This window comes from Brucella lupini (assembly GCF_002252535.1).
GTDB lineage: Bacteria > Pseudomonadota > Alphaproteobacteria > Rhizobiales > Rhizobiaceae > Brucella > Brucella anthropi.
This window is the reverse complement of sequence record NZ_NNRN01000056.1, coordinates 115,344-171,620: the sequence shown is the minus strand read 5'-3', so window position 1 is coordinate 171,620 and position 56,277 is coordinate 115,344. Positions and strand designations below refer to the sequence as shown.

The window sequence follows — 56,277 nt, the reverse complement described above, 5'->3', positions numbered from 1 at the left end:
CAGTCTAATCTATATTGACTATCTCAATTTCTTTCGTTTGGATAATGACTTTGTCCTCACAGGCGGTAACGGTGGGAACGGTGGGAACACATTCATCACAACAGTTGATGCCAATGGCGGCGGTGGCGGTGGCGGTGGAACTGCGCTGATTTTCGATATTGCAAACAAAGCGACCGCGTCGACCATATTTAATTCGGGCACAGTAACGGGTGGCAACGGGGGAATGGGCGGCTATGGTTCTATAGGCGGCAGTGGTGGCTCGGGTGGCGATGGAATAGACATTACTGGTGAATTATTAAACATCACAAACACGGGACAGATTTCCGGAGGTCAGGGAGGACAACCTGGATTTGGACAATTCACGCCCGATCAGGTCGTCGGCAATGGCGGTGTTGGCCTTAGAATTAACGGTAACGACAACTACGTTACGAATTCCGGCACTATTTCGGGTGGCGCGACCGCTCAGGGATATTTGTTCGGCCCCATAGCAACTGGTGGATCAGGCGTACTCGTAACCGGAAATCGGAATGTCATCAGCAATTATGGTGCCATTCTTACGGGGCTGGACTCAATCGGTCTTCTATCGGCCCCAGCTTTAAAATTCTCTGGCAACGACAACCGACTTATTATTGGAAACGGTTATTCATTCAATAGTTCCGTTATATCAGCTGGCGACCGTAATGTTCTGGATCTCGGTGGATCCACAAATTCTTATCTGAATATCGGGCTATATTCAGGGTTCTCTGCCGTCGAAAAAACCACTAATGCCACGTGGACTGTTGTCGGAACAACTGGCGATTCAATGCCGTGGAATATCCAGGCCGGAACGTTACAGGTCGGTGACGGAGCCACGCTTGGCCATATCGGCAATGGCAATGTCAATTTACTGAACGGCGGCACGACCATTGCTTTCAACAATTATTATAATGCCACTGCGAGCAACCAGATTTCCGGCTTCGGCGGCCTTACAAAACTTGGCACGGGCACACTCACCCTTACGGGAATGAATAGTTATTCAGGTGTAACGGATATTGAGTCCGGAACTTTGGCTTTGTCTGGACAGGGACGGATCAATTCGTCGAATGATGTCATCGTAAATGGAACGCTAGACATTTCCAACGTTTCAGGTGCTCAGGTTAGGAACCTGACAGGTAACGGAACTATAAACCTCGGTGCCAGTTCGCTATCCATCGACAACACGATTGGGACCACATTTGGTGGCCAGATTGGCGGAACTGGTGGTATTTCTCTTAGTAGCGGGGCATTACTTTTAACGGGGGAGAATACATTTACAGGGAGCATTGGCTTATCGAACGGCACTCTGCTGCAGATGGGCGATGGCGGAACAACTGGTTCCATCGTTGGGAATATCCTTAACAATGGCACTGTCACCTTCAATCGTTCCGATGATGTCGTTTATGGCGGCGAAATCACTGGAACAGGTCACTTCGTGCAAGTCGGCAGCGGAAAGCTCACTCTTACTGCCACCAGTAGTTCAAGAGGAGATGTTCTGATTGGCCCCAACAGCACACTTCAGCTGGGCAATGGCGGTACAACGGGACTTATCGGTGGCACCAATTTCACTGGTACGATTACCAACCTTGGCACCTTAATCTATGATCGTTCAAATGCCTTTTCCTGGAAGGGTATCTATGCTGGCAATGGCGATATAATCAAAGAAGGTACCAATACCCTTACTTTGACAGGTGACAGTTCTGGATATGCAGGCTCAACCACGGTTAAGAGCGGCAAGTTGATCGTTGGGAACAATCTGGGGAACGGCAAGCTTGGCGGCAATGTGACTGTTTTCGACGGAGCAACACTCGGCGGATACGGCACGCTGGGTTCAGGCAAAGGTTCACTCATAAGCATTCAATCCGGTGGTATTCTGTCGCCAGGCAATTCGATTGGAACGTTGACGATCAATGGTGACCTAACCCTGCAGGCTGGCTCCTACCTTATGGCTGAGCTGGCTGGCGACGGCACTGCCGATCTCGTCAATGTAACAGGTCGGGCAAACATCAGCGGTTCGCATCTCGTTATCACGGCACTTGATCCCGAAATCAGCTACCAAGCAGGCCAGAATTACAACATTCTGTCTGCAGCTAATCTGGTTAACGGACAATTTGCGGATGTGACATCGAACTCAGCGTTCCTAACCTTCACACTCGATCCAGATCAGAGTTCAAATGCCTTCAACGTCGCGCTGAAGCCTATTGCAACCGAACCCGAACCGAACAATCCAGATCCAGGTGGCAACCCCGGGCAAGGAGAAAATCCGAAACCAACGCCTTTGTTCACGACTGTCACAGAAACGAGAAATGAGTTCGCAACGGCTCAGGCTCTGGATTCCCTCCCTCAGACCGGAAGTTCACTGGCACTTTACAACACGCTCTTGATGCAGTCGGCTGAAGAAGCCCGGTCGGCCTTTAATGATCTGTCAGGTGAAGCTTACGCATCCGCGAAAGGTGCACTGATCAATCAGTCGCAGTTCATCAACAGCGCAATCACCAATCGGCTGCAACAAGCCAACGGCTCGACACCTACAGCGCCAGTGGCCACGATGAACTATGCTTCTGAACCCAATAAGACTGAAGCCTTCGAGACTGTGACGCCAAAAGCGAGTTCTGAAAATCTTTATACGGGATGGGGATACGCTTACGGAGCCTGGAGTGAACAGGATCCGAATGGCAACACGGGTCGGCTGAAATCTTCAGTTGGCGGGTTCGTCACCGGTATCGACAGGCTTGTATACGAAAACTGGCGACTCGGCCTCCTGGCTGGCTATAGTCATACCTCCTTCGAAGTCGATAGCAGAGCATCATCCGGCAGCAGCGATAACTACACCATTGGTGCTTACACGGGTACTGAATGGCAGATGCCAAACGGCAACGCATTGGCCTTCAACTCAGGCGTTGCCTACACCTGGCATCAGTTGGACATGAACAGATATGTCGCGTTCCCCACTTTCGGTGATAGCTTGAGTGCCGATTACGACGCAGGAACGTTCCAGATATTTGGTGAACTCGGATACAAGATCCAACTCCCGAAGGCTGTGCTCGAGCCGTATGCCAATTTGTCTTATGTCCGTTTGAAAACTGATGGTTTCGATGAGGACGGCCAAACCGCAGCGGCGTTATCCACGGAATCCGATACCACAAGCACAACGTTCAGCACGCTTGGCTTTCGAGCATCGACTGGCTTCGATCTTGGAAGCATCCAAACAACCGCCCGCGCCGATATTGGCTGGAGACATGCTGCAGGAAACGTGAACCCCGTTTCAACGGCCAGCTTTGTTGGCTCGAACGCTTTCACCGTTACAGGCGCCCCGATAGCAAAGGATACCGCTATCATCGAAGCCGGGTTGGGTTTCGAACTTTCGAAAGATGCCACGCTTGGCGTGTCCTATAGCGGCCAGTTTGGTTCCGGAGCACAACGAAATGGCTTCAATGCCTCTTTGAAGGTTAGCTTCTGATCTTTTCTATTTATACTGACTGAAAGAGGGCTACGGCCCTCTTTTTGCGTTTGTAAAGGGAAAACCCCGAAGCTATGAATACCGGTGGTAAACGGTATGCGCCGTCTACGCCCCATTGATTTTACAATTTCGGCTACGGTGCAAAGCTACCAGCGTGCCGGATGTGAGCTCACCGGATAGTATCTGACGAGCTCATTGTGAGGCTTTGATGCGGGCGGCGTATGCCCATGGCATCAGGGCATCGATGTCTTTGGCGAGGTGGCCGTTTGCGAGACGGGTGAAGAGGTTGCACAGGTAGGCATAGGGCTCGACGCCGTTCATTTTACAAGTGCCGATCAGGCTGGCAAACCGGGCCCAATTACGGCCCCCTTCGTCCGAAGGGGCTGCATAATACAATAATTTTGGGCAACGAAGTTAGAGTACAATATCCATTCCATCCCGACGTTGGACGCGAGCTGGTGGTGCTCGCCGACCAAATTCACGATGGGCGTCGGCACTTTAGGTTCGGCGCGAGTGCGGGCGCTCCCAACTTCTGCCAGCCTGGATGACGGAGCGTGAAGCAGCATCGATAAAAATCGTGACTGATCCGCTTCTGCCCATAGCCAGACTTCTCGAGCTTCGTGTGTTCCTTGATGTCCTTGTATCCTTGTCTCCTCGGGGGGAGTCGCCTCCCGCAGAAGGAGGTCCTCATGTCCAGAACGATGATGAAAAGGCAGCAGCCGGATCTGTTCACAACAACGCAAGCGGATCGTCTGCCTCAAGCGATACAAGCCGAAGCCGCGAAATTGCTATTGGTCCTGCTAAAGGAAGCCGTCGCAAAACCCTACTTACTGTCAGCCCAATCAGGTCAGGAGGTGCGTCATGACGAAGATCACCGCTGATCATTTGACGCACAGCGCTGTAGTTTACGTCCGACAGTCATCGAGCGACCAGGTTGCGCACAATCTGGAGAGCCAGCGCAGACAATACGGCCTTGAGGCTCGCGCGCGTGAACTTGGCTGGAACGACGTGGAGATTATTGATGATGACCTCGGTAAGTCTGGGGCGGCGTTGCACGACGTGGATTTGAGCGGCTGTTAGCGTTAATCTGCGAGGCGCGCGTCGGCGCCGTGTTCTCGATCGAGGCCTCCCGGCTCGCGCGAAACGGTCGAGACTAGCATACACTACTGGAATTTTGCGGTTTAGTCGGCACACTCATTGTCGATGAGGAAGGTGTCTACGATTCGCGGTCGATCAACGACAGCTTGCTCTTGGGAATGAAGAGAACAATGAGCGAGATGGAGCTCAGCGTCATTCGACAGCGATCCGTTGAAGCCGTAAAGCAAAAGGCTCGACGTGGCGAGCATTTTACGACAGTTGCAGTCGGTTACGTAAAGACTAATGACGACCGGATCGAGAAGAACCCGGACGTTCGTGTTCGCGAGGCGCTTGATTTCGTCTTCAGGAAATTCGTGGAACTGCAATCGATCCGGCAGGTTTTGCTCTGATTGATCCAGGAGAAGATCTTGCTTTCGGGTCGTCGTTGGAGGATCGAACAATGCAAAAATCGGATGGCGTACACCAAGTTATACGACGTTGAACCATATGCTCACCAACCCGGTTTATGCTGGCGCATATGCATTCGGCCGACGAGGTGTCCGAACGACAATCGAAAACGGCCGGAAAAAGGTAAAACGAAATCCCCAGCGAGATTGGAAAGCTTGGGAAGTGCTGCTTCATGACCGTCACGAGGGTTATATCTCCTGGGACGATTTTGTACGGAATCAGCGCATCATCGCTGACAATGTCAGCGGCAAAAGCTTTCTGAGCCGGGGAGCCATTCGTCGCGGGGAAGCGCTTTTGCCGGGGCTGCTGCGATGTGGTCGATGTGGTCGGCGGCTTTACGTTCAATACACCGGAAGGGGTGGTGATACGCAGAAATATGTCTGTCGCGGAGAATTCAACAAAGCAGCTGTAGCAATCTGTCTTGGCTTCGGAGGAATGCGCCTCTATCGAAGGGTGGCACAAGAAGTTCTGGAGCGGCTTCAGCCCCTGGGCGTTGAGGCTGCGCTAAATGCGATGAAAGCTCAGGGAGCCGAGCAGTCTGAAAATTACGCCAACTCCAAAGATCCCTCGAACAGGCACAGTACGAAGCAAACCGAGCCTATCGTCAATACGACGCTGTGGATCCCGACAATCGCCACGTCGCGGGCGAGCTTGAACGCCGTTGGAACGAGCGCATCGACGCCATGCGTGCAATCGAACGAGAAATCGAAGGTTTAACCAATTCACCTTCTCCAGGTCTCAGCATCGGCGATCGTGAAACGCTGCTCAAGCTGGGAGACGATCTGGCCCGCGCCTGGCAGCGTCCGGGCGTTACTTCGGAGACCAAGAAGAAGATCCTGCGCACGGTGCTATCGGAGATCATCGTCGATGTTGACCAGGACAACGAGCATCTTGATCTCATCATTCATTGGCAGGGCGGAGACCACACGCGCTTGAAGGTTAAGAAGAACCGTGTTGGTGTGACGCGCTGGACGACGGATGCCGAGGTCGTGGATCTTGTACGTGTTCTCGCACGTCATATGCCCGACTATGCGATTGCCGCCGTGCTTAATCGCTCCTGAAAAAAGACTGCCCACGGGGCTTCCTGGACAAGAGCTGGCGTATGTTCGTTACGCAACGTTCGCGAGATTAAACCCTATCGCCAAGGAGAGCGAAAGGATCGTGGTGAACTGTCGTTAGAAGAAACTGCCGATATGCTGGATGTCAGTCCCTCGACGATCCGTCGTATGATCATCGAAGGGCGGCTGCCTGCCGAACATTTATGTAAAGGCTCGCCCTGGATCATTAAGCAATCCGATCTTCAACGTCTGGCCGTTACCCAGGAAGCCTGTCGTCGGAGATCACACCTGCGTCCGCCACCTACTGAATCCAACCAGAAATGCCTTGAATTTTAAGGAGATCGACAGATGAGCAGTATGAAGCGCCATCGTCGTGCCCGGCAAAGAGCGCATTGCGGCCCGTCCTGCCGCGTCAGCATATAGACCCCTTTGTCCACGAGCGCCAGCTGTTTGGTCCCAGCATGTGATCGAGCTTTTTCTAGATAACTCTGATAACATCCTGGATTCTTCAATTATCATTATAGATAGAATATTTATAATTACGCGTCGCTAAGCAATATCGGAACAATTGCGGCGTTCTCCGAGTTTGTCTCACGCAGCAAAATCTATGTCTTCAACGAAACATAGGGGAGAGTGAGATGGGTGAGTTGTTGTTTTGGATTGTTCTGGTGGGACTGCCAGTGCTTCTCGTAAGCGGCTTCGCATATGCACACTATCTGAAGCGTACTGGTGGTACCAGGCCAGGCGAAGATGGCGCTTAGCGGAAGAAGGGCTAAATCGATGGCACGCCGTGCAAACTGGAAAGGCCAGCTGAAAATTGGTCAGGTTTTGTGTCCTGTCGCGCTGTTCACGGCGGCATCGACTTCCGAACGTGTTTCATTCCATCTGATTAATCGTAAGACGGGAAATCGCCTCAACCGCGAGTTCGTAGACAGCGATACCGGCAAACCGGTGCCGCGCGAGAACCAGGTCAAGGGCTATGAAGTGTCGTCGGGCACCTATTTGAGTTTCGACGAAGCGGAAATCGCCGCGGCCATTCCCGAAAGTGACAAGACGCTGAATGTCACCCGATTTGTCAAATGCGACGAGATAGACGATGTCTATCTCGACCGGCCATATTATCTTGCCCCGGCTGGAGACAGCGATAGTTTCGTACTCGTTCGCGAGGGCATGAAATCTGAAAAGGTAGCCGCAATTGCCGAGACTGTCCTTTTCCGCCGCGCGCGACAAGTTCTGATCCGTGCCGACGATGATGGTCTGATAGCCGCGACGCTCAATTTCGAATATGAGGTACGAGCGGCAGCGGAGGCATTTGCCGACTTGGGCACTTTCAAGTTCGATCAAGAAATGCTCGACCTGGCGCAGCATATTATCGACACCAAGATGGGCAGTTTCGACCCCGTAGGCTTCGATGACCGTTACGATGCAGCACTGGCAGATTTGATAAAGGCCAAGATTGACGGGAGACCGCTCAAGAAGCCGGTTGCGCCGAAGACTGCCGAGGTTATCGATCTCAAGGAGGCTCTTCGCAAGAGTGCAAACCTGGGTCGGGCCGGGCAGGCGCCGACCAAAGCAACAAAAGGCAAAGCCAAGTCCGGGGCAACATCTAGAACAAAGTCTAGAAAAAAGGCTGGCTGATCATGGGACAGCCACTCGAAACCTATCGCAGGAAGCGCGATTTTACCCTGACTAACGAGCCGCGCGGTAAGTCTTCACGCACAAAAGGCGAGCTCTTTGTCGTGCAAAAACATGATGCTCGCAGACTGCATTATGATTTTCGCCTTGAGATGGATGGCGTGCTGAAAAGTTGGGCGGTGACGCGAGGTCCAAGCCTTGTTCCTGGCGAAAAGCGACTGGCCGTGCATGTGGAGGACCATCCGCTTGAATATGCGGAGTTCGAAGGCACGATCCCTAAAGGCGAGTACGGTGGTGGTACAGTTATCGTCTGGGATAAAGGGCGTTGGAAATCCACTGGTGATGCACATAAGCAATACAAGAAAGGGCATCTCGAGTTCGAGCTCACAGGGAGAAAACTCAAAGGTCGCTGGCATTTGGTCCGGATGCACGGAAAGCCAGACGAGAAGCGAGAGAATTGGCTCCTCATCAAGGGTGAGGACGAATTCGCCAGAAATCCAGATGAACCTGACATTCTCGAAGAGATGCCGAAATCAGTAAAAACCGGTCGCGCCATCGCCGATGTCGAACACGAAGCGCCAGGCTGGTCGTCGAAAACTGGTCCGATCAACAAGAATTCGACCGCTCAAGAGGAGGGTGGGGGCGCACATATCAAAAATGCGAAGAAGCGACCGATGCCGGATTTCGTCAAACCTGAGCTCGCTGCGCTCGTATCAGCTGCTCCAGATGGAAACCGCTGGCTTCACGAGATCAAGTTCGACGGTTATCGCATTCAGGCTCATATTGCAGGGGGAAAGGTCATCCTGTATTCGCGGGGGGGACTGGATTGGACCGGAAAATTTGGCCAGCAGATTGTTGACGATCTTATTGGTGCAGGCGTAGACAAAGCCATTTTTGACGGGGAGATCGTTGTCGAAAACCAGTCGGGACTGTCCGACTTTTCAGCTTTGCAAGAGGATTTAAGCGAGGGGCGTTCGGATCGGTTTGTCTATTATCTCTTCGATCTTCTGCATGTTGATGGCGAAGATCTCCGCCAGACTCCTCTGGTTGAGCGCAAAACGTTGCTTGAAAAATTAATTTCCGGATCATCGTCAACGCTTCGCTTCAGCGAGGCCTTTGATGCCGATGGGGCTGCGGTACTGAAGAAAGCTTGCGGACTAGGCCTTGAGGGCATTGTGTCGAAGCTCAGGGAGGCATCTTATAAAAGCGGTCGCAGCAACGATTGGCGTAAGTCGAAATGCATTGGACGACGGGAATTCGTTATTGCAGGCTATGTTCCCTCGACGGCAACGCGAGCGGCAATCGGTTCGCTCCTTTTGGGTGTACAGGATAAAAAGGGGCTGGTTCCCGTGGGCCGGGTGGGAACGGGCTTTTCGGTCAGGATTGCAAAAGAACTTTACAAACGGCTGCAAGCCATGCGGCTGGAAGAGAGTCCATTCGCCGTACCACTGACCGCAGATGAAAAACGCGGCGTCAGGTTCGTCACGCCGCAACTGGTAGCAGAAATCGAATTTGGCGCCTGGACGGCTGACAAACGTTTGCGTCACGCTTCTTTCAGAGGATTGCGCGACGATAAAGCTGCCAAGGACATCATATGGGAGAAGCAAACCATGTCAGCTCGTGTTTCCGGCAGAGCTCCAGATCAAATCGACGTGAAGCTCACACATCCCGACCGGATTTACTGGCCGGGTGAGGGTGTCACAAAACAGGGGCTTGCCGATTATTACGCCGATGTCTGGCCTCGCATCGAACCTTTTATCGTCAACCGCCCCCTGGCATTGGTGCGCTGCCCGACTGGCATCGACGGAGAACACTTTTTCCAAAAACATGCATGGAAAGGGCTGAATAAGCATATTGTCGAGGTTGAGGACCCAAAGAACAAGGAAGAAGAACCTTACATCAGTATTCGGGAGTTTGACGGACTGATCGGTCTGGTGCAAGCTGCGACGCTGGAAATTCACCCCTGGGGTTCTACGCTTAAAAACTGGGAACTGCCGGACATGTTGACCATGGACCTCGATCCGGGTGAGGGGGTTCCCTGGCCACGCGTGATCGAAGCTGCGACCGAGACTAAGGAACGTCTGGAAAAACTCGGATTGACGACGTTTGTTAAAACGTCCGGCGGCAAGGGCCTGCATGTGGTCGCGCCATTGAAACCGAAGGCCGACTGGGACGCCCTCAAGAGTTTTACCAAGGTTATTGCCGATCAGATGGCTGCGGACAGCCCTGATCGCTATGTCTCGACTATTTCCAAGGCCAAGCGCAAAGGTAAAATTCTTATCGATTATCTACGCAACCAGCGCGGCATGACTGCTGTAGCACCCTATTCGCCGCGAGCACGTCCTGGCGCTGCAGTTTCCATGCCGCTTGGGTGGGAAGAAGTGACGCCAGCAATAGGCCCCACCCATTTTACTATTCTCAACACGCCGACCCGGCTGGCTGCGTTGAATAATGATCCTTGGAAGGATTTTAGCAGCGCGGAAACACCGCTGCCCAAGCTGAAGAAATAAGCAGCGCTCTTCACATCATTTTTTTTTGTTTTCACCGGCGAGGCTTTTTCGTAGGGCATCCATGATGTTGATCACATTGCCTTCGGTTTCTGGTGCCGTCTTGCGCGGCTTCGACTCTGTTGCCGGTTTCTTTTTCTTCTTTGCAGCGATCATCGACTGAAGGTTCTTCCGCATTGGGTCCTGAAGAAAATCGGAGTTCCAATCTTCTGTCTTGCCCTTGATGAGTCTGCGGACCATGGAAAGAAGCTTCGTGTCCGGTTTGCCTTCCTCAATATCTGAAAAATAGTCGGTCGCTTTCCGAACCTCATCGCCGAAGCGCAGCGTCCACAGGACAATCCCGCGCCCGCTTGGCTCAAGAAGCACTGTTCTTTCGCGCCGGTACATGACGAGGCGGGCCAGACCGAAGACTGCGCTTTTATACATTGCCTCCCGAATGACGGAGAAGGCTTCCTGACCTACCTTGTCGGAAGGCGCGAGATAATGCGGTTTATCGTACCAGATCCAGCCAATGCTGTCGCGTGGTACAAACTTGTCGATGTCTATAATTCTGGTGCTCTCGAGTGCCACAGCTTCCAGCTCATCCTCTTCAAGTATGATATAGCTGCCGTCGTCTTTCTCGAACCCTTTGACCTCATCGTCATCTCGTACAGGTTTGTGCGTAACGGAATCCACATATCGGCTGATCACCCGGTTGCCGGTCTCGGCATTCAGGGTGTGGAAGCGCACCTTCTCGTTTTCGCGGGTCGCAGGTGTCAGCTCCACTGCACAGGTGACGAGCGAGAGTTTGAGATAGCCTTTCCAGAAACTGTGGGGCACGAGCTGATCCTCCGGAAAGAACAGGATAACCTGTTTGAAGCCCGATAGTTCCCGATCAGATTTGTTCAGCTTGGGAACTTGTCGCGGTTTGTAGTGGTTATTCGGCAAGGAAAGTACAACTGGAGTTGCCAATTGCTTAAAAAGTCTTCCGCCGTACCGTCGCTTGAAAACGAAGCTGCTCAGGACAAGCTGCTCCATGTCAGCGATACCGCGCCGGGAATTAGACGCCTGCGTTGTGGAGCCGGTTTCCGTTATGTCCAGTTTGACAAAAAGGCGATTTCCGTCGCAGATCGAAACAGGATTGCTAAGCTTGCCATTCCGCCTGCTTGGAGCGATGTCTGGATATGTTGCGATCAGCGCGGACATATACAGGCAACCGGGCGTGATACGCGCGGAAGGAAGCAATATCGTTATCACCCCGCGTGGATGGCGATGCAGGAGGAAACCAAATTCTCAAATCTACCAGACTTCGCCCGTGCACTTAGCCGACTGCGTAAAGCACTTGATGCTGATATGCAGCGACGCTCGCTCTGTCGTAAAAAGGTCGTTGCAACCGTCATCTGGCTGATGGATCGGCTATTGCTGCGGGTCGGAAATCCAGATTATGCACGCGAGAACAAAAGCTTTGGGGTCACTACGCTTCGCAATCGGCATTTGCGGGATGATGGTAGCGGATTGCGGCTCGTCTTTACTGGAAAATCGGGCAAACTGTGGAGTCTCAAGCTTTCCGATAAACGAATTGCCCGTATCGTACGCTCCATACAGGACTTGCCTGGGCAACAGTTGTTTCAATATATTGACGAGGAGGGTGACCGTTGTCCCGTTTCCTCACAGGATATAAATGACTATCTGCGAATGGCCATGCGGTCCGATTTCACGTCGAAGCATTTCCGGACATGGGCTGCAACGGCAACTGCCCTTGAGTTACTACGCTGCCTCGATTTGCCTGAGAGTGACAGGGCGCAAAAGCAGAGGCTTAATAGCGAAATCGATAAGGTTGCGCACCTGCTCGGCAATACCAGAGCGATATGTCGGAAGTCTTATATACATCCTGCCATCCCCGAATACTGGCTGGCCGGAAAACTTGGCTCGCAGATCGATGCCGCTGGAGCTATCCGGCTAGTTGCGCCTGAGCTTAGCGATGCCGAGCGTCGCACTTTGAAATGGCTGCTTTTCATCGAGGCGGAAAAGAGCTGACCAACGGATGACGATGGCTGTTGACGGTTCACGATCTCGCGGCACGATGCGGTTATTGATTGGCAGGCGCAGAACGCCATTGGTCATCATGATGGATCGATCAGTATGTTTTAGGTTAGTGGAAAGACTTAATTAACCGCTTTTAGCAGCAGGTGGCGAAATGTCGGCTCTCGATCTGGTTGTGACATTAATACTACAGACATATTTCATTCATGAGTTATCCTTTAAATAACGAAATAACCTTAGGCTATTAGATCACGGAGAAATGCCATGAAAATTAAGTCTCTTCTTTTGGCGTCAACTGTTGCTCTTATTGCTACAACCGGTACGAAAGCTGCTGACGCTATCGTTGAGGAGCCTGCGCCAGTAATCGTTGCTGAACCTGTTTTTAGCTGGACTGGCGCTTATATTGGTGGGCAGATTGGCTACGGGTGGGGAAAATCGGAATTCGAAGATGCTTTCCGTGTGAAACCGGACGGTTTTCTCGGTGGTCTTTATGCCGGTTATAACTTTGATGTCGGCAATAACTTCATTCTCGGTATCGACGGCGATATCACCTATAATAATCTAAAGGACAACTACAGCGCTACTGACGGAGATATTGCTGGTGACCTTGAGAGCAAGTTGCGGTGGTCGGGTGCTGTTCGCGCACGGGCTGGTGTCGCATTTGATCGCTTCATGCCCTATATCGCGGGCGGTGTTGCCTTCGGTAGCGTGAAAAATACGCTTTCAGCAACGGACGGTGTGGATGAAATCAGCGTATCGCAAAGCAAAACCTATACTGGCTGGACGGCTGGTGCGGGTGTTGACTACGCTGCTACTGACAACCTCATTCTGCGCCTTGAATATCGCTACACTGATTACGGTAAGAAGGACTTTGATTTTGGCACGGATGTAAGTGTCGAAGACAAGTTCAAAACACATGACGTTCGTTTGGGCGTAGCTTACAAGTTTTGACAAGCGTTATCTCGGAAATATAGAAAGGCGGCCCGTGGGGCCGCCTTTTTGTTGCAGTGGCTCTTACGAATGATATTCGCCTGGCATTTACGGCTTGAACTCAATATGTTTTTCCTTGGTCGCCTTTGAATCTTCCGCATACCGGTATGGAAAAATTTATGGATAGTGCAGTGCTTTTCTTGCATGCGCGTGGACAGTCGGCCGATGAAATCCGGATGTTGGATTGGAACAGCAATCCAATCGGAAAGCCGGAAAAGTGGCCCACTTCTCTGATAACTGCGGTTCAGATGATGCTGGCTTCGCATTTCCCAAAGGCTATTATCTGGGGACCGGAATTCACCACGATTTATAACGACGCCTTCCGACAGATTCTCGGTGAGAAAGAGAACTGCATGGGAGCATCATTCCGCGATATTTGGGCCGAAGCGTGGGATGAAATTCAACCGATGGTCCAGAAGGCCTATGCGGGTGAGGCCATTTTTGTAGAAGACTTTCCCTTGGTGATTGATCGGCACGGATATCCTGAGCAATGTTATTTTACTTTCTGCTACAGCCCGATTTACGATGAAAGAGGGCGAGTGGCTGGCATGATGGATACCGTCATCGAGACCACGACAAAGGTTGAGGCGGAAAAGCATGCTCGCATACTGAATGCCGAACTCGCTCATCGGATCAAGAATACCTTTAGCGTCGTAGCAGCGATTGCTGGCCAGACCTTCAATAACAATGCTGATGAAGAGGTGATCAACACCTTTACCAGGCGCCTGTTTGCACTCGGAAATGCACACGATGTGCTGCGATTGGGCAAAAGTTCTGAAGGTTCCCTTCGTCAGATTGTGAGCGGAATAACAAACGCGCTGGCGGTGGCGGATCGCGTGCAGATAAGCGGACCGGACGTTCTGATCGGCCCTAAAGGAGCTTCAACGCTTTCGCTTCTAATCCACGAACTGACCACCAATGCGATCAAATATGGCGCTCTTTCAAACAGTGAGGGGCGTGTGCTGTTGGAAGTGGCTGTCTCAAAAAGGCAAGACGATGCGGTCTTCTCGTTGCATTGGGCTGAGTTTGGCGGGCCGCCTGTTATCGCGCCAACTAAGACCGGATTTGGCTCCAAGCTGATAAGAATGGGGTTGTTGGGCGCCGGCGAGGTTGACGCTGACTACCGAACAGAAGGGTTTGCTGTGAAATTCTCTGCCCCTCTTCGCCAATTGCAGGGTGAGGGTCGTCTTTTTGACTCTACTTAGTTGGATCAGGAATGCTTCATTCCAGTCCCTTTTCGTCATGATCTCCCTTATGAGCAGCAGACAGATGGGTATTTGACGTGTTTGGGCCGCCTTGAGATCGGTTCTGAAAGGTCATGCTCGGCCAAAGAGTTACGCCAGGATTCCTGACATCGAAGCGGCCTGTTCGAAAGCAAGTCTAGCGTCTTCGGTACTTCCAATGTCGTGCGTGCATAAAAGGCAAGCCTTGATAGCGACGCCGAGACTACCTAATTCGAACCTATTCCATTGAGACAGTAGTATATTCTCGGCATCTGCTACGGTTCTCACCGTCTGCGTAATGCCGTCCGCAATTTCAATGACGACAGCGTCATCCCAGTGCACCTGTTCCATGCCGAAATCCTTTATACAGTGAACCCTTCACCAATTCGAAAGTTCCGTGGTTCAACAAGTTTGTCGCCAGGAGTCGATCAGCTCACCCGTGCTGACGAGTTCCAATTGCTCACTAAATCGTTGGTGACAAAGAGAGATAATTGCATCGTGGGTTTGATTGGAAACGCTGCATACTGCATCGTGGACAATGATCACCCGATATCCGCGATCTACCGCGCCCAATAGCGTTGCGAGAACACAAAGATCGGTCTCCGCTCCGCTGACGATCACAGTATCAACGCGCCGTTTGCGCAGATATCGCTGGAGGAAGCCTTCGGTCCAGGGGGAGTAAACAGTCTTATCAAGTACAACCGCAGGTGGCGAAAAATCTCCTAACGGGTCGACGAGGTCGATGAATGACGGATCAATACGATTGAGAGTAAGGGTTTCCCACTTGCGGTAGTAACCTCTCCATGCTCCTAGGGCAGCGTCGGGTGACCTTGGAGGTATAAAGCGGGTAAAGATCGTTTCTTCACTGCGCTGGGAGCAGATATCCACGATATTGGGCAAGATCGCGTCAATCCATGGCACGTGCCAAGGCGAAGCAGGTCCGAAAAGATTCTGCATGTCTATGCATAGATGCATGCAGCCGTCTCGCAAATCTCCGTGTAGAAGCCCGGTTTCCAGAGGCATGTTATCCTTCAAGTCTTTCTACGATGTTTTGCCCACAGGCTCCCTTAAGCAGACGCAACATCCGCGCCGTTGCTTCGTTCACCGCGTCGGCTGTTGACAAGTGAACATGCTGCGGGTTCTGGAAGTAGACAGAAACGGCAGTTCCTGCATCGTCAAAAAACTGAACCGAATAGGCTTCATTGTCTTCCATCGAAACGACTTGGGTTTCCATAGTCATTTGCCAAACTCCTGTTAAATATGCCGAACCAGCCAGCACCGTTTTCGTTCCAAATTGAAATTCCCGGGGTTTGAGCGACGAGGCGAAGCTGATTACGGCTGGTTCCAACGCTCACCACGCTCCGCTCCAAAAAAACCGTACGCTATCGTACAGACAGTCCTTGCGGAGGAACTAACGGGCTCGCTGAGCCTTACCTTACCGGGGGGAAGGAGGAGAGACATGCCCTCGATATCCGAGTTCGAAGAAGAGTTATTGGCGCTTGGGCCTGCGCTTCATCAATTTGCCAGAACGATGTGCCATCAGCGTTCCGACGTGGAGGATCTTGTTCAGGAAACGCTATTAAAAGCTCTGCGCAATCGCGATAAGTTCGTCCCCTATGGATCGCTCAAATCCTGGCTTTTCACCATTATGAAGAACACCTTCTGCACCAGGATCAAGAGATCCCGCCGCGAAGATGCAATTGAGGATTGGGAGGGGCCAACAATCAACCCATCGCAGGATTGGGCTATGGAATTGCAGGATGTCGGGCAGGCTTTCACTAAACTGTCGCCGGCACATAAGAGCGTTCTTGATCTGGTGATATTTAACGGGCTGAGTTACGAAAAGGCAGCGATGGCGTCAGGCTGTACGGTCGGAACGATCAAGAGCAGGCTTAATAGAGCCAGAGCGCAACTCGAGAGTAGCTTGTATACGGCTGAAAAGAGTCTTCGGAAACGATAACTTAAACGAATTTCTGCAAGTGATTAGAGTTGGCCGCGAAATCCTGATGTCGGGGGGCAAATCGTGGGGGAGTAAGTCTTGCTGCCAGCTCTGAAATGTAATCAAGGTCGCGCAAGCCGCTTTCATATAGTCGTATGATGCATCCTGCAAGCTCAGAGGCTGAATAAGGACGGTCGCTTTCTTCGAGAATTATCGCAGACCGAGAAAAGCAACTACGCATGAAATTAACTTCATCTGAGGAGTAAATCCTGCTGGCTTCATTAAATAACGGCATAACAGTCTCCATCAAGAAACGAAGCTTCAACGATACGCCGTTTACTGCACATAGATAGTCTTAAAACTTCTTATTTCGCTTTGGTACGATAGCGTACGGAATGGAGACGGTAACCGGTGGGTTTTGGGAACCAACCTTTGTTCCGCGTGTTCCTCTTCATGATGATGGAATGAGGTTCACCATATGCCGTTTCCGCCACAAAATACCATGGCCAACAAACTTTTGGCTTTGCTTCCGTCGTCGGATTATGAGGCCATCATCCGCGACACGATCTATGTGGAACTTCCGCGTGGGACGATACTTGCAGAAACGGGAAAACCGATCGCGAAGGTTTATTTTCTCACGACAGGTATCGGTTCGGTTATTGTGACGACCGCCGAAGGAAAACGTGCAGAAGCGGGAATTTTCGGCTTCGATGGTTATATTCCAACCTCTGCAATCGCTGGCGTCGAAAACAGTTCTTATGATGTCCTGGTTCAGGTTGCTGCGCAAGGTTATGAAATGCCTTATAAGAAGTTTCGGTGGTGGATGGACGAAAACCGCAGTTTTTCCAGGATCATGATCCGCTCCATCGAAGCGTTTTCCGTTCAGCTTGCCTATACCGCCGTCTCGAATGCCATTCATGAAGTCACGCAACGATTGGCCCGATGGCTCCTGATGTGTGATGATCGAATATTAGGCAATGAAATAGCAATCACTCACGAGTTTCTGTCGATAATGCTTGCCATTCGTCGTCCAAGTGTCACGACTTCTCTTCATGTTCTTGAAGGATTGGGCTTGATCAAGTCCAAACGAGGAGTTGTCTTTATTCGGAATCGTCACGGGCTGGAAAGCTATGCTCGAGACGCCTATGGCTGGCCGGAAAAGGAATACTTGCGGCTGATGCAGGGATTTCGACCTGTCGGTGACGCCTAGTTTTGAGGGCCGAAAAGCTGGCTATATTCTTCTTCGGGTTTTCCATAGGCTTCGCCGGCGAAATCTTCGAGCCCTCTCCGGTCACGTATTGTGATGCGGCCTCGCTCTGATCGCACCAGTTTTTTGCCTTCCAGTAGGTGAAGTCCTGTCGTAATGCTGGGGCGTCTTACACCGAGCATGAGAGCTATGAAGTCGTGGGTCAGGATAATTTCATCCCCGTCAACACGATCGTGCGACATCAAGAGCCAGCGCGCCAGCCGTTCGTGAATATGCAAGTTTACGTTCGCCCAGACAGTATAAGAAACCTGTGAGGCGAACGTCTGAATGTAGCGAGCCAATAAACTGGCAAACACGCTGTTGCGATTGATTTCCGCTTGTGCAGCACTGACGGCTATCCGATAACCATATCCGCTGACTTGCATGATCACTTCATGAATGCTGGTTGTAGCCCCAACCGCTCCTGAGGTTGGTGAAAACCCTTCGCGTCCGACCATGCCCAGCCTCTGCCAGCTGACCTCTGGTCGTTACGGCGATGACCGAACTGATCCCGCCGCAAAGAAAGTAGAGATAGTCGATCGGTTGATTGGCCCTGACAATAACCTGACCGCGCTCAAGCGTGAAAGGTTCCAGGGACGAATAAATACTATTGAGAATATCTGGAGGCAGACTCTTCAACAGGCGGTTGTTGTGCAGTTTAGATTCGTCGTACATCTGTGCTACTTCGGGCAAAGTACCAGCTATTCGCCGTCGTGCCCCTCAACTTTCTTTGACGGTTGGGATTCTATAACACTCTGATCCGGCAAATGATTTTTGGTACGGTAGCAGACAAATCTGGAAATGCGTTGCGAGCGAATTTTCCTTTGACCGCAAGCTGAAACTTTTTGGCCTGCTGTTGGTTGCATCTTCACAACCCGAAAACAGGAGGCCCAGATAATGCAATTCAAACTGCTGGGAGAGGGAGCGGGGCAGCGGATCTTCGTCGTCATTCTCGTTCCGGAAGAAGCGGTGGTCGCGACACTTACCCGGTTTGTCCGGGAACAGGATCTAACGGCAGCCTCGGTGACCGCGATTGGAGCTTTCCGACGCGCTACGCTTGGATTTTTCGACCTTGAGCAACAAGACTATCACCGGATCGAACTTGACGAGCAATGCGAGGTACTCAGCTTGCTGGGTGATTGCGCTCTGGACGAAGAGGCCAGTCCAAACCTTCATTTGCATGTGGTTTTGGGAATGCGCAATGGTGAGGCGAAAGGCGGGCACCTGATTGAAGCCTTGGTGCGACCGACGCTCGAAGTAATTATCAAGGAAAATACCAGCACTATGGTGAGGACCTATCGACCGGAATTCGGCATAGCGCTGATTGATCCACGAAAATAACAATGCAGGGGAGCGATGGCCGCAAAGCGAACGAGTACGCATCACAAAATTGGCTTGCCACCCGTGACTGCTATGGTGGCACCGGATGTGAAACTCGATAGAGGGTCCGCCAGCATGACATAAGCCGAAGCGAGTTCCGCCGGTTGAGCAGGTCTTTTCATCGGTGTCTGTTTGCCAAAATTCCGCACCGCATCCTCTGGAAGAGTTGACGGTATGAGCGGGGTCCAAACCGGACCGGGCGCGACCGCATTGGCACGGATTCCCTTTTCTGCAAGAAGCTGGGCCAACCCAGCGGTAAAATTCTGGATCGCACCCTTTGTCGTCGCATAGGCTATAAGGGTTGGATTCGGCATATCTGAATTGATGGAAGCCGTATTGATGATCGCAGCGCCGGGTCTCATATGAGAAAGGGCGGCTTTTGTTAGATAAAACATCGCATGAATATTGACGCGAAATGTCAGCTCCCATTCTTCGTCGCTGATATCATCGAGTTGGGAGAAACTTGCCTGATGAGCCGCGTTGTTCACCAGAATATCGATTCCGCCTAGTTCGCCTACCGCACAATCAATCAACTCGCGACAGGTTTGGGCATGCTGGATATCGCATTTCATCAAGACGGCTTTTCGACCCTCTTTCTCGATAAGTCCTTTGGTCTCAAGCGCGTCTTCATCTTCTTCCAGATAGGCGATCAAGACATCCGCACCTTCCCGCGCAAATGCAATTGCAACAGCGCGACCAATGCCGCTGTCTCCTCCGGTGATGATTGCTCGCAGCCCCTTCAGTTTTCCTGAACCCTTATAGGTGGCTTCTCCGTGATCCGGCTTTGGGTTCATCTTATCGGTAATGCCCGGCATCGGCTGGTGCTGGGTTGCGAACGGCGGTTTGGGATATCGGCTTTCCATCTTGGCTTGTCCTTCATTGGCGCCCCGCAGCTCTAACAGCGAAGTTGGCCCCATGTTCCCGGCGTTCTGTCTGGAGAAGAAGCCAAGGTCAGTCGATGCGATGAGGGTGACTATTGTTCCAGGTTGCGTCGCAGAAACAGTGCTTCCGCTATCGTGGAGAGGTCATTGTTGCGAGCGCTCAATATAAAGCCAGCGAAGCGCTGGCCATCCAGCCTGGGATTATCCGGCAGGGCGAATATAAAGGGTACGGCGCCTCGCTCCAGTTCGGAGATGAGTGAAAGTACCGCTTCCGGCTCCAGAGCGACATCCATAACGACGGCGTCAATGGCTTCACATTCCAGATAGTCCAACGCCTGGCTGGCCGTTGTGACGGGGCCGAGTATTACGGCGCCAGCATTCGTCAATCTGGATTCCGCTTCTTCCGAAAGCAGAAATCCATCTTCGAAAACCAAAATGCGCTTTCCTGCGAAAAGACGCATAGCATCATCATTAGGACTAAACATTACAAGCAGTTGGCCATGTCTATTACCGAATAACAAGATGTCTCGTGCAGAATTTACATTCCGAGCGATGACACGATTTCGGGAGTGCCGATGCCTGGATAACACCATCTAAGCTCCATCCACGATATCGTGAAGTTTATGACGGGCGCGGTGCAGACGGCTTTTGACCGTTCCGATCGAGCAATCGCAAAGCTGGGCCGTTCGTTCATAGCTTTTGCCCTCCAACACTACCAATGCCAACCCGTGCCGGTCACGATATGATAATCGGCCCACGGATCCGTTCAGGAACTTTTGCAAATTTGAATAGTTATTATGCTGCTCCTGAGAGCGCGCGAAGCAAGAACATGGGCTTGCCGAGCGGAGAACCCCGGTAGCCCGTAACAGCGCCGGGGCTCTTTTAACGTGCCATATCCGCTGTTAAGAACGTTTGATGAACGCTACTTTTATGACGGTCACCCTTCATCCTTACCTTTTGAAGGTTAGCGGTTGCCTTCTCATCTATAATTTTCCAGTACTCGAATGCACGGTTCAGAACCGGTTCTTTTACCCCGCCAAGCAAGCTTCCCGCAACCTGATCAACGTGTGGCTGAAGACCTCGCGTACCAGAATTCGCGGTTGTCTGAAGTCATCTTCGCTTCCAAAAGTCTAAGCGAATTATATCCTCGGCTCGCCCTGCTAAAGTGTGGCCGGTGGCGGCAGAGCAACCCTTGGTGCTAAAGTCTATTCGATTAAAAGAATCATCTGGTTGGGCCATAATAACGGCTCAAACATGATATCGGGTCAGCCGATGCCGGAATGGACGTCGTCGTGACGGAGACGGGGTCGCTAGCAGGGAACGTATCTCCTATCTAATACCTCGGTCTCTTCATCATCGCGGTTTATATGTTCGACCGCTTCACCGAGTACCACTTCCCCGCTGTGAATAGCGTGAAGCATGTATCCCTTGGCCCTCTCAAGTAGGGCGTTGCGTATCTCCTCCGTATCGCCCGCAAGGCTGATTAACAGACGTTCCGGACGTCATTTATGGTCAGAATATCCATTTGTTCCTCTTTCGGACGGTTCATCCTCTGGTTCAGCCCAATGCTGTTTCGAGCTGAGTTCGTGCGCGGGACAGACGACTTTTAACTGTTCCCACGGTGCAGTTCATGGCAGTGGCGGCTTCCTGATAGGATAAGCCTTCCAGTACGACGTGCCTCAATGCTTTCTGGTAAATCTCGGGAATATTTTGATATGCTTTGCCTACATCCTGCAGCTCCATCGCCTTATCTTGCGATGCAGGCAGCGCAAGTCCGGACCAGTCATTAAGAGCTGTCTCGCGCCGTGTCTTTTGCAAACGCTGCAAAAGGTATTCTTCATAATGGTGAAAAGCCATGACTTAAGTGTGCCATAAGGCAAATATTGATGCTCGCTTTTCAAAGCTTTGGCGATTGTCTCCTGGATCAGGTCATCAGCGTCGCACGGTTGAGAGCAAAGGGTTCTCGAAAAACGTCTCAGCGCTGGCAACAATTCGATCAACTGCTCATCGAAGGTCGAAGTCCTTGGCATGTTGCTGTCCTCCATGCCCCCTCTTTCTAATGCACGATGACGCCGATGGTTGCCTGTTTTTATTGGAATGAAAACAGATTTCACAAGTTTCGTGCAGCGGTCCGGCGGTAAAGGTCAGATTCGCCTGGCTAGAATCCGCTTAGACAAACTGAGCGGATTCGTAGGCGGTGGGGCTTAATTCCGGCCTGTGCCTCGACCCGCGCGGGCTCTCCGAAGCTTCTCTCGTATCTTTGAACGCCTTCCAAACGCGACAAAAGTTCCGAGAACAGGTCGCTATTTTCGTCGTGAACGTTTTGTATTTAGGCGCTTTCTCAATGCATCAGACGGTCCATGCTTACGCGCATCCAAGCTACGCGACGACCCAGTTGTAAAGGTTTATTTGTCCGGGCAGCGCTTGGCAAATGCGGTACAAGTCCTTGCTTCGCGCTATCGTTCAGCGGCGTCTCAGTTGCAGTCTGAACGATACACTGCCACCGGTGAGGACGGTTTGCCATTTCTGCGGCCCTTCCGGCTTTCCCAAATGATTTGCGGGCGGTGTGGAGGTCTTCAGCGCGTAAATCGCGTATTTTATTTCAGGTTATGCAAGCGGATCGTATTCAACGGGTTTATTGGGGACCGTCCGAGATCGGTCGTTGATATTAGCCGTTGAGAGCTGGCCGATAGCATGGCGTCTCACAAATCGTTGATGGGCCAGACGAGCGGATAGTTCGCAGAGGTAACCGTGATCTCTCAGTCCGCTCTGGTAAAGTATGACAATGCAGGATGCCAGATCGGCAGCGGAATAATCCTGATCGCTTTCTTCAAGCATAATGGCTGCGGTGCTGAAGCAGCTACGCATGAAGTTGACTTCCAGTGAATTGTAAATGCGGCTCGCTTCGTTGAAAAGCGGCATATCGACCTCCCTTTAGCTTGCGCTAATAGAAGCCCCCAACAACCGAATTACAATGGTCGCAACAGGCCGTTAATGCAAATCACAAAGTGCCGGCCAAATCAACGACCGCCGGGGTTGACGCCTGCCGAAGCGAGACATGCCGCTACAGGCGCCGCTCACCATACCGAGACCGAGATGGTTGTTCCGTTTGAAAATTTCCAGAAGCCGACCGCGACCAAATTCGCTAATGGTGTAGCATTTCGGATCGCTCGATTGTTGCGCGAGTTTGCGTCTGACCGGAATATTGGCGATTTCAGCTATCTCTCCAAACCATCGTTGAGGAACAGGTTCAAGATAAAGCGCTTTTAATACGAGGAGCTGGTCTGGACTAAGCGGCATGTATGGCGTGACGCGATTCCAAATAAATGGCAATCCCGAATAGCTTGCGTTAAAAACTTAAGTTCCATCAAGGGAGGGGAAAAAAATGGCCATCAGTAGTCTTGAGAAAGAAATCGATGTAATTCTAGGCAAGATACGCGATTCAAATCTGCGACTTGCCACCGGCAGGCTCCTAGTCCAATTTGTCGGTGAGATCAAAAGCCTTCAGACTTCGATTGAGGAATTGAGAACCGAGCTTCGTCAATTTAAAGAACAGGAATAACGTTAGCCCCGACATTGTTTCCAACGTCGAGGCTTACACACCGTTCCTGATTGTTGTTATCGAAGCTCGGTGCTGCTACAAACATAGAACACGGAACGTTCACGACAAGGTTCCAATAAAGAAGCGTTATCGATTGCAGAACAGTTATTTATGTCCCGGTCTCTCGACCTGTCGGGCCGAGCTTGGGGTGAATTGCTGTACCGGAAGATTTGTTACCAATGCCGAACCACCATCAATGTTTGTGAAATAAACCCAGTAAGACTTAGTCCAATCGATTAGCACAAATTTTCCCTGATTGATCCCTCTACCGGCTCGAACGAACCCGATTTAGCGCCGCGAACGAGCAAGCGACCTTCTGCCACACCGAAGAACGCGCCATGCAATTCCAGTTTTCCCTCGTCGACCCGGCTTTTCACCCATGGGAATGTCATCAGGGCTATTGAGCTTAGTTCGACAGAGGCGAATTTATGCTTTCGAAGATACTTATTGTGATGCAGTTCGTGCTGACGCAATCTGTGACATCCATCGTCCAATAAAATCGCCGAGAAATAGCGGTGCAAGTTTGTCGGCGAAGGCGCGAATACCTCCACAGTACGCGTGACCGAGCACGGCAATGTGTTGTATATGCAAGGTTTGCACGCCGAACTTAAGTGCGGCATAGGTGCCCTGCTGTGTCCGACGCTAGGCTTCAAAGGCGGGAATAATGTTGGCGACTTTTCGCGCCACCAGTAACTCCTGCGCCATATTTTTGAAATCTACTGGTTAGTCAGACGTAGTTCGTCTTTCATCCTCATTTTCAGCGAGAGATGCGGCTCCATTTTTGCCGGTCGACGCCCGATTCTAACAGGCAATCTGAGAGCAAGCCGATAGCTCGTTAGTCTACTTGTTTTGGTAGATTGATACTCTGCTAAATTCACCGAAGGTCAAACTTTGTTAGTCGGTCGGAAGAGATCGTAGACGGCTCCGCATTATGGAGGCCATTCATCGTATAGCGAGCAGCCATGGAAACGCCGGCCAAGCTTCCCATAGCCTTATTGATTAATGTATAAGCCCGACACGCTCTTCCCGGAGTCGTGGGGCCGCGCTCGACAAATAACGTGCATGTCCTTGCGGTGCGCTTTCTGGCGCTTGGCGGCTGTCATCGCGCCATGGAAACTGCCCGCGTGAGATTTTGTTTCATGTCATGCGAACGGATCATATTCAGCAGGAGGAGGGTCGTGTGCTCCAATCCGCTTGTGTTTGCTGCTGAAGTGTCTCGGATTTCGTGGCGTCGCTGAAATCTCTGAAGTGCCAGACGAGCGGATAGTTCGCAGAAATAAGCGTGGTCTCTTATTCCGCTATGGTAAAGCATGATAATGCAGGAAGCCAAATCAGACGCAGAATAATCATGGTCGCGTTCTTCCAGAATTAGCTGCATTACTAAAGCAGCTCCGCATGAAATTCACTTCTATGGGATTATATATTCGGCTCGCTTCGTTGAATAACGGCATGTCAGCCTCCTTCTTATATAGAGGTCAACAATACGTGGTTTGTAATTATTAAATACTTTTGAATTATCACTAATTATTAATATTCAAACTGCGAAGAATTATCGAACCCCTCCAACTCGTTGGTGCTGGCCGAAAAGCGTCTGCCGAAACGAGCCGCGCCGTTACAGACGCCTAACCCTACACATATCGCCCAGGTTTCAAAAAAGACCCCTCCTTGAACTTCATGGCAGGCTGCATCAGCTCCGTCGAGCAAACAATTGCTGACTCGAATTTGTTCCGGAAGATTGGTCCAACCAGCCTAGGCCCACGTTGTTCCAGTTTATTTATTTCGATCCAAACCTCAGCACAACAGGACTATCTATCGGCGCAATCTTCTGGTTGGCCAGCGCGAGCAAGTGGATGTCCAAGAGAGATGTTCCCAGGTGGAGGTCAGTTAACGCACATGCACATTTGTCATCGCTCTTCCTGTGATAGAACCGACGTAGCGCGACATCGCCCGCTTGCGCGCTTCGCCGAACCGGGCACGGGGCGCCTGACTTCAGGCTACGGCTAAATTGGCCGCGCCGAACGGTTTTCTGTCCTTTTCGCGAGCGCAAAGTATCCGCGACTGTCGAAATATCTTTCTCAACAAACAATAGAATTCGAATTGAGAAGTTTCATGTCGAGTCCCGCAGCAACAACCGCCACATCACCTTCAGCACCCGACCAAAAGCCGCCTTCACCGCGCATGAAACATCTCATATTGGCCCCATGGCTGGCGTGCGCCGTCGTGATAGGCGCGGTCATTTACACTGTTTCGAGTTGGGATGCATGGACAAGCAATCGACCGACGCAATCGACCCAGAATGCCTTTGTCAAATCCGGGCCTGCGATATTGAGCGCACGCGTCGGCGGTTATGTCAGGGGTCTTCCGGTCGCGGATTACCAGACGGTCAAAGCCGGAGATATCATCGCCGAAATCGAGAGCGATGACTATGCCGTGCGCGTTCGGGCGGCGGAAGCATCGCTTGCAAAAGCGCAAGCCGTGCTCGACAATCTCGCCAATGAGGAAGCCCAACAACGCGCCGCGATTGAGCAGGCTGTGGCGTCGCTTCATGCTTCGGAGGCGCGCCTTATACAATCCCAGCAGGATTTCGACCGTAAAAGCCGGCTTGTGACCAATGGCACTGTCTCGGGAAAGTCCTTCGATGATGCAAAGGCGGAACTGGCCTCGACAAAAGCCTCCCGCGAGGCGACGGTGGCAGCTCTGACTTTCTCGCGAAGACAATTGGATACGCTGGCAGGGCAACGCGCTGAGCTCATGGCGGATCTCGATGCTGCCGCGGCTTCCCTTGCCTCTGCAAAGCTCGAATTGGGTTACACCCAGATCATCGCCCCTTTTGACGGTACGCTTGGCCGGCGCAGCGTTCAAATTGGCAACCTTGTGGCGTCAGGAACGCAGATCGTCACGATTGTGCCTCTCACCCGGCCCTATGTGATTGCAAACTACAAGGAGACGCAGCTCCGGAATGTCCGGGCAGGACAACCGGTGGAAGTCGCAGTCGATGCCCTTCCCGGACATCGCTTTCAAGGGCGCGTCGAGCAGATTGCGCCAATGAGCGGCAACGAGTCGTCACTTGTCCCGACAGACAACGCAACGGGCAACTTCACCAAGGTCGTTCAACGTATCCCGGTGCGCATTGAGCTCCAGCCGGGGCAAGCAGACCTCGATCTCCTGAGGCCTGGCATGTCCGCTGAAGCGCGGATCGATACGCTCGGGGCGAAAATTGCCGCTTACAGCCGTGAAGACCTTGCTGTGACCAAAGAGACCTATGCCGATGCGGCTCGATAAGGTCCCTTCAATCTCGCATCTCTGGCGGGGTGCCCGAACACCAAATCCTGCCCTGACAGTGGCGGTCGTTTTCATGGGCGCGTTTCTCACCACATTGCAAGGCCGGCTTTTTTCCATGTCTCTGGCAGACCTGAGGGGAGGGTTCGGTCTCGACGTCATTGAAGGGGCGTGGCTGAGCACGGCGATGAACGCGGCGCAATTTTTGACCATGCCTGTCACCGTCTGGCTAATGCTGATTTTCGGGCCGGCGCGCGTCATCATCGTATCCAGCGTGACAATTGCACTGGCAACCCTGATAATACCCTTCGCGCGCAGCTACGATTTGCTCGTTTTCCTGCATGTCATCATGGGGCTTTGCCTGGGAACCTATCTCCCGCTGACGATCTCGCTGGCGCTGCGTAGCCTGAAACCTCAGTTCTGGCTGTTGGCGATGGCGGTCTACAGCCTGCGGGCTTCGTTCGGAACCGACGCCGGTGTTGGACTTTCCGGAATCTATGTCGATGTGATCGACTGGCGGTGGGTATATTGGACTGCCTCACTCGTCGGGCCTCTCATCGCATTTACGGCCTGGAAAGCGCTTCCCCTGACGCCGATTGATCACGACAGGCTGCGGAACAGCGACTGGGGCGGCATGGCGATGTTTTCCTTAAGCCTAGCCATGTTATTTGCAGGATGCTCTCTCGGCGAAACCCTGGGATGGTTCGATTCCGGCGTGGTGACGGCTGGCCTGGCAGGTGGCGCGATTCTGCTGGTGATGTCCATTGTGAATATCGCTATGAACAAGGACGCGTTCGTCGATTTCAGCGCGCTTGGAAACCACAACGTCCGCACCGCGCTCCTGATTGCCTGTCTTTATGGGGTATTGATGGCGCCGACGTCGGTTCTGATCCCGAATTTCCTTGCCGCGATCGGCAAGCTGAAGCCGCTCCAGACCGGATCGGCCGCTATCATCGTCTTCGGCACCTACCTGACGATGACGCCAATCGCCGTGTGGTTTGCACGGCGTGTAGACGCACGACTGCTGCTGATCGCAGGCTTGAGTATCATTGTCTTCACTTCAGCTTGGTGCGGCTCCAGCATCAGCAACGAATGGGGGACCGACCAATATATTCCAGCCCTCATCCTCTTCGCCATTGGGGAGTGCCTGACGCTTATGGGCATTATCCCGATCATCGTCGTCAACATGAACCCGGCGCACGCGGCGGCTATCGGGGTCTTTGCTCCTCTCGCGCGCATTTTCGCACCGGGCGTAGCAATTGGCATCATATCACTCGTGTTGCGGCTTTCGTTGGATACCCACAGCGTTATGCTGAAGGCGGGGATCGAGGCCGGACAGCCTGCTGTTGTCCAGCGCGCCGCCAGCGGCGTGTCAGGCGTCGCTTCCGTCGTTGCGCGCGAGGCGGCTGTGCTATCCTATGCAGATGGGTTCTATCTCGTCTTCTGGGTGGGGATCGTCGCTTTGCTCCTCGCCGCCACCCTGCAACGGGCGCCAGTAAACTCCTTGGTACCACCGAGATCCGCCTGATGAGTGGCCGTTTCTCTGCAAACCATGGCCGGTTCGCAGCAGCCAAACTGCGTGGAGCGTGATATGTTAAGAAACTTGGGAATGGAGAGAAAAGCGGCGTTCAGGCGAAAGCGTTGAGGTATCATCGATGAGCATTCCGGTTCTTCCCCCTCATGACTATCCCGACACTATCGCGCGCCCCGTCGTCGGTCTGAAGGTCGAACTCGCTTTTGCCGGCGAGACGGATCCGCACAAGCACCGCAAGGACCAGCTGCTTTATGTCATCGAGGGTCTCATCACGGTCGAGGCGGAGAAAGGTGTCTGGACGGTCCCGCCGCAATGCGCCATCTGGATTCCGGGCGGGGTCACGCATTTTGCCAGGGCGACCGTCCAGGTGTTGATCGGCAACCTGTATGTCGAGCCTGACGAGAACCGCAGCCAGCGGGCAGATTGCGGCATTCTCTTTGTCCAGCCTCTCCTGCGGGAATTGATCCTGCGTTTCGTCAACGAGCCGCACAGCTATCCGGAGGGAGATATCCGCGAGACGCGGCTGGCGTCGGTCTTGATAGATGAGCTTGAGAGAGCGCCGGCGGAGCCGTTGCGTCTTCCTATGCCCTCGGATCGAAGATTGAAGCGGCTGGTCGATACGCTGATCGACGATCCTTCACTTAAACTGAACCTGGAAGAGTGGGGCGCCCGTGTAGGTGCGAGCAATCGCACCCTGACGAGGCTGTTCCAGCGTGAGACTGGCATGTCATTCGGACGCTGGCGGCAGCAGCTGCATGTTGGTCTTGCGCTTCAAAGGCTGGCGGACGGCGAATCCGTAACGAACATCGCAATCGACTTGGGATATGAGAGCCCGAGCGCATTTATCGCCATGTTCCGGCGGATGCTCGGTAAGACTCCGGCCCGCTATCTCACCGAGACGACGACCGAGATGAGCGGCGGTAAAGAGGATATCGTCCATATCTGCGGTGACCGATGCCCTCACAACAAGGTGCCGCCAGCAGGTAATGTGGTGCCGCTCTCTCGCAAACGCAGCCCCATTTAACGCTGCAATCAGGCAGCAGGCGGATTTGCATGGGGGATCAAAGTTCTGGCTTTTGACGCAAGAGGTGCAGGGGTCGGGAACTGCCGACAGACTGCTTAGCCAGATTCCCGCTTCAACCTCCCTGCATCGATGGCTCCCAATTCCAGTAAGTGCCGGCGACGCGGTCTCTTTGATTCCGATTGTGAGTAACGAAGAACAACCCATTGAAGGGCTCGGTACTAAGCTGGAAAGGGTACTGGTGTCGGCCTTGAACGCAGATCTTTATCGATTGTCGCTGGAGAATACCCTCAAAATTTCAGTTTCACTTCCAAAAGCACTTCCCGAATAGGGTGCGATTCCGTGGCCATCCTTGGCGGACAATCAATGTAAATCAACGCGTAAGGTGCATCCGGCTTCAATTTCCATCGATCCAGATGTGAATGGCTCGTAGTCTGTATCATCGCTTGATTTATGGTTCAGCGATATCGGAAAAGCTCTGTATCAGGAACTGGCTCGCCTATTATAGCGGCTGCGATATTTTGGGCTGCAATCATTGCGAAGGTAATTCCGTTGCCGCCGAAGCCCAAAGCGGTAAAAATGCGCTCGTACCCAGGAACACGGTCGATGATCGGCAGGCCGTCCTTGGTGACACCGAATGGAGCTGACCAGACATAGTCGGGCTTATCAATCGTCACTCCGATGAGGTCTTCCAGCTTACGAATGATGATTGCCGCTTTTTCTGCGAGTTTCGTCGAATCCTCATTGCTATTTTGTGCCTGTTCGTCCTCGCCACCTGCGATAATACGTCCAAACTCATCGGTTCTGAGATAAAGATAGGGATCTGCAGCTTCCCAGACGAGCATATCTCGTAACCAAGATGGCGCGTTTCGCAAAGGCTTTGAAGCCAACGCCCAGGTCGATGTGATACTGTGTGATTTCGCCTCCATTTGAGGCAGATATTCGTAGCCGGTGCAAAATACTGCATGTTCAGCAACCAGAACTTCGCCTCGACGAGTTGCCAACGCTACGCCAGAAGGCAACTCTGCCATATCCGTAATCTCGACGGGCGAAACGATCTGGGCATTGCGGGTTAGTACCGTGTGCAACAACCCTGCGGTAAGTTGCGCGGGATTAGCCGATGCAGAAATGTTCGACAAAATTGCTGCGGGGCGGTTCAATCCAAACCGCTCTAAGAGGACTTTGTGACTGAGATAACTGGCCCTTATGCCAATTTTGTTGCGCGCAGCGGCCTCGTTGGCAAGCGCTTTCTCTCCCATCTCATCGCCAGCAAGGTAAAGCGCTGACTTTGCACGCATTTGGCAATTGAGCTCGAGCACGCCCGACAAATCAATCAGGTCACGAACGGCCTGCGCTGACCTTAGCCATGCAGCATTAGCTTCGCTCTCATCAATTTTCCGGCTTAGTCGGCTCAGGGGGACGTCGATCTCATGTTGGATCATTGCTGTCGATGCTGATGTCGAGCCGCGTGCCGGAGGGCGCCGATCAACGATCAACAAGCTTTTTCCCCTGCGCGTCAACGCTTCTGCCGTCAGTGCTCCGGAGATACCTGCTCCGACGACTATTACGTCAAAGGCCCTCCGAGGAAGATGGGTTCCTGCTTGAACGGTGGAATTGGGTGTTTTTATCCAAAAGGGAATGCCTGTTCGAAGGTCGTCTTTTCGAGTTGCGGCATCACGATCGGGCATGAACGATCTCCAGCGAAGATAGGTTATAAATATTGAAGATTATCCATATATCGCATGATATCCATGTCCTTCCCACCCTAGGTGAAAGTTCACCATAATCTCACCACAGAGGAACACGGATCTGTCGCGAATTTTTCAGATCTTCCGCGCTATGCACCTTTGCTTTGTGTGGTCAAGGAGGCGTGAAGCGGATGGCAGTCGAATTCAAGGGCGTTCATCTTCCCAAAAGTGTCCTCCTGTATGCGGTCTTCTTCTACGTCCGTTATCCGGTCTCCTATCGTGAGCTTCAGGGCTTCCCATGAGTGTCAAGTCGCAAGACGGGCAAGGACCATCCTGCATTCAGAACTCGCAAAAACGCGTTTCCTTTGGTCTGCAAGCTAAGCTCGACGCACTTTCGCATGCGTTGAAGAATGCCCGCGAGGGCGTAGTTGCTATAGAGCATTTGCCATTGAAGGAGCTGGAAAGGCTCCGCGACGAGATTGAAAAAAACATGCAGGGAAATCAACAAGAGTTTGCGGTAATCTTCCGCACTCGTGTGATGTCCAACTGAGAAATTCGATCCGGGCATCAATCCAGAATCTGGCGAGAATCCTAAACCGGGCGAGACACCCTGCGGAGCGCCTCCTCGTTGTTTGTCGCTGCTCTACAGATATGGGTGGACACTCTCCAAACGATCGCCAACCCGCTGCCCAACCGTTTCTGAGTCATCAATCTGACCGACGGTACTTTGTGACTTGCTTTCACGAACTAGTAAGCACATTGTTAATCGGTTGTCGGGGCCTCTACTAGCGCGAGCTAAAGGGAGGCTGACATGCCGCTTTTCAACGAAGCGAGCCGCATTTACAATCCGCTGGAAGTTAACTTCATGTGTAGCTGCTTCAGCAATGCAGCAATCATGCTCGAGAGAGCGACCGCAGCTATTCTCCGTCAGAATTGGCATCCAGCATCCATCATGTTGTATGAGAGCGGGTTAAGAGACCAATCGTACATCAGCGAACTGGCTGCTCGTCTTGCTCATCAGAGATATCAGACGCGACATGACATTCAAACGATCCCAGCGGCGAAGACCAATAGCTCGGCTCAGGCAATGTCTACCGTTCCCGCAGAATACGATCCGTTTGCTTGACGCGGAACAAAATCTTCCTGACGCAGTTCTAACTTGGCAATGACACCGCTAGAGCCCGTCCACTTTACTCGGGGTCATATCCGCAGGATTTGAAGTAGTTGGCGCATTCTTGTGGTTCGAACAGCGTGACGATCTGGCCGACGGTATTCCATAAGCCCTCGACGGTCCGCTCGGCTTTGGCGCGCAAGACGGCCTTGAGCTTGGCGAAGGCCTTCTCGATGGGGTTGAAGTCTGGACTGTATGGAGGAAGGTAGAGCAAGCGGCACCCCGCACCTTCGATTGCGAGACGCACGCCCTGCGCCTTATGTGACGGCAGGTTGTCCATGATGACGATGTCGCCGGTCACCAAGGTTGGAATGAGAACCTGTTCGACATAGGCCTGGAATGCGACGCCGTTCATCGCACCGTCGAGGACCATGGGCGCGGTCATGCCGGATAGTCTGAGTGCACCGGTAAATGTCGTTGTCTTCCAATGGCCGTGTGGGACCGGTGAACGGCATCGATCTCCGCAAGGGGCTCGCCCGCGAAGCCGAGACATCTTCGTGCTCAGGCCGGTTTCATCAATGAAGACGAGGCGCGCTGGATCGAGATCGAGCTGGTCGTCGAACCAGTTCTGGCGACGCTTCAGCAAGTCAGGACGGTCCTGCTCCAGTGCATGTGCGGTCTTTTTTTGAAAGTCCAGCCGCGCTTTCGCAGCCAGACGTCAAGCGCACTGCGGCCGATCGATACGGCTCTCTCCTCATGCAATCGCCGGACCATCTCGTTGAGCGTGATGTCCTTCGCCTCTTCGATCATGCCGAAGATGAAGTCCTCGTGAGGATCCAGGCGTGAGCCACCGCGTCGGCCCTGCTTCGCCGGGGTCAACAGACCTGCCCGCGCACTCGCAATCCAGGCGATGGCTGTTGAAATCCCAATCCCAAATCGGGCTGCCGCTGAACGCGCCGACATGCCATCCCGTGACGCAGCCAGAACGCGGCTACGCAGATCATCACTGAAAGCCCGGGTCATATTGCCTCCAACCAAATCACCAGTCGGAGCGATGGAATCAGAATTCGGCGACCAAGGGAATCCTCAACGCGATTCCGCGTTCAATGGACGCGCTCTAGCGCCAGCACAGCTCGCCCAGCACCAGAACCGTCGCTGACGCTGCCCTTTTTTATGTCCCCTTTGGCAGGGCGTTTTCTTTGGGAGGGAAATATGGCTTGGGGAAAACCGGTTGATATTGAACTGCACGGAACCGGGCGATATCGGGTCGTGACCAACACATCTATGGCTGCTGATTGCCTAATCGAGAGCTGGCCGCACAAAGGTCGCCGCGAAAAGTACTGGAAAGCGGTCGAATCCTGTCTCGCTGACCTTGATGGTAAACCTAGCCACCCTCGCACCGCGTTTCTCGCAGCGGCAAAGGAATCGGGTCTCTCAATCCGGTCCGCTCGTCGGCAATCAATTCGCTCAGGAATTAGGACACTCGAGTGATAGCGCGAAGCAAGGACTTGCTACCTCATTTGCCGAGCGCGGCTCGACAGGTTGGGAGACCTGTCGGGCGCTTTATCAAATTACTCTACCGGTATCGAGTCCCGAAACAAATTCAGTTGCAATTGGTGTGTGCACAAACAAATCTGACAGGCTTGGACCATGCCCGAACGAATAGACCTGAAAATTCCCGTTCGGCGAATTGCGTCGAGGTTTCACGCAAGACGCATGGAACCATCTAATGCATTTGCAGACGGGCTGAGAAAGCAACTGAACACAACGTTCACCAAAGAAAACGCCGAGCTGTTTTCTGATCTTCTTGCGCGATTGGAGTTTGGCGAGAAAGACAAATAGAAAGCCTCCTATGCTCCTTTGGAAATGTCCAGTCTTTCAAAATATTTCTGTTGCCCGCAAGCTAAAGGTCCCTAATATTTGTGTTACACCAAACATCGATAACAACAACGATGGACGGGTGTAAGAGCCTCGGTGTTCGGATTAAGGAAGAGCGCTGAGGCTCCCCTTACTCCGGAACAACTCCGTGTACTGAACGCATTCTATCTCGCGTCTGTTCCTCAACATTGGTAGGGAGGGATGGCGGAAGTTGCGAATATCATGGTGAGACGCATGTTCGCGATAAAATCCGGTAAGCCGAATGGCTACACCATTAGTGAGTTTGGAGGCGCCCGGCTTCTAAAATTTCCAAAAGAAAAAAGCTCGGCAGCTCGTTAACTGGAATTGATTTCGCCCAGAAGACAGCGTCAGTATCAGGTCGCTCGGCCTCAAGTATATGAAAGTGGCTTTTCGCAACGGTGAAGTGTGCCTCGGTAGCGAAGGACGGTTGATCAGCTCAAAAGTCGTATTAAGCGAGGAGCGCGCCCGACGTGCCCAAAATTGGTGATTGAACGGCCCGGCTCCGTCCGGACCGCCTTGTAGTTGCTTTCGAAACATCTTTCCACACCGGTGGCGCGCCTGAAAATCAAAGCTTGACCGCATCTTCCCTTGTCCATAGCCGGAGCTTGCGGCAAGATGTAACAAATTCCGTGGCTCTTTTTGCATTGTCGAGCGGAATGAGCCCTTCGTCCATCTCGGGTTCGATACCGGCCTTGGCAAGCAGCGGCATTGCGCCTGCGGTAAAGCCAATGTACTTGCAGTGTGCGAACGCATCGGCAACAAAGTCCCGCGCCGTGCACTCACCGAGAAGCCGGTTGGCCGCTTCTTCAGACAACACAAGGGCTACAGCATCGAACAATACGGATGGACCGCCGTCAATCATATGGTCGGCCTGCATCCATTCGCCGCTGGAAGCTTCGAAACCTCCAACTGTCGGCGCAACCAGTTCTACCATTGCACCTTCCTTCTCTGCGGCGTGCCGAATACCCTTGAGCACCTGCGCATCCGTGCCATTGGCAACAAGCACTCCAATTTTTCTGCCCTTGAAGCTACTGGGCCCGTTCTCAATAATGCTGAGTGCTGGAGATGGAGCAAGATCGTCACGCACGGGCACCATCGCGTCCGCAGCCTTCGGCATCTTGCGGATGCCGAGCTTACCGGCGACCGTTTCCGCGAGGTTGGCATCGATGTTCAGCAAATGTGACACAATACGCTCGCGGATCACAGGTGTTTCCACTTTCGACAGTTCGAAAGTCAGCGCCATCGCAATATGCTTCTGTTCCGTCGCGGTCTGGCTCGAATAAAACTGCCGCGCCTGGCTGTAATGGTCGGCGAAACTCTCCGGTCGGAGGCGAACTTTCTGTCCGTCTTCCTGGGCTGCAAATGACCGGAACCCGCGCGTGGGATTAGGCCTTGGTCCTTGTCCCCAGGAATTAGGTTGGTAGTTTGCGCGTCCAGCAGGGTTACGCATCGCCATATGTCCATCCTGCTGGAAATGGTGTAACGGGCATTTGGGCGCGTTGATAGGAATATGGGTAAAGTTGGGACTGCCCAGTCTCTTCAACTGCGTGTCGAGGTAGGAAAAATTGCGTCCCTGTAGCAAGGGGTCGTTGGAGAAATCGATCCCAGGGGGAACGTTCTGCGTCATGAACGCAACCTGTTCGGTTTCGGCAAAAAAGTTGTCTGGCATACGATCAAGCACCAGCCGCCCGACTGGGACAGGCTTAATAACTTCTTCCGGGATCAGCTTTGTCGGATCGAGCACATCGAAATCGAAGCTGTCGGCGAAGTCCTGATCGAAGAGCTGCACGCACAGCTCCCATTCAGGGAAGTCGCCAGCTTGTATCGCGGTCCACAGATCGCGCCGATGAAAGTCCGGATCCGCACCGTTGATTTTCACGGCCTCGTTCCAGGCGACTGATTGGAGACCAAGCTTCGGCTTCCAGATAAACTTCACGAAGGTCGATTCATCTTCATCATTCAAGAACCTGAAAGTGTGAACGCCGAAACCTTCCATGAAGCGGAAGGATCGCGGGATCGCGCGGTCAGACATGATCCACATGATCATGTGCATGGATTCCGGCGTCAGACCGATGAAGTCCCAGAAATTATCGTGTGCAGATTGCGCCTGAGGAAAAGCCCGGTCCGGCTCCTCCTTGACGGCATGAACCATATCGGGAAATCGAATGGCATCCTGGATGAAGAAGACAGGAATATTATTGCCAACGAGATCCCAGTTGCCTTCCTTGGTGTAAATCTTGACGGCGAAGCCGCGCACATCGCGAGCAAGATCGAACGACCCTTTCGATCCCGCCACGGTGGAAAACCGGACAAAAACTGGCGTTTTTTCGCCGACCCGCTGAAAAATATCGGCCCGTGTATATTCCGCAAGCGATTTCGTCGTCTCGAAATAGCCATGCGCACCATAGCCTCGGGCATGGACAACGCGTTCAGGTATCCGTTCATGGTCGAAGTGAAAGATCTTTTCCCGAAAATGGAAATCCTCAATCAGCGTAGGACCTCGATCGCCGACCTTGAGCGTATTGAGATCATCCGATACCGGCCCCCCTTGGGCGGTCGTCATGATTTGCGTCTTCTCGTCGGCGAGTTGATGAAGGTCTCCGCCTCGGCCTGCGTCGAGCTTCTGATCATGAAGCGTGAGCGACTTCCGTCCATTTGTGGCCTTGTTGTTGGCTGACATGGCTGGCTCCGATTCTTTCGCGATTTATGTTCAAATGAAAAGGGGTGCCGAGTGGCACCCTTAGCTCATGATCACGCTGCTTTGGCGCGTTGGTTAGCTGACGCATCCGCAAGTTTCGTCAGATCACTGTCCGTCTTGGATTCTTCCTGCAGCGTCTGGTCGAGTAGTTTTGCAGCATCGGTCATGCCAAGCTCCGTCGCCCACCGCTTCAATGTCCCATAACGGGTGATTTCGTAATGTTCGACCGCCTGTGCAGACGAGATCAGGCCGGCGTCTAACGCCGCGGTATCCTTGAATTCCTCCATGATCTCCTCGGCTTCGGCGATAATTCCCTCGATCGCATCGCAAGTCTTGCCTCTTGCTGTCTTGCCCATGATTTCGAACACTTGGACTAGTCGCTCGACGTGGCCTTCAGTCTGTTCACGGTGCTTTTCGAAAGCCGTTTTCAAATCTTCAGAGTGCGCTGCACGCTTCATTTTTGGCAGGGCCTTGAGAATTTTACGTTCAGCGTAATAGATGTCCTTGAGAGTATCGTGGAATAAGTCTTCGAGATTTTTTTCCTTGGCCATAATTCATCTCCTCTTATGAATTGGTTACCACAAATCGCCGGTAAAGTTCCGGCAGTAAGTGATCAATGGCTGATGAGACAGGCAGGAAACTGCGTCTCTGCCTCCTCGTTTAACGCCGTGTCGAAATTTAAGTTCCCGGCCGGACGGCCACAGTTTCTATTCCGACAGAAGCGTTCGACGAGATATCTGCGACTGATTTGTGGGAACTCCTACCTTGCGCAGGCGCCAGCCCCTTCCCATCTGACGGAATGTCAACTGTTTTCAAAAAATCCGATCCGCATCATGCGGAACAAAATCTCGCAGACGCAGTTTCCCACGTGGCGATAACACCCGCCAAGCGCCAGAAACTCATTTAACACCGGGACATGGCGCAGCCCTGCCTAGCTCGTCCCTCGGCAGGGCAATTTATTCATTATCCGCGGGGTCGTACGAAGCTCTGCGGATAAAGCGCGCGGCAAGGACATGCACCTCATTTGTCGAGCGCGGCCCCGACGACTCCGGGAAGGGCGTCGGGGCTTTTTCTTTCCCAACCAAAACGAGGTTCGAATGATTCGCTCATAAGCCGGAACCAATCGGACGGTGATTCGTTCGGACTCAATTGCAAGTTATTCGTATGAATCGCTGTGGTTGTGTTGGGAGTATGCGAAATGGTTGCGCCAAGGGCGAATTGGAAGGGTTTTATCAAGTTCGGAGAGGTGTCCTGCCCTGTGGCACTCTATACCGCCGCCTCAACATCCGAACGAATCTCATTTCATACCATCAATCGAAAGACCGGAAACCGCGTGAGACGCGAGTTCGTTGATATCGAAACCGGCAATCCAGTCGATAGAGACGATCAGGTCAAGGGATATGAGGTAGATGACCATCGCTATGTGGTTCTCGAACCGGATGAAGTTGCAGCTGCCGTTCCTGATAGCGACAAAACCCTCCGCATTGAAGCATTCATTCCCTGCGATCAGGTAGACACGGCATATTTCGACAAACCTTACTATCTTGCTCCAGACAAAATGGGGACGGAGGCATTCGTGCTTTTGCGCGACGGCATGAAAAAGGCCAAGGTTGCCGCTATAGCTCGCACCGTCCTGTTCCGCCGCATGCGGACCGTACTCATTCGAGCACACGGGAAAGGGCTGACAGCATCCACCCTGAATTTCGATTACGAAGTCCGCTCCGCCCAGAAAGCATTTGACGATGTTCCAGACATCAAGATCGAAGGCGAAATGCTGGAACTAGCAGAACACATCATCAACACCAAGGCGGGCGAGTTCGATGAGCGCAATTCCGATGATCGATACGAGGATGCAGTTGCTGAACTGGTGAAAGCGAAGATCGAAGGACGAAGCCTGCCTAAGAAGAAGGTTCCCGTTGCGTCCAAGCCGAGCGAACTCCTTCAGGCTTTTCGGGAAAGTGCCGGAGTTGGAGCCAAGAAAACGAAGCGTGCCGCCGCAAATGCAGATCGTTCGCCCGCTCGCAGGAAAACGGCTAAAGCCGCATCGAAGTCCCGCCAATCTGCAACGCCCGCGCGCCGCGCAAGTTAAGGGAGACGTGAAATGGCTGTTCGTCCGTATTGGAAGGGATACTTGAAGCTCTCGCTTGTTACCTGCCCTGTCGAAATGATGCCGGCTACTTCTGACAGCGAAAAGGTGCGCTTTCACACGCTGAACCGACAAACCCAAAACCGTGTCGTCAGTCGTTATGTCGATGCCATAACTGGTAAGGAAGTCAAGGAAGGCGACGAGGCGAAGGGTTATGAGCGCGGAGAAGGCGAATACATACTTCTCGATGACGATGAACTTGAAAACGTTGCTCTCGACAGCACCAAGACCATCGATATTGAAATGTTCTCGCCCCGTGAGAGCATCGGCTGGATATGGCTGGACACTCCATATTATCTGACCCCGAGTGATCCGGTGGGGGAGGAAGCCTTCGCGGTAATCCGTGAGGCGATGAAAGCTGAGAACAAGGTGGGAATATCGCGACTGGTTCTATCCCGCCGCGAACGAGCCGTCATGCTGGAACCGCGAGGCAAGGGTATCGTTCTCTGGACGCTGCGTTATGGCGATGAAGTGCGCGATGAGGATTTGTATTATGAGAAAATCGGCGACGAGAAAGCGGACTCCGATGCGATGCCGTTAATCGAGAAACTAATCAAAAAACAAACGCGAGACTGGAAGCCGGATTTGGTTACGGACCCGGTTCAGGAACGGCTGCTCGACATAATCGCAGACAAAAAGAAGTCCTTGAAGAACGCGCCTAAGAGCAAGCCGAAAGCCAAGGAGGGACCATCCGGCGGGAATGTCGTCAACATTATGGATGCGCTACGGAATTCGTTGAAAAAAGAAAGCAGTAAGACGAAATAACGGGGAGGAGGATATATGATGGTACAAAAGAAAAATCCATGGTCCGATCCTGACTTGGTCAGAGAGAAAGAAGCGACCGATCCGTCCCAAGTGGAGCCGAGCGATCATCAGGAGAAGCCTACGCACGAACAATCGAACGTTCCTGGCAATCCTAACGTTAAGGTTCCGAAAGAGCCATATCCCGACCGTTCTAAGTATTAATAAAACAAATAAACCTCATATTCGATGAAACTTTTTCATAGCTGACGTGTTTTCTCAACGGGAGTGTAAAGCCCGAAACAAGTTCTATCCGCTTGTGGGAGTTTTTATCTATCTGAAGGAGATAACCAACATGAACTCTATCATCTATTTAGTAGGACTAGTTGTTATCGTGTTGTTCATCCTCTCTTTTCTGGGATTACGTTGATGGTAGATCCAACTGTCGTAGAAAACACGTCTGATCGCAGTTACGTAGATTGGGCGGCTATCTTTGCTGGCGCTACAGTGGCATCGGGCGTGATGGCGGTCCTGACAACATTCGCCGGTGGTCTTGGCCTAAGTTCATTCTCCGTCGATGACGGAGGAGACATAAGCACCGTATGGCTTGTCATAACTGCTCTCTTCATCGTCATATCGACGGTCGCCTCCTATATGCTTGGGGGGTACATCACCGGAAGAATGCGCCGACCCGCTGGGACCGCAACCCGTGATGAATTGACCGTTCGCGATGGCCTGAATGGTCTGGTAGTGTGGGGTCTTGGTACAATTGTTTCGACCTTACTACTCGTCAGCGCTATTTCGGGCGGCGCGAAAGCGGTTGGAAGTGCTGCTGAAACAGCGGTTCAAACCGCCGGTACGGTCGTTGGCAGCACCGCGCAGGGGGCCGGTCAGTTGGCTGGCGGGATCGTTTCAGGTGCCGGACAAGCCATCTCAGGTCTTGCGCAAGGCGCAGGACAAGCCGCCGCTCCATCTGTTGAGCAGATGTTGCCACAAGGATTGAAAACCAACCCATTAGACTACCTTACTGATAGTCTGCTGCGCACAGAGGCTCAGGGCAACTCTGTTGCCGGGCAGGAAGCACAGAATTTGGCAGATTTTCAACGTCAGATAACTGGCATCCTTGGAAACCTGCTCAATACTGGTGAAATCTCCGACGCAGATCGGGCTTGGCTCACCAATCAGGTAGCTGCTCGGACTGGTCTAAGCCAGAATGACGCCCAAACACGTGTAAACCAAACAGTCGAACGCGTTCAGGCTCTTCACACTGAAGCACAGACAAAAGTTGAAGAAGCAAAGAAAGCTCTTGCCGATGTAAAGGCGCAAGCTGAAAAAACTGCAGCAGATGTAAAAGCAAAAGCAGCCGATGCAGCTGAAAAAGCGAGAATAACCGGCATTCTAACTGCGTTCCTGCTCGCTGCATCCGCTCTTGTGGCCGCAGCTGCTGCGTACATCGGCGCCGTCCATGGCGGTCGACATCGCGACGAAGGACGAATTTGGGGTGGCCTATCTTACCGTAGATAACCAACCCGCTTACACAACAGAGGCTCTGGAGCAATCTGGAGCCTCTTAATCGTTGTAGTCGCTTGTTAAGCGGGCACGCGGCTTTGACGGGACCGTGCAGGGGCGTTCTCAAGTCCAGGATAGGATTGAAATGAATTGCCGGCATAACAGCTGCAGTCGGAGAGACGGCAAACCGTATAAAATTGTAAGACCATTATTCTCCGACTGACGCTGCATTGGGGCACGAACTGATCCTCCGGGAAGAACAGGATAACCTGTTGGAAGCCCGATAGTTCCCGATCAGATTTGTTCAGTCTGGGAACCTGTCGCGGTTTGTAGTGGTTATTCGGCAAGGAAAGTACAACTGGGGTTGCCAATTGCTTAAAAAGTCTTCCGCCGTCCCGCTGCTACAAAACGATACTGCTCATGGGTTGCTTCATGTCAACGACACCGCGCCGGGAATTAGACGTCTGCGGTGTGGGAATGGTTTTCGTTATGTCCGTTTTGATAAAAAGGCGATTTCCGCCGCTGATCAAAACAGGATCGCTAAGCTTGCCATTCCACCTGCTTGGAGCGATGTCTGGATATGTTGTGATCGGCGCGGCCATATACAGGCGACCGGCCGTGATAGGCGCGGAAGAAAGCAATATCGTTATCATCTTGCGTGGATGGCGATGCAGGAGGAAACGAAGTTCTCCAGCTTGCCGGATTTTGCCCGTGCGCTTAGCCGACTGCGCAAGACTATTGATGCCGATATGCAGCGGCGCTCGCTCTGCCGTGAAAAAGTGGTTGCGACCGTCATTTGGCTGATGGATCGGCTGTTACTGCGGGTTGGAAATCCCGATTATGCACGGGACAACAAGAGCTTTGGGGTTACTACCCTTCGCAATCGGCACCTGCGGGATGATGGTAGGGGATTGCGGCTCGTCTTTACTGGAAAATCAGGCAAAATGTGGAGTCTCAAGCTCTCCGACAAACGGATTGCGCGTATCGTGCGCTCCATACAGGAACTGCCTGGGCAGCAGTTATTTCAATATATTGACGAGGAGGATGATCGCTGCCCTGTTTCCTCTCAGGATATAAATGACTATCTGCGGGTGACTATGCAGTCCGATTTCACGTCGAAGCATTTCCGGACATGGGCCGCAACGGCCACCGCCCTTGAGGCGCTACAATGCCTGGATCTGCCCGACAGTGACAGGGCTAAAAAGCAGATGCTGAATAGCGAAATCGATAAGGTTGCGCACCGGCTCGGTAATACAAGAGCGGTGTGCCGGAAGTCTTATATACATCCTGGCATTCCTGAACACTGGCTGGCCGGAAAACTTGCTTCGGAGGTTGATGCTGCTGAAACTATCCGGCTGGTAGCCCCGGAGTTGAGCGAAGCCGAGCGTCGCACTTTGAAATGGCTGCTTTTCATCGAGGCGGAAAAGAGCTGACCAATGAAGGATGATGGCTGTTGATGGTTCACGATCTCGTTGCAGGATGCAGTTCTCGCTTAGCAAACGAAGAACGCGGTTGTTTTTATTATGATGGTTCGATGGATATGTCTGAAATTGGAGCAAGGTTTAATTAACCTTTTTTCTCAACAGGCGGAAAATGTGAGGTCTTGGTCTGGCTGTGGCATTAATACTACAGACATATTTCATTCATGAGTTATCCTTTAAATAACGAAATAACCTTAGGCTATTAAGTTACGGAGAAATGCCATGAAAATTAAGTCTCTTCTTTTGGCGTCGACTGTTACTCTTATTGCTACAACCGGTGCGAAAGCTGCTGACGCTATCGTTGAGGAGCCTGCGCCGGTAATCGTTACTGAACCTATTTTTAGCTGGACTGGCGCTTATATTGGTGGTCAGATTGGCTACGGGTGGGGAAAATCGGAGTTCGAAGATGCTTTCCGTGTGAAACCGGACGGTTTTCTCGGTGGCCTTTATGCCGGTTATAACTTTGATGTCGGCAATAACTTCATTCTCGGTATCGACGGCGATATCACCTATAATAATTTAAAGGACAACTACAGCGCTACTGACGGAGATATTGCTGGTGACCTTGAGAGCAAGTTGCGGTGGTCGGGTGCTGTTCGCGCACGGGCTGGTGTCGCATTTGATCGCTTCATGCCCTATATCGCGGGCGGTGTTGCATTCGGTAGCGTGAAAAACACGCTTTCAGCAACGGACGGTGTGGACGAAATCAGCGTATCGCAAAGCAAAACCTATACTGGCTGGACGGCTGGTGCGGGTGTTGACTACGCTGCTACTGACAACCTCATTCTGCGCCTTGAATATCGCTACACTGATTATGGTAAGAAGGACTTTGATTTTGGCACGGATGTAAGTGTCGAAGACAAGTTCAAAACACATGACGTTCGTTTAGGTGTAGCTTACAAGTTTTGACAAGCGTTATCTCAAAGATATAAAAAGGCGATCCACGAGGTCGCCTTTTTGTTGCGAAGGCTAATGATTAACATTCCCCTGGCATTTACGACTTGAACCAATATGTTTTTCCTTGGTCGCCTTTGAGTCTCCCGCATACCGGTATGGAAAAATTTCTGGATAGTGCAGTGCTTTTCATGCATGCGCGTGGACAATCGGCCGATGAAATCCGGATGTTGGATTGGAACAAAAATCCAGTCGGAACGCCGGAATACTGGCCCGTCCAATCACCATAGCATCATCCCAGTACACCTGTTCCATGGCGAAATCCTTTATACAGTGAACCCTTCACCAATTCGAAAGTTCCGTCTATCGCCAGGAGTCGATCAGCTCATCCGTGCAGACGAGTTCCAGTTGCTCACTAAATCGTTGGTGACAAAGAGAGATAATTGCATCGTGGGTTTGATCGGAAACGCTGCATACTGCATCGTGGACGATGATCACCCGATATCCGCGATCTACCGCGCCCAAGAGTGTTGCGAGAACACAAAGATCGGTCTCCGCTCCGCTGACGATCACAGTATGAACGCGTCGTTTGTGCAGATATCGCTGGAGGATGCCTTCGGTCCAGGGGGAGTAAACAGTCTTATCGAGTACAACAGCAGGCGGAGAAAAATCTCCTAACGGGTCGACGAGTTCGATGAATGACGGATCAATACGATTGAGAGTTAGGGTTTCCCACTTGCGGTAATAACCTTTCCATGCTCCCAGGGCAGCGTCGGGTGACCTTGGAGGTATAAAGCGGGTAAAGATCGTTTCTTCACTGCGCTGGGAGCAGATATCGACGATATTAGGCAGAATGGCGTCAATCCATGGCACGTGCCAAGGCGAAGCGGGTCCGAAAAGATTCTGCATGTCTATGCATAGATGCATGCAGCCTTCTCGCAAATCTCCGCGTAGAAGCCCGGTTTCCAGAGGCATGTTATCCTTCAAGCGATCCGTGAATTGAAGCCGCCAAACAGACTCTTTCCGAGAATGCGACAGTCAATCTAAAACAACTAAGTGGCTTTTTGCGTTGACGACCGCGTCTGGACTACAGTCTGTTCGACGCAAGAAATTCAGATCCCGTGAGGGAACGAGCTTTCGGCCGCTCAAGTTTTACAGGTAACGGCTGCGTTCTCGTTCGATTTCCTCTTCGGTATAGGGGTCGGCATTGGCGTCAAATCTTTGCCAGCCTTCGTCTGCATACAGCTTACGTCGAGCATTGATATCCACCGAACTGGCTCCGGCTAAAATAGCATCTGCTTCGGCGACACGATCGTCCGCAACTCGAGCGGTGACAAGTGAGCCACCGCGACGAATGCCTTCAGCGTATAAGTGAGCGTCTTCTTCCGACACCCCGCTCTCCGTGAGCGCTCCGATGAGACCACCGGCGACCCCCCCGACAACTGCGCCTCCGACTGCACCGGTCAATGTTGCTGCGAGCCAACCTGCGGCGACGACTGGCCCAACGCCGGGAATCGCCATCAACCCAAGCCCTGTCAAAAGACCACCGGCACCACCGACAGCCGCACCTAATCCTGCACCGACCCCCGCGCCAGAGCCGGCATTACTCTCGCCATCATCATCGCGACGATGCGAGACAATGGAAATATCGTCTGACGGGAACCCAGCGTTTTCGAGACGTGCTACGGCATCCTTGGCTGCTTCATAACTGTCAAATAATCCGGTAACGGTTTTCATAGTAATCTCCCATGTTCAGATGGTGGATGGAAGCCAAACCTTCACATTGGCTTCTTTGTGACATTGCCCTGGTAGTCAAGCTGGACATCCAGCTTCTCGTTACCTTTCATGGCAGAGGCTTCCCAGATGCCGTTTTCTTCGTTGAATTTGAGGCCGCTTACGCCAGTGTATCCTGCCTCCTCAATCCTTGATTTGGCTTGATCTTCTGTAAAGCTGTTGGCGCCCTTAACCGGCGCGTCAGGATTGTTGTTTTCAGGCGATGCTACAGCTGGAGTTTCCGGAGAGGTTTTGCCGGTGTCCTGAGCGAACACAGCCGAAGGCGCGATGATACACGCACTCATGAACGCTAAGGTTATGATTTTCATTGTTTTTCTCCAGTGAAATAAGTAACAAACATTAAACTCTCACTTGCGGCATAAGTTCCAAAAAAGTTTTTCAAAATGGAACCACCTAAGCCTCGCGTGACGATATGTTTTTGCAGGCTACGGTTCAGCGAAAGCGCGTGTCGCTTGTTTCAAACCTTCGTATTTGAAACGATCCAGATGCGTTTGCATCAACGAACTCTCATTCCAATTGATCGGTTTTCTACCGCATAGGCATCCCTACGAAACATTGCGCCGCTTTTTGGGTTCAGTTAACCAACTGTTGGCGCTGGAGCATCGCAGATGGACAAAAACTTTCGGCTGGATACCGTAGACGATAATCGAGCCACAATATCATTTCCTTTTGATCGAACGACAGTGCAGCGCTTTCGCAAGGAATTTCCCCGTGCACGATGGAGCGATTGGAACAAGGCTTGGATCGTTCCTGGGAAAACGGCGTCTCGGCGCATTGATCGTTGGCTGGCTCGAGAGGCCGCACGCGCCAATCCCTTCGCCGAGGAAAAGGGGAGAGACGCCTATGAATTCGAACCGATCCTCAGTTCTTATCTTTCGGTCGACGGTGATGGGTTACGAATTAAAACACCATATTCGCGACGCCTTGTTGAAGAAATCCGTCAGATATCCTTCGCCCGGTGGGACTATAATACCAAAGTTTGGCGGGTGCCCTTTGCATCCTATGATGAACTTGTTCAGCACTGGGAGACCATTGAAAGCGAGGCCAGGCGCAGCGAACCGGAAGAACGGCGTAAGCGCGCCGTAGCCCGTAAGGGGAGCGATGAAGAAAAAAGGGCACGTCGGCGTGCGAACGAGCGCAGGCGTCGAAGAATTCCGCTATCTGCCGAAGCGTTGCCACCGCTTAATCGCCCAATAGCAACTGAGGCCTATGGTATCATCGTTGTTAGGGAAATAACCGGCGAATTGGTGCCTTGTGATATGATCGACGACATTTATTCCGGTCTCGACGGCGATTATATTTGGGGAATCTGGCGCTTGCCCTCGCTCGATGAACTCATTCAAACCTGGCCGAGGAAGAATGAACTCACCAGCAATGATCGACAACGGGGGTGGTGGCATCCCGATATCGAACAATTACGCGAAGCGCGCCGATCGGCGCGGTCTCGTGAGCGCCGGGCCGACACTTGTCACTGATTAGCTAGCAATAAGCGGTAGCTCAATCTCGATCATCACCGGCGCATGATCGCTCGTGTGAGCCCAACTGCGCGGATTGCGTCGCACGCTTGCTGATTTCAGGGCCGGTGCCAGAGCGGGACTAAGAAGGAGATGGTCGATGCGCAATCCAGCATCGCGTTCGAAGGAATTGCGCCAATATTTCCAGAACGTGTAAATACGCTCGCCTTGGTGAAGGGACCGGACCGCATCCATCCAACCTTGTGCGACCAATCGAGCATATGCTGTTCTAACTTCGGGCCGAAACAAAGCGTCGTCGCGCCAGCGCTCCGGCGCGTAGACATCGAGATCGGTCGGCATAACATTGAAATCGCCGGCGAGCGCTATGGGTATGTCGAGTTTCAGCAACTCAGCCGCATAATCGTGCAGCCGTTGAAACCAGCGGAGTTTGTACTCGAATTTGGGCCCAGGAGCGGCATTACCGTTCGGAAGATAGAGAGAGCCGACTAGAACGCCTCCAACCGCTGCTTCGATATAGCGACTCTGCGGATCGTCAGGTTCACCTGGAAGTCGACGTCGCGTGAGAACCGGGGTCTTTCCTCTCGCAAGAATTGCGACACCATTCCAACTCTTCTGGCCTTGCCATACCGCATCATATCCAATTTTTTCCAGCGCTTTGATCGGGAATTTTTCGTCTGGCGTTTTCAGCTCTTGCAGACAGACAATGTCCGGCGTGTCCTCTTCAAGCCAGCGCAATAATATGGCCAACCTTCCGTTGATGCCGTTAACATTGTAGGTGGCTATTTTCATGCAACGCTCCTCGCTGGCGGCGGACAAATAATTTCAATCCGTTTCAGCGACTTATTCGGCTAAACGGCGATCACTGCGTTAATGAATGCTCGCGCGGTCCTTTGTAGGCGGCGGGAAATAGATTGTTTCCTATCCTCAACATGTCGTTATTGCGGTCGCTTAACACGAAGCCTGCTGTGGTCTTGCCGTCCCAGATCGGCCGAATCGCAAATATGAAAAGAATAGCCCTCTCTTCCAACAGGAAGATAACAGGAACTACGGCAGCGGGATCAATATCGGCATCCAAAATTACTGCATCAATAGCTGTGCTATCGATAACTTTCATAGCCTTCACCGACGTTTTAACGGGGCGCAGCCAAATTATACCAGCATTCTTCAATATAATATCTGTTTTCTTGCTCAGCAAGGAGTCTTTCTCAAATTCTCGTTGGTCCTATACATTACCAAACATCCTTCTACTGATTTGATTGAGTGCGCAACGTTTGAATTATCAGATTGTTTCGTAAAAAATACATCATTGATCGGACTAATCAGAAGGTGCGGTACGTAATTTTTTGGCAAGATATTGCTGCTGACCCTCCCTTGCCTGATCCAGGTGCTGCAGGATCACCGGCAACATTTGCTCTGCATAGTTTTGAAGCTCAACATACTCGCCAGAACCTATTTACCAAGACAGCATTTGGACCATCTTTTGGTGATCCATAACCTGACTCTGCCAGTAGGCCGCTTCGCTTCAACGGGGCGGCGCGGGTTGGACTGCGGAAAGCGGAAGTTTCACGGCACTGGCAAGTGCATTTAATTTGTTTGCCATGGGACCATGGTCATTCCGCATTCTCAACAGAAAACTCCTCAATGTATCGCTCTTAGCGTATTTCTCAGCCTTCTCAGCCAGTGAAAGTTCAGTCGAATTTCCCGAAAGAGCCAATTGTAGAAAGAGATCATCGGTATTGTTCGTCTGTGAAGGGGCTGGAGAACCGCTTTGTTTGAGTTTGGTGTCTGGCGACACGAAGCCTGGATTGGGCGCATGCGCTGAAGGCAAGCATGCTGTTCCGAGCAGAAAAACAACCGAGATACGTACCAACACTGTCTTTCTCCTAAAGCATTCGAAGATAGGCCGACAAGCGCCTTTTTTTCGTCTGTTGCCAGCTTGGTTCCCAGGACGAGATTGAAAAACTCGACCGTATCGTCAAGAGTCAGCAAGCGTCCGTCATGAAGATACGGCGGAGAATCCTTGCCTCGAAGCGTGAATGTCTTGATCGGACCATCCGGGAGAGTAACCATACCATTGTAGGTTTTCCCCGGCGTATAGAATCGTCCAAGCTTCAGGTCGTGCATATTGTTGTCCAGAAACGATGTTTGGGGGATATGGCATTTGGCGCAGCGGCCTTTTCCAAGAAAGACTACCTGGCCCTTCATCTCCAACGGACTTGCTTTTTTGGTGTCAAGCTTTCCGAATGGATCCAGCTTCGGAGCAGGTAGATTGATGGCCATCCCGGGACTGGGGCCAATCGTGGCCGCAGGCTGGCTCGCCAGCATCCTCAGGGGTGCTATGAGTGGGGTTGCAATCGGAGGCATCGCCGGGAATGGTTATCGATCTCTCATCGGAGCGGCCTTAGCGAAACGGACGCGAACATATACTCGGCCGGAATAGAGCAGGGCGGAACGTTCCTTGCTGTCAGGGTCTTCGCAGTACAAGGCCGCGGAGCGAATTCTGGAAAAAGCCCGAAGCTTTACAAAAACGCAAGTCAACACGCCTCCAGCGCCAAGTTAACACATCTGGCAAAAACTTTATCTGCAGTTTTCTCCGGTCCGCTGCTTAAGCTTAAGGAACGGGTTCCGCGTCAGACTTCAACCGTCCCACGATAGCGATAGGTTCTCGTGGATTTCCCGGCAAAAGGAACCACAAGTGTTCGCGAAATTTTCCGACCGATGTGCGCAATCAGACATTTTAATCCTACGGCTCAAGTTCGCGCGGCGATAAATATCGCAATCTCAAATGCGGTACAAATGGCCAGTCCTCCCCCGAAGAAAAGCATCAACGAGTAGTAATCAGCCATCGAAGTCACTCCCTTCGATAACGATTACGCCCCTCGGCGTTTCGCTCGGTTCGTCGCTGACACGTTGGACGTGGTAGGATTTAATATCGCGAAAAGCACTGGACTCGTTCGTTATAAGGTCAGCGTCCCCAATGGCCACTGTTCCGTGGAAAGCATCCACCTTCCCACTTTTTGAAGACGTTTTTGTCCCAATATTCCATTTTAACCTTCGCTGTCCCACTCGGAAGCCCAACTGCCGGACGCAATGGACGTTCCTTTGACTAACTTTGTCAGTCAGATCCAATGTCTAGTCATTTGGGATCGCCATCATGGCGCTACTGCAACTTTGCCAACCGCTTGATGGCTTTTTCGAGCGGACGTAGACTGTCACAATAATCCTCCCAAGCGCTCGATTTCTTAAGAAGGGAAGGAACCGAGCGAACCGTGTAGCGTTTTGGATCGAGATCCGATTTTACCTGTGTCCAGTTGAGTGGCATGGATACGGTTGCCCCCGGACGCGCACGCGGTGATAAAGGAGCCACGGCTGTCGTCATACGGTCGTTGCGGAGATAATCAAGGAAGATTCGGCCGCCTCGAAGGCTCTTTGTCATCTTGACCAGATAAAGCTCAGGATTGTCACTGGCCATCTGCTGACAGACATCACGCGCAAATCCCTTCGCGTCGGCCCATGAAAGCGGCTTTTTTTTGTTAACAGCTAAAGGGGTCACAACATGTAGTCCCTTCCCGCCGGTTGTTTTGCAAAAACTGATGAGCCCTAGGGCATCGAGGCGATCGCGTATTTCGCGTGCCGCCGCAACAACCGCCGAAAATGGAACATCGGGGCCGGGGTCGAGATCAAACACCAGCCGACCTGGCACCTCTGGTTGCTCAGGCTCACAGTTCCACGGATGCAGTTCAATACCTCCGATCTGGGCGATTGCAACCAGTCCCTCGATGCGGTCAACCTGTAGATATGGTTTCTTGTCGCCGAACACCTTGACCAATTCGAGAAGGTTGGAAGTCCCGGGCATCGCGTGGCGCTGAAAGAATTGCTCACCGCTGATGCCATCGGGAGCGCGTATAATGGAGCAGGGTCTTCCTCTGAGATGATTGATCGTCCACGCGCCGACTGCTTCGTGGTAGAGCGCAAGATCTTCCTTGGTAACAGGGTTTCCATCCCCGCCGTCCGGCCATAATGACTTCCCAGGATTAGAAATCATCACGCCCATCACTTCTGACTTTCCCCCCTTCCGCAGGGCGAGCCTCGTCGCGGCTGTTGGGGACTGAGGTGTCTCGCTCTGTACCGGCAAAACCGGTTTTTCTGCTTCTACTTCAGCGGCAGGCTTATCCTCTCGTAAGCCTTTAAAAGCGGCCTGACGAACCAGACCATCACTGGTCCACCCCGCAAATTCGATTTCTGCGACTAGTTCAGGCTTCAGCCAAATGACTTCATTGCCTTTTTTCGGCGCACCGATGCCAGTGAAAGGTGATTTTTTTATTTCCGCTGCCTGCAGCTTTGGAAGGAGGGTTTCAAGTTTCCGGGCGCCATATCCGGTGCCGACTCTACCCACATAGGCCAATCCGTCTCCGCGATTGACACCGACCAAAAGCGAGCGGAACTTGCCGTTCGTTTTTGAATAACCGCCGATCACCACCTCGTGCCCCGCCCTGCATTTGGATTTTACCCAAGTATTGGTGCGCCCCGATTGATAAGGCGCATCCGCCTGCTTGGACACTATCCCCTCAAGCGAGAGCTTGCAGGCAGACCGCAGCACTGCATCACCACCTGTTTTAAAGTGTTCCACGTAGCGGATCCGCGGATCCTCGATCCCGGCCTCTACCAGAAGAGTTTGCAATCGAGACTTACGCTCAACGAGAGGCTTTGGCTGTAAGTCTTCGCCGTTATCGGACAACAGATCGAAAGCGAAGAAGACAAGATTGCCGGTATTGCGCTCTGAAAGAGCGGCCTGTAATGCGGCAAAATCCGGCGCACCGTCGTCATTAAGCGCGCAAATCTCGCCATCGATTATAGAATCGGGAAGCTGCGCGACGATATCGGCAATTTGAGGGAATTTGGTCGTCCAGTCGAGGCCCTTGCGCGTCCTTAGCGTGGCATCGGCATTTCGGACGCGAGACTGGATTCTATAACCGTCAAACTTAATCTCATGAATCCAATTGCCGCTTGCGGGTGGCCGATCGCGTGTTTCGCAAAGCTGCGGCGATATGAAATCAGGTAGGTTTCCAGCTTTTGAAGATGCAGTATCTTTGCGCTTTGTTTGCTTGCTGCGTTTCTCTGCCGCTAGCCCCTTCCTGCTGTCCCAAACGGCATCGGCGTGGATATCCGAGCGCGTCGACATGAACGGCGTCGGCTTTCGCCCCTTGCCAGCCGCGATCTGTTCCATCGATCGACGAGAGGCAACTGAAGTCGTGTTCTCCTCCAACGCGATCGTTCCGTTCGCACCTACAGAATGCTCGTCATGATGCTTTATCAAAAGCCAGTTGGGCCGCTTTCCACCAATGCGATCATGGCGCATACGAACCAGAACGAAACCGCCTTTCAGGCGTCTGCCTGCAAGACGAAATTTGAGCTCGCCTTTTCGCAGCGCCTGTTCCGGCGAGCTATTTCCTTCCGGTTCCCAATAACCGCGATCCCATAACATGACCGTACCGCCGCCATATTGCCCCTTTGGGATAGTTCCTTCGAAATCCCCATATTCTAAGGGATGGTCCTCCACCTCAACCGCCAGCCGTTTGTCTTCAGGATCCAGCGAAGGTCCTTTCGTGACGGCCCAGCTTTTGAACACGCCGTCCAGTTCAAGGCGGAGATCGTAATGGAGACGGGTGGCATCGTGTTTTTGAATTATAAAGCGGCGGCGGTCCATGGGCAGAACCGCATCGCTACCGCGTGGTTCAGCGGTCTTGCTGAAATCACGTTTAGACAAGTACTTTGACAGTTTCTCTTGGGCCATGGCCGATCTCGGCTCTCGATATAAGGAAAGATAAGCAACGAAAACCACCCAGCACCGTTATAGTTCCCAGGCCTGCAGCCAAATGGATTTTGTTAGTGGCAGGATTTAAAGCTCAAACGAGCAATTCTTTCTCTAACCACGGTGTTCACGCCGAGTCTGCTGGAGAATATCCCTTCACTTTGGACGACGAGAGATAGCTCGAATTCGCTTGCCATTGTCTTCGGAGCCGCTTTAGCCTCCTTTAACATCATCCGTCGTAGGCAATAGGGTGGTCAGGTCGACTTTACTGCATTTTCTTCAATCTCCTCGCGGAGTTTCACAAGTTCCTTGAGGGGTAAATGCTCGATACCAATCACGTCTTCTCGCGCATCTTTCAACGCGTGTAATAGTTCATCAAGCTTGGCCTGCAGAGCACAGGAATCACGGTTCTGCGAATTTTGGATGAGAAAGACCATAAGAAAAGTAACGATCGTCGTCGATGTGTTCACTATTAACTGCCACGTGTCCGAATAATCAGAAAAAGGGCCGGATACCGCCCAAACTGCGATAAAGAGTATAGCCATGACAAACGTGTATTGATTGCCGGCTGCAGAAGCCGTTTTCTCACTAAACTTGGCAAACAGATTTTCCACGGCATTCGTCCTCCAGTTTGTTCGTATCACTAACTCCGCAGCACCGATTTAGTTGCCTAAGAAGAATGAATAAACGGGGGTAGGAGTGCTAAGAGAGATGTTTTTACTCATCTGCGAAAAACGATGTGTTTTTAGCTGAAGTTGCTCAGACCTGCTGCACGATGAAGCCGGCGTAAAATTCGCTGGCCGACTCCGAAGTTTGCTCGCAATCTAACGCGCTAAGTACGTTCTGTCCTTTGCAAAGGGCTGTTATTGCGTTGCGTTAATGGAAATCTTGAAGTCTGCCATCCATCGGCTGTGCGGGTATCATTGCGAGGCGGATAGTGTCACTGCTGATCAGGACAACCTGCAAAATAGGAACAATAGTAGTATTCGCCAGTTCATGGCAATACGCGACCAAAAAGCGGTGATTTGAGACGCGGCTCAAGCCATTTTATGAGGCTGCAAAAAGTAGTCTGACCGGCAATCTATATTCGAAATTGACAGCAGGGCCGCGAGCAAAAGGAAAAACACCTACGGAAAACTTGGATTCTCAAGCCGAAGCAACCGAATATACCGATTTTGATAATATGCTATCTAGACTGGCGGCCGGGGAAAAAAATAACGACTAACAAGCCTGAAGATCGTGTAAAGGAGTTGGTTCAGGTTCTCTTCTTTCACGGTGCAAAAACATGTTCGCGTATGTTAATCCTGTCGATCATTGCGCTCCATGCGGATTGGCTTTGTTGGACGTTAGCGGAACGGTCACATACTTGAATAATTTCTTGGTTCAGCTTCTCGGTTATGAGCGCGAAGTACTGCATGAATATCCATTTAACCGTCTATTGACGGTGGCTAGTAGGCAAGCATTTGAAAATGCATTATCAGAACTCTCTGGATCCGGCAAAGTTGACGAACTTCCGCTTGACCTGTTGACACATGAACGGCGAAAAATTCCAGTACTTCTCAACGCAAGATACGAATCAACTGGGTCTGACTATTCCGCCATTATCAGGATCGCAGTTCTTCCAACCAAAGAGCGATCCAGATACGAACTTGAAATCAAGCGTACGCGGGAAGCGTTACTTGCCGCCAACACAGAGTTGGAGACCCTGAATGCACAATTGAAAGCGGAAGCACGCAGTGCAACGGCGAGGTCAATTAGAGCGGAACGGAGACTTCACAGGGAACGCGAAACTGCCGAGCTCCGCGAAGAATTTATCGCCGTTCTTGGCCATGATTTAAGAAATCCGCTTGCGTCCATTTCTTCTGGATTGCGTATTCTTGAGAAAAGAATGGATTCAGATCGTTCCAATGCTGAGCCCATCGCCGTAATGCAGCACAGCGTTAAAAGAATGGCACGTCTGATTGACAATGTGCTCGATTTCGCACGGGGCCGGCTCGGCGGTGGAATTACCTTGAGCATAGTTAACTGCGATATAGAGGTTGTGATCCAACAAATCGGTATGGAAATGATCCAAGCCTTCCCTGACCGACAAATAGCCGTCGATTTGAGGATCGATGAACGTGTATGGTGTGATCAAATGCGGATTGGGCAATTGGTTTCAAATCTTATGTCCAACGCGTTGGCCCATGGCGACGAAGATAAACCAGTTAAATTATTTGCTCGCTCAATTGCCGAAGAAGATACTTTTGAGATTGCTGTGAGCAATGGCGGAAAGCCAATATCGCCTAAGATTGCAAGGCGTCTATTTCTTCCGTTCTATCGGGGAAAAGCCCGCAAGGGTAAGAATGGCTTGGGCCTCGGCCTTCACATAGCTGCCGAAATCGCCAAAGCCCACCAAGGAAGCTTGAATCTGGTGTCGAATGAAGACCAGACGTGTTTTGTGTTCCGGATGCCGCTATCGCAATATGAAAACTGAACTAGATAATCCAGAATTACGTTTGGGATAGGATTAATCCAAACGCTATTCTATTGCACCCTCCTGCGCCATTCTTTTCGAACGCCTCCTGCGACGGTCGGCACCGTAACCTTAACTTTTATGTAAGTCTCAGCGGTGGATAAGAGAGCAAGCTCGACAATCGCTCCTCGCTTTATCATCGCCATCGCTTTCCACCTGAGATTATTGCAGAGGCGGTGTGGCTGTATTTCCGGTTTCCGCTAAGCTTTCGCATGGTCGAAGACATGCTGGCTTACAGAGGGATCATCGTCACCCACAAGACGGTGCGCGAATGGGCTGAAAAGTTTGGACAAGATTACGCCAATACAATCCGTCGCCGCACGCCGCGCCTTGGTGGCAAATGGCACCTTGATGAGGCTGTCGTGACAATCAACGGCAAACGGCATTTTCTGTGGCGCGCTGTTGATCAGGATGGCTTTGTGCTTGAAGTGCTGGTCCAGAAACGTCGCGATACCAAGGCTGCCAAACGCTTTATCCGCAAACTCTTGTCAGGTCAGGGCGCAGTTCCCCGTGTCATGGTCACGGATAAACTGGGCTCTTATGGTGCCGCCAACCGAGAGATCGGTCTCACGCTCTGTGATCATCGCCAGCACAAAGGCTTGAACAATCGGGCCGAGAATTCGCATCAACCCATACGACGACGAGAACGGGGCATGAAGCGTTTCAAATCAGCTCGACATTTGCAATGTTTCGCATCCATCCACGACCCCCGATCCACAACCTTCACCATTTTCCCCGAGACCGCTTCACCTCTGTCATTCACCGCGAACTACGCCAGACCGCCAATGCCCTCTGGCAGGATATCGCTGGCCTGTAATCTGCCTAATCACAACATCATAGATCAAAACGCATCTGCGCACAGGTTAAGGTTACGGTGCCGTCTCCAAATATCTCAGGTTTCGACAGCGAGCCCTGCTGCCATACTTCTTTTGCGGTCGGTCTATATTTCTCGGGGCTACTATTCTCCTTCGCCCTTGCATAATGTGTTCTAGAGCCGAATTCGCCAAAGTCCAATAGACAGTATTCAAACGCTGTGGGCAGCTGCGGCCAAACCTAATTGCAAATGGTCGTGTCATGTTTTGGTAGCGCCGCACTTTGAAACGTTGAGCATGGTTATGGTCGTGCGGCGATTACTTCGATTTCGACGAGGTAGCCAGGACCTGCGAGGCCTGCGACCT

Annotated in this window: 51 protein-coding genes and 8 pseudogenes (1 of these 59 cut by a window edge); 32 read left to right on the top strand and 27 right to left on the bottom strand. The window is 52.2% G+C overall.

Features of this window, described 5'->3' with window-relative positions:
• Window positions 1–3,475 (top strand): autotransporter domain-containing protein (locus CES86_RS21605; RefSeq protein WP_328589825.1); only part of this gene is annotated, 3,475 nt, incomplete at its 5' end.
• 192 nt (window positions 3,476–3,667) lie between these two features.
• Here CES86_RS21605 and CES86_RS21600 read toward each other — a convergent pair.
• Window positions 3,668–3,859: pseudogene (locus CES86_RS21600) on the bottom strand (transposase domain-containing protein); the annotation flags it as partial.
• A 305-nt stretch (window positions 3,860–4,164) separates the two neighbouring features.
• Here CES86_RS21600 and CES86_RS21595 point away from each other — a divergent pair.
• The 8 genes from CES86_RS21595 to ligD (CES86_RS21570) all read left to right on the top strand — a co-directional run bounded on the left by CES86_RS21595 (window position 4,165) and on the right by ligD (CES86_RS21570) (window position 10,223).
• Window positions 4,165–4,356 carry a hypothetical protein gene (locus tag CES86_RS21595; RefSeq protein WP_094515401.1) on the top strand — a complete coding sequence of 64 codons (192 nt, stop codon included), beginning with the start codon at window positions 4,165–4,167 and terminating at the stop codon, window positions 4,354–4,356.
• Window positions 4,337–4,555, top strand: coding sequence for a recombinase family protein (locus CES86_RS27740; RefSeq protein ID WP_208617833.1), 219 nt, complete (start codon window positions 4,337–4,339; stop codon window positions 4,553–4,555). Before CES86_RS21595 ends, CES86_RS27740 begins: the two co-directional genes overlap by 20 nt.
• A 188-nt stretch (window positions 4,556–4,743) precedes the next feature.
• Window positions 4,744–4,962 carry a hypothetical protein gene (locus CES86_RS28005; RefSeq protein ID WP_328589824.1) on the top strand — a complete coding sequence of 73 codons (219 nt, stop codon included), beginning with the start codon at window positions 4,744–4,746 and terminating at the stop codon, window positions 4,960–4,962.
• 97 nt (window positions 4,963–5,059) lie between these two features.
• A complete protein-coding gene (locus tag CES86_RS28000; protein ID WP_143851102.1) occupies window positions 5,060–5,737 on the top strand; it encodes a recombinase family protein in 678 nt (225 codons plus the stop codon).
• On the top strand, window positions 5,704–6,081 hold the full coding sequence (locus CES86_RS27995; RefSeq protein WP_235819984.1) for a hypothetical protein: 378 nt from the start codon (window positions 5,704–5,706) through the stop codon (window positions 6,079–6,081). Before CES86_RS28000 ends, CES86_RS27995 begins: the two co-directional genes overlap by 34 nt.
• Before the next feature lie 132 nt (window positions 6,082–6,213).
• Window positions 6,214–6,414: a helix-turn-helix domain-containing protein gene (locus CES86_RS27990; protein ID WP_328589823.1), complete on the top strand. Its 201-nt coding sequence runs from the start codon at window positions 6,214–6,216 to the stop codon at window positions 6,412–6,414.
• Window positions 6,415–6,858: 444 nt separating this feature from the next.
• Entirely contained in the window at window positions 6,859–7,716 is an 858-nt protein-coding gene (gene ku / locus CES86_RS21575) for a non-homologous end joining protein Ku (RefSeq protein ID WP_094515400.1), read from the top strand.
• Window positions 7,717–7,718: 2 nt separating this feature from the next.
• Window positions 7,719–10,223 (top strand): DNA ligase D, encoded by a 2,505-nt coding sequence (gene ligD, locus CES86_RS21570; RefSeq protein WP_094515399.1) that lies wholly within the window; start codon window positions 7,719–7,721, stop codon window positions 10,221–10,223.
• A 15-nt stretch (window positions 10,224–10,238) separates the two neighbouring features.
• On the opposite strand, the gene ku (CES86_RS21565) is transcribed toward ligD (CES86_RS21570), so the two are convergent.
• On the bottom strand, window positions 10,239–11,039 hold the full coding sequence (gene ku, locus CES86_RS21565; RefSeq protein WP_094515412.1) for a non-homologous end joining protein Ku: 801 nt from the start codon (window positions 11,037–11,039) through the stop codon (window positions 10,239–10,241).
• Window positions 11,040–11,132: 93 nt separating this feature from the next.
• On the opposite strand from ku (CES86_RS21565), the pseudogene CES86_RS28225 reads away from it, so the two are divergent.
• The 4 genes and pseudogenes from CES86_RS28225 to CES86_RS21550 all read left to right on the top strand — a co-directional run.
• Window positions 11,133–11,366, top strand: a pseudogene (locus CES86_RS28225) (DNA topoisomerase IB); the annotation flags it as partial.
• Window positions 11,367–11,471: 105 nt separating this feature from the next.
• Window positions 11,472–12,236, top strand: a complete 765-nt coding sequence (locus tag CES86_RS21560; RefSeq protein WP_235819983.1) for a DNA topoisomerase IB — start codon at window positions 11,472–11,474, stop codon at window positions 12,234–12,236.
• 270 nt (window positions 12,237–12,506) lie between these two features.
• Window positions 12,507–13,193 carry an outer membrane protein gene (locus tag CES86_RS21555; protein ID WP_094515397.1) on the top strand — a complete coding sequence of 229 codons (687 nt, stop codon included), beginning with the start codon at window positions 12,507–12,509 and terminating at the stop codon, window positions 13,191–13,193.
• Between the two features lie 158 nt (window positions 13,194–13,351).
• Window positions 13,352–14,437 (top strand): HWE histidine kinase domain-containing protein, encoded by a 1,086-nt coding sequence (locus CES86_RS21550; protein ID WP_235819982.1) that lies wholly within the window; start codon window positions 13,352–13,354, stop codon window positions 14,435–14,437.
• A gap of 129 nt (window positions 14,438–14,566) precedes the next feature.
• On the opposite strand, the gene CES86_RS21545 is transcribed toward CES86_RS21550, so the two are convergent.
• From CES86_RS21545 to CES86_RS27305, 3 genes are read right to left on the bottom strand one after another with little or no spacing between them, the layout of a single operon-like run.
• Entirely contained in the window at window positions 14,567–14,806 is a 240-nt protein-coding gene (locus CES86_RS21545; RefSeq protein ID WP_094515396.1) for a DUF982 domain-containing protein, read from the bottom strand.
• 51 nt (window positions 14,807–14,857) lie between these two features.
• Window positions 14,858–15,478, bottom strand: coding sequence for a cysteine hydrolase family protein (locus tag CES86_RS21540; RefSeq protein WP_094515395.1), 621 nt, complete (start codon window positions 15,476–15,478; stop codon window positions 14,858–14,860).
• Window position 15,479: 1 nt separating this feature from the next.
• A complete protein-coding gene (locus CES86_RS27305; RefSeq protein WP_143851101.1) occupies window positions 15,480–15,803 on the bottom strand; it encodes a hypothetical protein in 324 nt (107 codons plus the stop codon).
• 111 nt (window positions 15,804–15,914) lie between these two features.
• Between CES86_RS27305 and CES86_RS21530 the strand changes: the two genes are divergently transcribed.
• Both CES86_RS21530 and CES86_RS21520 read left to right on the top strand, forming a co-directional pair.
• Entirely contained in the window at window positions 15,915–16,415 is a 501-nt protein-coding gene (locus CES86_RS21530) for a sigma-70 family RNA polymerase sigma factor (RefSeq protein WP_094515393.1), read from the top strand.
• 457 nt (window positions 16,416–16,872) lie between these two features.
• Window positions 16,873–17,604, top strand: coding sequence for a Crp/Fnr family transcriptional regulator (locus CES86_RS21520; RefSeq protein ID WP_094515391.1), 732 nt, complete (start codon window positions 16,873–16,875; stop codon window positions 17,602–17,604).
• Here the strand turns inward: CES86_RS21520 and CES86_RS21515 are convergent.
• A pseudogene (locus tag CES86_RS21515) lies at window positions 17,601–18,315 on the bottom strand (Crp/Fnr family transcriptional regulator). The gene CES86_RS21520 and the pseudogene CES86_RS21515 overlap by 4 nt on opposite strands.
• A 222-nt stretch (window positions 18,316–18,537) precedes the next feature.
• On the opposite strand from CES86_RS21515, the gene CES86_RS21510 reads away from it, so the two are divergent.
• Window positions 18,538–18,981 carry a PPC domain-containing DNA-binding protein gene (locus tag CES86_RS21510; protein WP_094515390.1) on the top strand — a complete coding sequence of 148 codons (444 nt, stop codon included), beginning with the start codon at window positions 18,538–18,540 and terminating at the stop codon, window positions 18,979–18,981.
• 41 nt (window positions 18,982–19,022) lie between these two features.
• On the opposite strand, the gene CES86_RS21505 is transcribed toward CES86_RS21510, so the two are convergent.
• The 7 genes and pseudogenes from CES86_RS21505 to CES86_RS28320 form a co-directional block, all read right to left on the bottom strand.
• Window positions 19,023–19,883, bottom strand: a complete 861-nt coding sequence (locus CES86_RS21505) for an SDR family oxidoreductase (protein WP_094515389.1) — start codon at window positions 19,881–19,883, stop codon at window positions 19,023–19,025.
• A 110-nt stretch (window positions 19,884–19,993) separates the two neighbouring features.
• Entirely contained in the window at window positions 19,994–20,362 is a 369-nt protein-coding gene (locus CES86_RS21500; protein WP_094515388.1) for a response regulator, read from the bottom strand.
• Between the two features lie 132 nt (window positions 20,363–20,494).
• A complete protein-coding gene (locus CES86_RS21495; protein ID WP_268876092.1) occupies window positions 20,495–20,659 on the bottom strand; it encodes an RNA polymerase sigma factor in 165 nt (54 codons plus the stop codon).
• A gap of 799 nt (window positions 20,660–21,458) precedes the next feature.
• On the bottom strand, window positions 21,459–21,758 hold the full coding sequence (locus CES86_RS27985; protein WP_235819980.1) for a sigma factor-like helix-turn-helix DNA-binding protein: 300 nt from the start codon (window positions 21,756–21,758) through the stop codon (window positions 21,459–21,461).
• Window positions 21,759–21,766: 8 nt separating this feature from the next.
• Window positions 21,767–21,931 (bottom strand): annotated as a pseudogene (locus tag CES86_RS27980) (sigma factor); the annotation flags it as partial.
• Between the two features lie 577 nt (window positions 21,932–22,508).
• Window positions 22,509–22,823, bottom strand: a complete 315-nt coding sequence (locus tag CES86_RS21485; RefSeq protein ID WP_094515387.1) for a hypothetical protein — start codon at window positions 22,821–22,823, stop codon at window positions 22,509–22,511.
• A gap of 1,123 nt (window positions 22,824–23,946) precedes the next feature.
• A pseudogene (locus tag CES86_RS28320) lies at window positions 23,947–24,123 on the bottom strand (carbonic anhydrase); the annotation flags it as partial.
• A 1,488-nt stretch (window positions 24,124–25,611) separates the two neighbouring features.
• Here CES86_RS28320 and CES86_RS21465 point away from each other — a divergent pair.
• From CES86_RS21465 to CES86_RS21455, 3 genes are all read left to right on the top strand, one after another.
• Window positions 25,612–26,784, top strand: coding sequence for an HlyD family secretion protein (locus CES86_RS21465; RefSeq protein ID WP_208617832.1), 1,173 nt, complete (start codon window positions 25,612–25,614; stop codon window positions 26,782–26,784).
• On the top strand, window positions 26,771–28,309 hold the full coding sequence (locus CES86_RS21460) for an MFS transporter (RefSeq protein ID WP_094515410.1): 1,539 nt from the start codon (window positions 26,771–26,773) through the stop codon (window positions 28,307–28,309). The genes CES86_RS21465 and CES86_RS21460 overlap by 14 nt, the downstream gene beginning before the upstream one ends.
• Before the next feature lie 127 nt (window positions 28,310–28,436).
• Window positions 28,437–29,339: a helix-turn-helix domain-containing protein gene (locus CES86_RS21455; RefSeq protein WP_094515383.1), complete on the top strand. Its 903-nt coding sequence runs from the start codon at window positions 28,437–28,439 to the stop codon at window positions 29,337–29,339.
• 455 nt (window positions 29,340–29,794) lie between these two features.
• On the opposite strand, the gene CES86_RS21450 is transcribed toward CES86_RS21455, so the two are convergent.
• Complete coding sequence (locus tag CES86_RS21450; RefSeq protein WP_094515382.1) at window positions 29,795–31,024, bottom strand: NAD(P)/FAD-dependent oxidoreductase; 1,230 nt, start codon at window positions 31,022–31,024, stop codon at window positions 29,795–29,797.
• A 191-nt stretch (window positions 31,025–31,215) separates the two neighbouring features.
• Between CES86_RS21450 and CES86_RS21445 the strand changes: the two are divergent.
• From CES86_RS21445 to CES86_RS21435, 3 genes and pseudogenes are all read left to right on the top strand, one after another.
• Window positions 31,216–31,314, top strand: a pseudogene (locus CES86_RS21445) (IS6 family transposase); the annotation flags it as partial.
• A gap of 8 nt (window positions 31,315–31,322) precedes the next feature.
• On the top strand, window positions 31,323–31,574 hold the full coding sequence (locus tag CES86_RS21440; protein ID WP_094515381.1) for a low affinity iron permease family protein: 252 nt from the start codon (window positions 31,323–31,325) through the stop codon (window positions 31,572–31,574).
• Window positions 31,575–31,835: 261 nt separating this feature from the next.
• Window positions 31,836–32,150, top strand: coding sequence for a hypothetical protein (locus CES86_RS21435; protein ID WP_094515380.1), 315 nt, complete (start codon window positions 31,836–31,838; stop codon window positions 32,148–32,150).
• Window positions 32,151–32,214: 64 nt separating this feature from the next.
• Here CES86_RS21435 and CES86_RS21430 read toward each other — a convergent pair.
• A protein-coding gene (locus CES86_RS21430) for an IS630 family transposase (RefSeq protein ID WP_167387142.1) occupies window positions 32,215–33,158 on the bottom strand; the annotation gives its coding sequence in 2 pieces (ribosomal slippage) (window positions 32,215–32,834 and window positions 32,834–33,158; 945 coding nt in all).
• A 150-nt stretch (window positions 33,159–33,308) separates the two neighbouring features.
• Here CES86_RS21430 and CES86_RS21425 point away from each other — a divergent pair.
• Entirely contained in the window at window positions 33,309–33,626 is a 318-nt protein-coding gene (locus tag CES86_RS21425) for a DUF982 domain-containing protein (protein WP_328589822.1), read from the top strand.
• Window positions 33,627–34,599: 973 nt separating this feature from the next.
• On the opposite strand, the gene katE is transcribed toward CES86_RS21425, so the two are convergent.
• Together katE and CES86_RS21415 are read right to left on the bottom strand one after the other, a co-directional pair.
• Window positions 34,600–36,714 (bottom strand): catalase, encoded by a 2,115-nt coding sequence (gene katE, locus CES86_RS21420; protein ID WP_094515378.1) that lies wholly within the window; start codon window positions 36,712–36,714, stop codon window positions 34,600–34,602.
• Between the two features lie 71 nt (window positions 36,715–36,785).
• A complete protein-coding gene (locus tag CES86_RS21415) occupies window positions 36,786–37,283 on the bottom strand; it encodes a YciE/YciF ferroxidase family protein (RefSeq protein ID WP_038595100.1) in 498 nt (165 codons plus the stop codon).
• 647 nt (window positions 37,284–37,930) lie between these two features.
• Between CES86_RS21415 and ku (CES86_RS21410) the strand changes: the two genes are divergently transcribed.
• From ku (CES86_RS21410) to CES86_RS21385, 6 genes are all read left to right on the top strand, one after another.
• Entirely contained in the window at window positions 37,931–38,821 is an 891-nt protein-coding gene (ku, locus tag CES86_RS21410) for a non-homologous end joining protein Ku (RefSeq protein WP_094515377.1), read from the top strand.
• 12 nt (window positions 38,822–38,833) lie between these two features.
• Complete coding sequence (gene ku, locus CES86_RS21405) at window positions 38,834–39,643, top strand: non-homologous end joining protein Ku (RefSeq protein WP_094515376.1); 810 nt, start codon at window positions 38,834–38,836, stop codon at window positions 39,641–39,643.
• Between the two features lie 15 nt (window positions 39,644–39,658).
• Window positions 39,659–39,844, top strand: a complete 186-nt coding sequence (locus CES86_RS21400) for a hypothetical protein (RefSeq protein WP_094515375.1) — start codon at window positions 39,659–39,661, stop codon at window positions 39,842–39,844.
• A gap of 204 nt (window positions 39,845–40,048) precedes the next feature.
• A complete protein-coding gene (locus CES86_RS21395) occupies window positions 40,049–41,143 on the top strand; it encodes a hypothetical protein (protein ID WP_094515374.1) in 1,095 nt (364 codons plus the stop codon).
• Window positions 41,144–41,499: 356 nt separating this feature from the next.
• Complete coding sequence (locus tag CES86_RS21390) at window positions 41,500–42,561, top strand: DNA topoisomerase IB (protein WP_094515373.1); 1,062 nt, start codon at window positions 41,500–41,502, stop codon at window positions 42,559–42,561.
• Between the two features lie 270 nt (window positions 42,562–42,831).
• A complete protein-coding gene (locus tag CES86_RS21385; protein ID WP_094515372.1) occupies window positions 42,832–43,518 on the top strand; it encodes an outer membrane protein in 687 nt (228 codons plus the stop codon).
• 348 nt (window positions 43,519–43,866) lie between these two features.
• On the opposite strand, the gene CES86_RS21380 is transcribed toward CES86_RS21385, so the two are convergent.
• The 3 genes from CES86_RS21380 to CES86_RS21370 form a co-directional block, all read right to left on the bottom strand.
• Entirely contained in the window at window positions 43,867–44,478 is a 612-nt protein-coding gene (locus CES86_RS21380; protein WP_094515371.1) for a cysteine hydrolase family protein, read from the bottom strand.
• A gap of 177 nt (window positions 44,479–44,655) precedes the next feature.
• Entirely contained in the window at window positions 44,656–45,240 is a 585-nt protein-coding gene (locus CES86_RS21375) for a general stress protein (protein WP_094515370.1), read from the bottom strand.
• A gap of 41 nt (window positions 45,241–45,281) precedes the next feature.
• The gene (locus tag CES86_RS21370) at window positions 45,282–45,605 is read right to left on the bottom strand and encodes a hypothetical protein (protein ID WP_094515369.1); all 324 of its coding nucleotides are present in this window, start codon (window positions 45,603–45,605) and stop codon (window positions 45,282–45,284) included.
• A 300-nt stretch (window positions 45,606–45,905) separates the two neighbouring features.
• Between CES86_RS21370 and CES86_RS21365 the strand changes: the two genes are divergently transcribed.
• Window positions 45,906–46,772: a hypothetical protein gene (locus CES86_RS21365; RefSeq protein ID WP_094515368.1), complete on the top strand. Its 867-nt coding sequence runs from the start codon at window positions 45,906–45,908 to the stop codon at window positions 46,770–46,772.
• Here CES86_RS21365 and xth read toward each other — a convergent pair whose 3' ends face one another.
• From xth to CES86_RS21340, 6 genes and pseudogenes are all read right to left on the bottom strand, one after another.
• On the bottom strand, window positions 46,773–47,561 hold the full coding sequence (xth, locus tag CES86_RS21360; RefSeq protein ID WP_094515367.1) for an exodeoxyribonuclease III: 789 nt from the start codon (window positions 47,559–47,561) through the stop codon (window positions 46,773–46,775).
• A gap of 70 nt (window positions 47,562–47,631) precedes the next feature.
• Entirely contained in the window at window positions 47,632–47,967 is a 336-nt protein-coding gene (locus CES86_RS21355; RefSeq protein ID WP_094515366.1) for a response regulator, read from the bottom strand.
• Window positions 47,968–48,294: 327 nt separating this feature from the next.
• Entirely contained in the window at window positions 48,295–48,645 is a 351-nt protein-coding gene (locus tag CES86_RS27290; protein ID WP_167387141.1) for a DUF4142 domain-containing protein, read from the bottom strand.
• Window positions 48,646–48,677: 32 nt separating this feature from the next.
• Window positions 48,678–49,037 (bottom strand): annotated as a pseudogene (locus CES86_RS27975) (cytochrome B6); the annotation flags it as partial.
• Between the two features lie 895 nt (window positions 49,038–49,932).
• Window positions 49,933–52,566 carry a DNA ligase D gene (ligD, locus tag CES86_RS21345; RefSeq protein ID WP_094515365.1) on the bottom strand — a complete coding sequence of 878 codons (2,634 nt, stop codon included), beginning with the start codon at window positions 52,564–52,566 and terminating at the stop codon, window positions 49,933–49,935.
• 272 nt (window positions 52,567–52,838) lie between these two features.
• Complete coding sequence (locus CES86_RS21340; RefSeq protein ID WP_094515364.1) at window positions 52,839–53,198, bottom strand: low affinity iron permease family protein; 360 nt, start codon at window positions 53,196–53,198, stop codon at window positions 52,839–52,841.
• Window positions 53,199–53,962: 764 nt separating this feature from the next.
• On the opposite strand from CES86_RS21340, the gene CES86_RS21335 reads away from it, so the two are divergent.
• Window positions 53,963–55,060, top strand: a complete 1,098-nt coding sequence (locus CES86_RS21335; RefSeq protein ID WP_167387140.1) for a sensor histidine kinase — start codon at window positions 53,963–53,965, stop codon at window positions 55,058–55,060.
• A gap of 200 nt (window positions 55,061–55,260) precedes the next feature.
• Window positions 55,261–55,916 (top strand): annotated as a pseudogene (locus CES86_RS21330) (IS6 family transposase).
• A 296-nt stretch (window positions 55,917–56,212) separates the two neighbouring features.
• On the opposite strand, the gene CES86_RS21325 reads toward CES86_RS21330, so the two are convergent.
• On the bottom strand, window positions 56,213–56,277 hold the end of the coding sequence (locus tag CES86_RS21325) for a RidA family protein (RefSeq protein WP_024899733.1). It continues 433 nt past the right edge of the window; the window shows 65 of its 498 coding nt (coding positions 434–498); the start codon falls outside the window, past its right edge; the stop codon is at window positions 56,213–56,215.

Bases quoted from the DNA above. Each gene is read 5' to 3' on its own strand.
- CES86_RS27985 (WP_235819980.1), bottom strand. From the start codon at position 21,758: ATGGCTTTTCACCATTATGAAGAATACCTTTTGCAGCGTTTGCAAAAG.
- katE (WP_094515378.1), bottom strand. From the start codon at position 36,714: ATGTCAGCCAACAACAAGGCCACAAATGGACGGAAGTCGCTCACGCTT.
- CES86_RS21545 (WP_094515396.1), bottom strand. From the start codon at position 14,806: ATGGAACAGGTGCACTGGGATGACGCTGTCGTCATTGAAATTGCGGAC.
- CES86_RS21380 (WP_094515371.1), bottom strand. From the start codon at position 44,478: ATGCCTCTGGAAACCGGGCTTCTACGCGGAGATTTGCGAGAAGGCTGC.
- CES86_RS21510 (WP_094515390.1), top strand. From the start codon at position 18,538: ATGCAATTCAAACTGCTGGGAGAGGGAGCGGGGCAGCGGATCTTCGTC.
- CES86_RS21530 (WP_094515393.1), top strand. From the start codon at position 15,915: ATGCCCTCGATATCCGAGTTCGAAGAAGAGTTATTGGCGCTTGGGCCT.
- ku (WP_094515400.1), top strand. From the start codon at position 6,859: ATGGCACGCCGTGCAAACTGGAAAGGCCAGCTGAAAATTGGTCAGGTT.
- CES86_RS21540 (WP_094515395.1), bottom strand. From the start codon at position 15,478: ATGCCTCTGGAAACCGGGCTTCTACACGGAGATTTGCGAGACGGCTGC.
- CES86_RS21500 (WP_094515388.1), bottom strand. From the start codon at position 20,362: ATGCGTCTTTTCGCAGGAAAGCGCATTTTGGTTTTCGAAGATGGATTT.
- CES86_RS28005 (WP_328589824.1), top strand. From the start codon at position 4,744: ATGAGCGAGATGGAGCTCAGCGTCATTCGACAGCGATCCGTTGAAGCC.
- ligD (WP_094515399.1), top strand. From the start codon at position 7,719: ATGGGACAGCCACTCGAAACCTATCGCAGGAAGCGCGATTTTACCCTG.
- CES86_RS21415 (WP_038595100.1), bottom strand. From the start codon at position 37,283: ATGGCCAAGGAAAAAAATCTCGAAGACTTATTCCACGATACTCTCAAG.
- CES86_RS21455 (WP_094515383.1), top strand. From the start codon at position 28,437: ATGAGCATTCCGGTTCTTCCCCCTCATGACTATCCCGACACTATCGCG.
- CES86_RS27990 (WP_328589823.1), top strand. From the start codon at position 6,214: ATGCTGGATGTCAGTCCCTCGACGATCCGTCGTATGATCATCGAAGGG.
- CES86_RS21550 (WP_235819982.1), top strand. From the start codon at position 13,352: ATGGATAGTGCAGTGCTTTTCTTGCATGCGCGTGGACAGTCGGCCGAT.
- CES86_RS21555 (WP_094515397.1), top strand. From the start codon at position 12,507: ATGAAAATTAAGTCTCTTCTTTTGGCGTCAACTGTTGCTCTTATTGCT.
- CES86_RS21560 (WP_235819983.1), top strand. From the start codon at position 11,472: ATGCAGGAGGAAACCAAATTCTCAAATCTACCAGACTTCGCCCGTGCA.
- ligD (WP_094515365.1), bottom strand. From the start codon at position 52,566: ATGGCCCAAGAGAAACTGTCAAAGTACTTGTCTAAACGTGATTTCAGC.
- xth (WP_094515367.1), bottom strand. From the start codon at position 47,561: ATGAAAATAGCCACCTACAATGTTAACGGCATCAACGGAAGGTTGGCC.
- CES86_RS21460 (WP_094515410.1), top strand. From the start codon at position 26,771: ATGCGGCTCGATAAGGTCCCTTCAATCTCGCATCTCTGGCGGGGTGCC.
- CES86_RS21375 (WP_094515370.1), bottom strand. From the start codon at position 45,240: ATGAAAACCGTTACCGGATTATTTGACAGTTATGAAGCAGCCAAGGAT.
- ku (WP_094515377.1), top strand. From the start codon at position 37,931: ATGGTTGCGCCAAGGGCGAATTGGAAGGGTTTTATCAAGTTCGGAGAG.
- CES86_RS28000 (WP_143851102.1), top strand. From the start codon at position 5,060: ATGCTCACCAACCCGGTTTATGCTGGCGCATATGCATTCGGCCGACGA.
- CES86_RS21440 (WP_094515381.1), top strand. From the start codon at position 31,323: ATGAGTGTCAAGTCGCAAGACGGGCAAGGACCATCCTGCATTCAGAAC.
- CES86_RS21505 (WP_094515389.1), bottom strand. From the start codon at position 19,883: ATGGAAAGCCGATATCCCAAACCGCCGTTCGCAACCCAGCACCAGCCG.
- CES86_RS27740 (WP_208617833.1), top strand. From the start codon at position 4,337: ATGACGAAGATCACCGCTGATCATTTGACGCACAGCGCTGTAGTTTAC.
- CES86_RS21385 (WP_094515372.1), top strand. From the start codon at position 42,832: ATGAAAATTAAGTCTCTTCTTTTGGCGTCGACTGTTACTCTTATTGCT.
- CES86_RS21400 (WP_094515375.1), top strand. From the start codon at position 39,659: ATGATGGTACAAAAGAAAAATCCATGGTCCGATCCTGACTTGGTCAGA.
- CES86_RS21450 (WP_094515382.1), bottom strand. From the start codon at position 31,024: ATGCCCGATCGTGATGCCGCAACTCGAAAAGACGACCTTCGAACAGGC.
- CES86_RS27995 (WP_235819984.1), top strand. From the start codon at position 5,704: ATGCGTGCAATCGAACGAGAAATCGAAGGTTTAACCAATTCACCTTCT.
- CES86_RS21425 (WP_328589822.1), top strand. From the start codon at position 33,309: ATGTCCCCTTTGGCAGGGCGTTTTCTTTGGGAGGGAAATATGGCTTGG.
- CES86_RS21435 (WP_094515380.1), top strand. From the start codon at position 31,836: ATGCCGCTTTTCAACGAAGCGAGCCGCATTTACAATCCGCTGGAAGTT.
- CES86_RS21595 (WP_094515401.1), top strand. From the start codon at position 4,165: ATGTCCAGAACGATGATGAAAAGGCAGCAGCCGGATCTGTTCACAACA.
- ku (WP_094515376.1), top strand. From the start codon at position 38,834: ATGGCTGTTCGTCCGTATTGGAAGGGATACTTGAAGCTCTCGCTTGTT.
- CES86_RS21365 (WP_094515368.1), top strand. From the start codon at position 45,906: ATGGACAAAAACTTTCGGCTGGATACCGTAGACGATAATCGAGCCACA.
- CES86_RS21485 (WP_094515387.1), bottom strand. From the start codon at position 22,823: ATGCCGCTTTTCAACGAAGCGAGCCGCATTTACAATTCACTGGAAGTC.
- CES86_RS21395 (WP_094515374.1), top strand. From the start codon at position 40,049: ATGGTAGATCCAACTGTCGTAGAAAACACGTCTGATCGCAGTTACGTA.
- CES86_RS21465 (WP_208617832.1), top strand. From the start codon at position 25,612: ATGTCGAGTCCCGCAGCAACAACCGCCACATCACCTTCAGCACCCGAC.
- CES86_RS21520 (WP_094515391.1), top strand. From the start codon at position 16,873: ATGCCGTTTCCGCCACAAAATACCATGGCCAACAAACTTTTGGCTTTG.
- CES86_RS21370 (WP_094515369.1), bottom strand. From the start codon at position 45,605: ATGAAAATCATAACCTTAGCGTTCATGAGTGCGTGTATCATCGCGCCT.